Origin of the sequence: Thermoflavimicrobium daqui, from assembly GCF_003313465.1 — a bacterium.
Classification (GTDB): Bacteria; Bacillota; Bacilli; order Thermoactinomycetales; family Thermoactinomycetaceae; genus Thermoflavimicrobium; species Thermoflavimicrobium daqui.
The window spans coordinates 461,374-519,044 of the sequence record NZ_KZ845664.1; the positions used below are offsets into that span (position 1 = coordinate 461,374).

Annotated in this window: 55 protein-coding genes (2 of these 55 only partly in view); 46 read left to right on the forward strand and 9 right to left on the reverse strand. The window is 38.9% G+C overall.

What is annotated here, in order from left to right:
• The 5 genes from DL897_RS05190 to DL897_RS05210 form a co-directional block, all read left to right on the forward strand.
• Positions 1-375, forward strand: the 3' portion of a protein-coding gene (locus tag DL897_RS05190; protein ID WP_113658072.1) for a DEAD/DEAH box helicase family protein. 3,267 nt of this gene lie to the left of the window's left edge; 375 of the gene's 3,642 nt are visible here — the last part of the coding sequence; its start codon lies off the left edge, out of view; its stop codon occupies positions 373-375.
• Between the two features lie 572 nt (positions 376-947).
• Positions 948-1,199 carry a hypothetical protein gene (locus DL897_RS05195; RefSeq protein ID WP_113658073.1) on the forward strand — a complete coding sequence of 84 codons (252 nt, stop codon included), beginning with the start codon at positions 948-950 and terminating at the stop codon, positions 1,197-1,199.
• A 108-nt stretch (positions 1,200-1,307) separates the two neighbouring features.
• Entirely contained in the window at positions 1,308-2,957 is a 1,650-nt protein-coding gene (locus DL897_RS05200) for an FAD-binding dehydrogenase (RefSeq protein ID WP_113658074.1), read from the forward strand.
• 356 nt (positions 2,958-3,313) lie between these two features.
• Positions 3,314-3,736: a MarR family winged helix-turn-helix transcriptional regulator gene (locus tag DL897_RS05205; RefSeq protein WP_113658075.1), complete on the forward strand. Its 423-nt coding sequence runs from the start codon at positions 3,314-3,316 to the stop codon at positions 3,734-3,736.
• Complete coding sequence (locus tag DL897_RS05210) at positions 3,733-5,031, forward strand: MFS transporter (protein ID WP_113658076.1); 1,299 nt, start codon at positions 3,733-3,735, stop codon at positions 5,029-5,031. The genes DL897_RS05205 and DL897_RS05210 overlap by 4 nt, the downstream gene beginning before the upstream one ends.
• Before the next feature lie 751 nt (positions 5,032-5,782).
• On the opposite strand, the gene DL897_RS05215 is transcribed toward DL897_RS05210, so the two are convergent.
• Positions 5,783-6,193 (reverse strand): VOC family protein, encoded by a 411-nt coding sequence (locus DL897_RS05215; RefSeq protein WP_113658077.1) that lies wholly within the window; start codon positions 6,191-6,193, stop codon positions 5,783-5,785.
• A 187-nt stretch (positions 6,194-6,380) separates the two neighbouring features.
• Here DL897_RS05215 and DL897_RS05220 point away from each other — a divergent pair, with 187 nt between their 5' ends.
• Positions 6,381-6,644 carry an iron-sulfur cluster biosynthesis family protein gene (locus tag DL897_RS05220; protein ID WP_113658078.1) on the forward strand — a complete coding sequence of 88 codons (264 nt, stop codon included), beginning with the start codon at positions 6,381-6,383 and terminating at the stop codon, positions 6,642-6,644.
• Between the two features lie 213 nt (positions 6,645-6,857).
• On the opposite strand, the gene DL897_RS05225 is transcribed toward DL897_RS05220, so the two are convergent.
• Complete coding sequence (locus tag DL897_RS05225; protein ID WP_113658079.1) at positions 6,858-7,235, reverse strand: group I truncated hemoglobin; 378 nt, start codon at positions 7,233-7,235, stop codon at positions 6,858-6,860.
• Between the two features lie 517 nt (positions 7,236-7,752).
• Here DL897_RS05225 and DL897_RS05230 point away from each other — a divergent pair.
• The 28 genes from DL897_RS05230 to DL897_RS05365 all read left to right on the forward strand — a co-directional run bounded on the left by DL897_RS05230 (position 7,753) and on the right by DL897_RS05365 (position 35,906).
• Positions 7,753-8,109 carry a group I truncated hemoglobin gene (locus DL897_RS05230; RefSeq protein ID WP_240627273.1) on the forward strand — a complete coding sequence of 119 codons (357 nt, stop codon included), beginning with the start codon at positions 7,753-7,755 and terminating at the stop codon, positions 8,107-8,109.
• 316 nt (positions 8,110-8,425) lie between these two features.
• Positions 8,426-9,511, forward strand: coding sequence for a recombinase RecA (gene recA, locus DL897_RS05235; protein WP_113658081.1), 1,086 nt, complete (start codon positions 8,426-8,428; stop codon positions 9,509-9,511).
• Between the two features lie 17 nt (positions 9,512-9,528).
• Positions 9,529-10,182 carry a regulatory protein RecX gene (locus DL897_RS05240; RefSeq protein ID WP_113658082.1) on the forward strand — a complete coding sequence of 218 codons (654 nt, stop codon included), beginning with the start codon at positions 9,529-9,531 and terminating at the stop codon, positions 10,180-10,182.
• A 1-nt stretch (position 10,183) separates the two neighbouring features.
• Positions 10,184-11,173 carry a metallophosphoesterase family protein gene (locus tag DL897_RS05245; protein ID WP_113658083.1) on the forward strand — a complete coding sequence of 330 codons (990 nt, stop codon included), beginning with the start codon at positions 10,184-10,186 and terminating at the stop codon, positions 11,171-11,173.
• Entirely contained in the window at positions 11,170-12,618 is a 1,449-nt protein-coding gene (locus tag DL897_RS05250; RefSeq protein ID WP_113658084.1) for an AAA family ATPase, read from the forward strand. Before DL897_RS05245 ends, DL897_RS05250 begins: the two co-directional genes overlap by 4 nt.
• A 12-nt stretch (positions 12,619-12,630) precedes the next feature.
• Positions 12,631-12,876, forward strand: coding sequence for a hypothetical protein (locus tag DL897_RS05255; RefSeq protein ID WP_113658085.1), 246 nt, complete (start codon positions 12,631-12,633; stop codon positions 12,874-12,876).
• Positions 12,877-13,551 carry an ATP-binding protein gene (locus DL897_RS05260; protein WP_113658086.1) on the forward strand — a complete coding sequence of 225 codons (675 nt, stop codon included), beginning with the start codon at positions 12,877-12,879 and terminating at the stop codon, positions 13,549-13,551.
• 208 nt (positions 13,552-13,759) lie between these two features.
• Positions 13,760-15,301 carry a ribonuclease Y gene (rny, locus tag DL897_RS05265; protein WP_113658087.1) on the forward strand — a complete coding sequence of 514 codons (1,542 nt, stop codon included), beginning with the start codon at positions 13,760-13,762 and terminating at the stop codon, positions 15,299-15,301.
• A gap of 51 nt (positions 15,302-15,352) precedes the next feature.
• Positions 15,353-16,147: a TIGR00282 family metallophosphoesterase gene (locus tag DL897_RS05270; RefSeq protein WP_113658088.1), complete on the forward strand. Its 795-nt coding sequence runs from the start codon at positions 15,353-15,355 to the stop codon at positions 16,145-16,147.
• 130 nt (positions 16,148-16,277) lie between these two features.
• A complete protein-coding gene (locus tag DL897_RS05275) occupies positions 16,278-16,541 on the forward strand; it encodes a stage V sporulation protein S (protein ID WP_093229483.1) in 264 nt (87 codons plus the stop codon).
• An 83-nt stretch (positions 16,542-16,624) separates the two neighbouring features.
• The gene (locus tag DL897_RS05280) at positions 16,625-17,584 is read left to right on the forward strand and encodes a dipeptidase (RefSeq protein ID WP_113658089.1); all 960 of its coding nucleotides are present in this window, start codon (positions 16,625-16,627) and stop codon (positions 17,582-17,584) included.
• Positions 17,585-17,828: 244 nt separating this feature from the next.
• Complete coding sequence (locus DL897_RS05285) at positions 17,829-19,586, forward strand: 2-oxoacid:acceptor oxidoreductase subunit alpha (RefSeq protein WP_113658090.1); 1,758 nt, start codon at positions 17,829-17,831, stop codon at positions 19,584-19,586.
• Entirely contained in the window at positions 19,573-20,439 is an 867-nt protein-coding gene (locus DL897_RS05290) for a 2-oxoacid:ferredoxin oxidoreductase subunit beta (protein ID WP_113658091.1), read from the forward strand. The genes DL897_RS05285 and DL897_RS05290 overlap by 14 nt, the downstream gene beginning before the upstream one ends.
• A 278-nt stretch (positions 20,440-20,717) precedes the next feature.
• Positions 20,718-22,619 carry an N-acetylmuramoyl-L-alanine amidase gene (locus DL897_RS05295; RefSeq protein WP_113658092.1) on the forward strand — a complete coding sequence of 634 codons (1,902 nt, stop codon included), beginning with the start codon at positions 20,718-20,720 and terminating at the stop codon, positions 22,617-22,619.
• 79 nt (positions 22,620-22,698) lie between these two features.
• The gene (locus DL897_RS05300) at positions 22,699-23,436 is read left to right on the forward strand and encodes an MBL fold metallo-hydrolase (RefSeq protein ID WP_113658093.1); all 738 of its coding nucleotides are present in this window, start codon (positions 22,699-22,701) and stop codon (positions 23,434-23,436) included.
• 406 nt (positions 23,437-23,842) lie between these two features.
• On the forward strand, positions 23,843-24,181 hold the full coding sequence (locus DL897_RS05305) for a luciferase domain-containing protein (protein ID WP_113658094.1): 339 nt from the start codon (positions 23,843-23,845) through the stop codon (positions 24,179-24,181).
• 231 nt (positions 24,182-24,412) lie between these two features.
• The gene (locus DL897_RS05310) at positions 24,413-25,186 is read left to right on the forward strand and encodes a MerR family transcriptional regulator (protein ID WP_113658095.1); all 774 of its coding nucleotides are present in this window, start codon (positions 24,413-24,415) and stop codon (positions 25,184-25,186) included.
• A gap of 1 nt (position 25,187) precedes the next feature.
• On the forward strand, positions 25,188-26,096 hold the full coding sequence (locus DL897_RS05315) for a CPBP family intramembrane glutamic endopeptidase (RefSeq protein WP_113658096.1): 909 nt from the start codon (positions 25,188-25,190) through the stop codon (positions 26,094-26,096).
• 322 nt (positions 26,097-26,418) lie between these two features.
• Positions 26,419-26,811 carry a fluoride efflux transporter CrcB gene (crcB, locus tag DL897_RS05320; protein ID WP_113658097.1) on the forward strand — a complete coding sequence of 131 codons (393 nt, stop codon included), beginning with the start codon at positions 26,419-26,421 and terminating at the stop codon, positions 26,809-26,811.
• A gap of 12 nt (positions 26,812-26,823) precedes the next feature.
• Positions 26,824-27,186 (forward strand): fluoride efflux transporter FluC, encoded by a 363-nt coding sequence (locus tag DL897_RS05325; protein WP_338067076.1) that lies wholly within the window; start codon positions 26,824-26,826, stop codon positions 27,184-27,186.
• Positions 27,187-27,644: 458 nt separating this feature from the next.
• Positions 27,645-29,600: a BglG family transcription antiterminator gene (locus DL897_RS05330; protein WP_113658098.1), complete on the forward strand. Its 1,956-nt coding sequence runs from the start codon at positions 27,645-27,647 to the stop codon at positions 29,598-29,600.
• Between the two features lie 13 nt (positions 29,601-29,613).
• Positions 29,614-30,054, forward strand: a complete 441-nt coding sequence (locus DL897_RS05335; protein ID WP_113658099.1) for a PTS sugar transporter subunit IIA — start codon at positions 29,614-29,616, stop codon at positions 30,052-30,054.
• A gap of 14 nt (positions 30,055-30,068) precedes the next feature.
• A complete protein-coding gene (locus DL897_RS05340; protein WP_113658100.1) occupies positions 30,069-30,362 on the forward strand; it encodes a PTS sugar transporter subunit IIB in 294 nt (97 codons plus the stop codon).
• Between the two features lie 16 nt (positions 30,363-30,378).
• Positions 30,379-31,650, forward strand: a complete 1,272-nt coding sequence (locus DL897_RS05345; protein ID WP_113658101.1) for a PTS ascorbate transporter subunit IIC — start codon at positions 30,379-30,381, stop codon at positions 31,648-31,650.
• A 15-nt stretch (positions 31,651-31,665) separates the two neighbouring features.
• Positions 31,666-32,409: an SIS domain-containing protein gene (locus tag DL897_RS05350; RefSeq protein ID WP_113658102.1), complete on the forward strand. Its 744-nt coding sequence runs from the start codon at positions 31,666-31,668 to the stop codon at positions 32,407-32,409.
• Positions 32,410-32,619: 210 nt separating this feature from the next.
• Positions 32,620-33,096: a ribonuclease E activity regulator RraA gene (gene rraA, locus DL897_RS05355; protein ID WP_113658103.1), complete on the forward strand. Its 477-nt coding sequence runs from the start codon at positions 32,620-32,622 to the stop codon at positions 33,094-33,096.
• A 60-nt stretch (positions 33,097-33,156) separates the two neighbouring features.
• Positions 33,157-34,572: an FAD-binding oxidoreductase gene (locus DL897_RS05360; protein WP_113658104.1), complete on the forward strand. Its 1,416-nt coding sequence runs from the start codon at positions 33,157-33,159 to the stop codon at positions 34,570-34,572.
• Between the two features lie 80 nt (positions 34,573-34,652).
• Complete coding sequence (locus DL897_RS05365) at positions 34,653-35,906, forward strand: (Fe-S)-binding protein (RefSeq protein WP_113658173.1); 1,254 nt, start codon at positions 34,653-34,655, stop codon at positions 35,904-35,906.
• 150 nt (positions 35,907-36,056) lie between these two features.
• Here DL897_RS05365 and DL897_RS05370 read toward each other — a convergent pair whose 3' ends face one another.
• The gene (locus DL897_RS05370; RefSeq protein ID WP_113658105.1) at positions 36,057-37,223 is read right to left on the reverse strand and encodes a S8 family peptidase; all 1,167 of its coding nucleotides are present in this window, start codon (positions 37,221-37,223) and stop codon (positions 36,057-36,059) included.
• A gap of 389 nt (positions 37,224-37,612) precedes the next feature.
• Between DL897_RS05370 and tdh the strand changes: the two genes are divergently transcribed.
• From tdh to bioC, 10 genes are all read left to right on the forward strand, one after another.
• A complete protein-coding gene (tdh, locus tag DL897_RS05375) occupies positions 37,613-38,659 on the forward strand; it encodes an L-threonine 3-dehydrogenase (RefSeq protein WP_113658106.1) in 1,047 nt (348 codons plus the stop codon).
• Positions 38,660-38,680: 21 nt separating this feature from the next.
• The gene (locus DL897_RS05380; RefSeq protein ID WP_113658107.1) at positions 38,681-39,859 is read left to right on the forward strand and encodes a glycine C-acetyltransferase; all 1,179 of its coding nucleotides are present in this window, start codon (positions 38,681-38,683) and stop codon (positions 39,857-39,859) included.
• Positions 39,860-40,154: 295 nt separating this feature from the next.
• Positions 40,155-41,183 carry a dipeptidase gene (locus tag DL897_RS05385; protein ID WP_113658108.1) on the forward strand — a complete coding sequence of 343 codons (1,029 nt, stop codon included), beginning with the start codon at positions 40,155-40,157 and terminating at the stop codon, positions 41,181-41,183.
• A 275-nt stretch (positions 41,184-41,458) separates the two neighbouring features.
• Positions 41,459-42,655 (forward strand): quaternary amine ABC transporter ATP-binding protein, encoded by a 1,197-nt coding sequence (locus DL897_RS05390; RefSeq protein ID WP_113658109.1) that lies wholly within the window; start codon positions 41,459-41,461, stop codon positions 42,653-42,655.
• On the forward strand, positions 42,652-44,346 hold the full coding sequence (locus DL897_RS05395) for an ABC transporter permease/substrate binding protein (protein ID WP_113658110.1): 1,695 nt from the start codon (positions 42,652-42,654) through the stop codon (positions 44,344-44,346). The genes DL897_RS05390 and DL897_RS05395 overlap by 4 nt, the downstream gene beginning before the upstream one ends.
• A gap of 171 nt (positions 44,347-44,517) precedes the next feature.
• Positions 44,518-45,873 (forward strand): adenosylmethionine--8-amino-7-oxononanoate transaminase, encoded by a 1,356-nt coding sequence (gene bioA, locus DL897_RS05400; RefSeq protein ID WP_113658111.1) that lies wholly within the window; start codon positions 44,518-44,520, stop codon positions 45,871-45,873.
• Positions 45,870-46,580 (forward strand): dethiobiotin synthase, encoded by a 711-nt coding sequence (gene bioD / locus DL897_RS05405; protein WP_168188654.1) that lies wholly within the window; start codon positions 45,870-45,872, stop codon positions 46,578-46,580. Before bioA ends, bioD begins: the two co-directional genes overlap by 4 nt.
• Positions 46,580-47,761, forward strand: a complete 1,182-nt coding sequence (gene bioF, locus DL897_RS05410; RefSeq protein ID WP_113658113.1) for an 8-amino-7-oxononanoate synthase — start codon at positions 46,580-46,582, stop codon at positions 47,759-47,761. Before bioD ends, bioF begins: the two co-directional genes overlap by 1 nt.
• A 1-nt stretch (position 47,762) precedes the next feature.
• Positions 47,763-48,524, forward strand: a complete 762-nt coding sequence (locus DL897_RS05415; RefSeq protein ID WP_113658114.1) for an alpha/beta fold hydrolase — start codon at positions 47,763-47,765, stop codon at positions 48,522-48,524.
• A complete protein-coding gene (bioC, locus tag DL897_RS05420) occupies positions 48,487-49,290 on the forward strand; it encodes a malonyl-ACP O-methyltransferase BioC (RefSeq protein ID WP_113658115.1) in 804 nt (267 codons plus the stop codon). The genes DL897_RS05415 and bioC overlap by 38 nt, the downstream gene beginning before the upstream one ends.
• A gap of 105 nt (positions 49,291-49,395) precedes the next feature.
• Here bioC and DL897_RS05425 read toward each other — a convergent pair whose 3' ends face one another.
• From DL897_RS05425 to DL897_RS05445, 5 genes are all read right to left on the reverse strand, one after another.
• On the reverse strand, positions 49,396-50,613 hold the full coding sequence (locus DL897_RS05425) for an MFS transporter (protein WP_145962197.1): 1,218 nt from the start codon (positions 50,611-50,613) through the stop codon (positions 49,396-49,398).
• A gap of 368 nt (positions 50,614-50,981) precedes the next feature.
• Positions 50,982-51,917 carry a homoserine kinase gene (thrB, locus tag DL897_RS05430; protein WP_113658117.1) on the reverse strand — a complete coding sequence of 312 codons (936 nt, stop codon included), beginning with the start codon at positions 51,915-51,917 and terminating at the stop codon, positions 50,982-50,984.
• Positions 51,918-51,931: 14 nt separating this feature from the next.
• Positions 51,932-53,017, reverse strand: a complete 1,086-nt coding sequence (gene thrC / locus DL897_RS05435) for a threonine synthase (protein ID WP_113658118.1) — start codon at positions 53,015-53,017, stop codon at positions 51,932-51,934.
• Entirely contained in the window at positions 53,002-54,318 is a 1,317-nt protein-coding gene (locus DL897_RS05440) for a homoserine dehydrogenase (RefSeq protein WP_113658119.1), read from the reverse strand. Before DL897_RS05440 ends, thrC begins: the two co-directional genes overlap by 16 nt.
• Before the next feature lie 446 nt (positions 54,319-54,764).
• A complete protein-coding gene (locus DL897_RS05445; RefSeq protein ID WP_113658120.1) occupies positions 54,765-55,580 on the reverse strand; it encodes a LysR family transcriptional regulator in 816 nt (271 codons plus the stop codon).
• A 116-nt stretch (positions 55,581-55,696) separates the two neighbouring features.
• On the opposite strand from DL897_RS05445, the gene DL897_RS05450 reads away from it, so the two are divergent.
• Together DL897_RS05450 and DL897_RS05455 are read left to right on the forward strand one after the other, a co-directional pair.
• Positions 55,697-56,317, forward strand: a complete 621-nt coding sequence (locus DL897_RS05450; RefSeq protein WP_113658121.1) for a DJ-1/PfpI family protein — start codon at positions 55,697-55,699, stop codon at positions 56,315-56,317.
• Positions 56,268-56,777, forward strand: a complete 510-nt coding sequence (locus tag DL897_RS05455) for a GNAT family N-acetyltransferase (protein ID WP_113658122.1) — start codon at positions 56,268-56,270, stop codon at positions 56,775-56,777. The genes DL897_RS05450 and DL897_RS05455 overlap by 50 nt, the downstream gene beginning before the upstream one ends.
• A gap of 169 nt (positions 56,778-56,946) precedes the next feature.
• Here the strand turns inward: DL897_RS05455 and DL897_RS05460 are convergent, their stop codons facing one another.
• A protein-coding gene (locus DL897_RS05460; RefSeq protein WP_113658123.1) for an NAD(P)/FAD-dependent oxidoreductase crosses the window boundary here: on the reverse strand, positions 56,947-57,671 show its 3' portion. It continues 724 nt past the right edge of the window; only the last 725 of its 1,449 coding nucleotides appear in the window; its start codon lies off the right edge, out of view; it ends in the stop codon at positions 56,947-56,949.

A 57,671-nucleotide genomic window follows, 5' to 3' on the forward strand; every position in this document is an offset into this window, starting at 1 on the left:
CGAATTTATGATTTACTTGACTATGAACAAAGGCAACAAGGTAAATTAGCTAATGTGTTTCGGGAGGAGCTTTTTGGTCAGCAAAGGTATGTCGCTTTTCCGATCCTTGCTTTTACAATGGTTGAACAGTTAACTAAAAAGAAAACACCTCAAAATCTTGAGGAAAATTATTTAGATGTCTTGCGTGGTCTGGTTCAATCTTTTACCGATGTGTCTTCTGTTACACCAATTACCTCAGATTATCAAAAGATACCCTTTATTACCTTTCAAAGTGATGCTTTAGAACAAATGTTTACTAATCGGTTTCAACGTAACCAATTATTTGCTTCTACAGAAACAAATATGATAAACTTACTTCTTTTAGCTGAAATATAACATAAAGTGACAATTTAAATTACTTATATGTTGTATGCAAGGTTATAGTTGAGAGTCATAAAGGATGGAACCTGGTTCGGTGTCATTGAATGTTTAAAATAATGTAAGGCTCAACTATATATTAGAAGAAGTATCTACATCTATTTAGAAAGTGCTTTTAGAGGTAAGTATTTTGGCAAGGGAATACTAAGTTTTGAGTTATACGAAATCAAAATCTACTATAGTTATTGATAAGCAAAGTCCCATCCGTCTAATCTATTAATTAATAAACAGATGGGACTTTTTGATTGTGTAGTTTCTATATTAATGGACAACCAACGGCTTTTAGAGTCATGATGACTTAGACATTCCCTTTGTCGTCGATATCTACATCATAAGCAAATGCAAATATTGAATTTTGTGACTTGAAAAGGAAGAGTCGAATTACTTACCAAAGGCTAGAATAGTAACGATTAAGAGGTAATTTAATGTTGGATGCATTAAAACATAGCATTAATGACTCTAGTCTACGGCCTACGGCTGGGTAGGTTAAATATATTGAAAAAGACGAGGCACTAGGACTATTTGTAGTTATGTTACAGATTTTTTCTGAGGCAAAGCTCGAGGATCAAGAACTTAATAGACTAGTTGTGTTTGATGAAGCACATAAATACATTGAAGATTTAGTATCAGAACTTGTAGAAGTTGTATGGGAAATGAGACATAAAGGCACAAATATTATGGTGGCTTCTCAAGATCCGCCAGAGCTGCCGAAGTTTTTGATACAATGTAAGAGAAGAGGGGAAGTGGATAAAATGGAAGTGGCTAAGAGATTCAGTTATTAGCAAAACTACCAAAAATAATTTAGATAAGATTTGGAATAGAGAAAAAGAATGGGTTGATTTTAGTGGATGACTTAAGAAGTTTAATATAAAAAATCAGGAGGCATCACATTGGAATTTGACGTCATTGTAGTTGGTGCTGGCTTATCAGGGCTGGTCACAACTGCAGAAGTGGCAGAGGCGGGGAAAAAAGTGTTGCTTTTAGATCAGGAGCCAGAAGCCTCTTTAGGTGGGCAGGCTTGGTGGTCGTTCGGCGGATTGTTTCTTGTAAATTCTCCAGAGCAGCGCAGGATGGGGATTAAGGATTCACGAGAACTAGCATGGCAAGACTGGTTGGGATCGGCTGGTTGGGATCGTGAAGGAGATGAAGATGCTTGGGGGAAGAAGTGGGCAGAGGCGTATGTTGACTTTGCTGCTGGGGAGAAGCGGGCATGGTTAGGCTCATTAGGAGTTCGCTTTTTTCCGATTGTAGGTTGGGCAGAACGTGGTGGATATCTCGCAGAGGGGCATGGCAACTCTGTCCCAAGGTTTCACATCGTATGGGGAACAGGTCCAGGAATCGTGGCTCCATTTGAGTGGAAGGTTCGAAATGCGATGAAGTCAGGACTGGTAGACTATCGTCCACGTCATCAGGTTCATGAATTGATTACACATGATGGTGTAGTTATTGGAGTTCGTGGCTCAATTCTTGTTCCCAGTTCGGCCAAACGGGGTGAAGAAAGCTCTCGGGAAGTCATTGGTGATTTTGAGTTTCATGCACAAGCGGTTGTGGTTTCCAGTGGAGGGATTGGCGGAAATCATGAACTAGTCAGAGCAAATTGGCCGTCTCGATTAGGAAAACCTCCAAAAACAATGCTCTCTGGTGTTCCTGCGCACGTGGATGGTCGCATGCTGAGCATTACCGAGCGAGCAGGCGGACGCATTGTCAACAGGGACCGCATGTGGCATTACACCGAGGGGATAAAGAATTGGAATCCCATTTGGGCAAAACATGGAATCCGTATTCTTCCAGGTCCTTCATCCCTTTGGTTTGATGCAAGAGGGCAGCGATTTCCTGCTCCCAATTTCCCCGGCTTTGATACCTTAGGAACCTTAAAAGCGATTCAACAGACGGGATATGATTATTCGTGGTTTATTTTAACCAAAAAGATAATTGAAAAGGAGTTTGCTCTGTCCGGTTCAGAACAAAATCCGGATTTAACGGGTAAAAGTATTCGCATGGTCTTATCCCGAGCCTTTGCTGGTATTCCAGATCCTGTACAGGCTTTTCTGGATCATGGTGAGGATTTTGTCGTAGCACATACGCTGCCAGAACTCGTTGCTGGAATGAATAAAATGATAGGTGAGCCTTTGATAAAGCTTTCGGATATAGAGCGACAGATTATGGCGAGAGATCGTGAAATGGAGAATAAATTTAATAAGGATTTACAAATTACTGCGTTACGTGGTGCACGGCACTACCTAGGAGATCGACTGATTAGAGTAGCCACTCCGCATCCATTTCTTGACCGGAAGAATGGCCCGCTCATTGCCGTTCGTTTGCATATCGTGAGTCGGAAAACGCTTGGAGGGCTGCAAACGGATCTATCTGGACGGGTTCTTGATTCAATGGGAAACCCAGTTCCAGGGCTCTATGCAGTAGGAGAAGTGGCTGGATTTGGAGGTGGAGGCTTGCATGGCTATCGAGCTTTAGAGGGGACGTTTCTTGGTGGTTGTCTCTTTACAGGAAGACAAGTAGGTCGAGCCCTTACGAAGCTTTAAGGAATCATGCACGCAACTTCTAAAATTATATCTTAAGAAAGAGTTAGTTATTGGTAATTATAAAGTTAACTTGGCAGAATCTGGGGCAAGAGTCTATCAATTAGTATTTGAGGATTAGAAAAAATATGATTGCTCATGTCACCCCTACCTAGTCAAAAGGTAGGGATGACATTTGATAATATATGTAAATAATGAAAGATATCTCAGGGTACATGATAGAAATGAATATATCAATCTTCCTTCTGTTGTATTATTGAAAAAAGAAAGAGTGGACACACACAAATAATTTGTACACAAGTATTTTGTATAAAAATTATTTGTGTTAAAATATTGTAAAGAAAGGGGAGATTCGAAGAATGGGGAAAGTCGAACATTGCATAACTTTCCTATTGGGGAAAGCTTATCAAAAATCGCAACAAATCGCGAAACAACACTTAAATGCATTTCAAATCACACCAGTACAATATGCTGTGTTGCTCATTTTGTGGGAAAAGGACGGACAGTATATTGCCGAATTGGGAACTCGCTTGAAATTAGACGGTGCTACGATGACAGGAATTATTGATCGTCTAGTACAAAAGAATCTGATTGAGAAACATGCAGATGCGAAGGATCGGCGTATAAATAAAATAATGCTAACCGAAAAAGGGAAATCTCTAGAAAATCAATTAATTAATGCGATGAATGCGGGTCATCAAGAAATATTATCTGAGTTAACTGAAACAGAGATGGTTACGTTAAAAGCTATCCTTGCAAAAATTGGAGATGTAAAAAGATGAGAATTCGCAAAGTCCATTATGCATGGATTGTTTTAACGGTCTCTTTTATAGGAGTGCTAGCTGCTCAAGGTGTTCGTCTTTCATTTGGTGCTTTTATTGAGCCGTGGGAAAAAGAGTTTTCGGTAAGTAGAGGAACCATCTCGGTAATTTCTTTCGTTAGTTATATTATCTTTGGTATTTCACAACCATTAATTGGTAAGTTGATTGACAGGTTTGGGATTAGAAAGATATTTATATACAGTATGTTTATTGTAGGTGTATCAACAATCGGTAGCTTTTTTGCAACGTCAGTTTGGCAGCTGTTAATCATTTATGGAATTGTTGCTTCATTGGGATTTGGTGGAGCCTCGGGTCTAACTGCTTCTGTAGCCATAACCAAATGGTTTCATACGAAGCGTGGATTTGCTTTAGGATTGGTAGAGGCTGGTTTTGGAGCTGGACAGATGATTTTAGTGCCTAGTTCTATTTTATTGATTGACATTATAGGTTGGAAGTACACAGTCATGTCTCTAGGTATTTTTCTGCTTTTGGTTATTACTCCAATTTTACTTTTCTTATTGCGTGATGAACCATCTAAGATGGGTTTAAAAGCATTAGGACAGCAAGAAATAGAGGAGAAAGGGGATGTTCAATCCACGGTTGCAAAGACGATCAACCGAAGCGTGTTGACAAGCAGAGAATTTTGGTTTTTAATCATTCCCTTTTTTATTTGTGGATTTACGACCACAGGGCTTATGGATACACATCTTATCCCTTTTACACAGAATTGTGGTTTTTCTCCAACAGTAATTAGTATTGCTGTAAGTAGCTTAGCTGCTTTTAACGTAATTGGAACATTAATCTCTGGTGTCATTGCTGATCGATATAGTAATCGATTATTTCTTTCTTTACTTTATTTTGTTCGAGCGTTAACGATTGCTTTTCTTCTTATATTATCTAGTAATCTCCAGCTATTAGCCATTTTCTTGCACTACCCTATTTTATTATATCTATTCTCGTTTTCCTTTGGATTGGTAGATTTTGCTACAGTTGCTCCCACAATTAAATTGATTTCTACTTATTTTGAAAAGCAGCCGATCGGCTTAATCACTGGCTGGCTTTTTTTTAGTCATCAAATCGGTTCTGCTCTCGGCTCTTATCTTCCAGGTTTATTGTTTGACTGGTCGCGCAGTTACCAACTATCCTTCTCGATATCGATTGCTCTACTAATTATTGCGGGAATGCTCAGTGTTTTTTTACCAGAAGCGCATATTAAAAAACAAAACCAGCTGCAGAAGAAGATGGGGTCAGTCTAATAGTGATATTTGTTTACAGCATGTTGCATTATTCGATTGAAAGTCCAGATCATACCTAGAGGAAGTCACGAATCGTTTTTGTGTAGGATCGACTTTTGCGCCGAATCTTTATCGGGAGTGAGTGGGGAAGCGATGAACGGCTGATTAAGAAGGTAGCCTCTGTTTAATAAAGTGAAATGTATTGATCAAGAAAGGTTCCCATGACATGAATATGGGAGCTTTTTATTGTCATGAAAGTAGTATAGGTTTAAGAAATTTTCGTTTCAAGTAGAAGGTTTTTAAGTAAATATGTCAAGGGATAAGCCAATAGCTCTTAGAACGATATCATTAATGAGAAAAGCAAAGCTATACAACTAAAACGAAGATTAAGAAGAAGAATCAGTTGCCAAATCCCTACCTCTTAGAAATTAGCGAAGGTGGTGGTGTTCAAAATAAACTTTTTTAAGAGGAAAGTAAGAAACCACCCTAAATGGGTGGTTATGAGGGTTTATAACCTTCGTTCCTGCCTGTTACGCATTTCCACTTTAACATATAAAATAATTATGTCAAGTTCAATTTATCAAAATACACATTGATTTTTTGCCTTTATAAAATAAGCTGTTATATACCATTTATTTAAGAGTAGTTGGTAGAATAGGATACTTTCGGGGTTTGTCCTACACACCCTATTTCATTTCCTCGAAGATATTTGTTTCAACTTAAATATTTCATTTACGGTTTTCTAATCATTAGGTAAATCTTTGTTAATTGTCTATAACGGACAGTTTAAGTCCCAATAAATCCCGAATTGATCGATCAGCTTACCATATTTTGCTCCCCAAAATGTGTCTTGAAGAGGCATTAAGACTTTGCCATCTTGAGATAAGTCATGAAACACTTTCTCTATCATATCCACTGATGTTAGCATTAAAGTAAGACTTATTTGATTTCCAAAAGTAATTGCATTGTTTTGAAGCATATCTGAGAAATAAATAGCTTGATCTTGATCACCTAATTCTAAATGTCCATGTAATAATTTATCCCTATCTTCTTCGTTACAAGGGATATCGGGTACGTCTCGATAACGTTGAAGAGTAACGATTTTTCCACCGAAAACCTCTTTATAGAAATTCATTGCTTTCTCGCTATTCTCTGGTAAAAGGATATACGGATTAATTTTCATGAAAATTGATTCAGCTTCCTTTCATCATATAATGGCTCCCACTTTATTAGAACTTCAGATTGGATGTTCCATGTTTAACTCTGTAATTGGTAGTATCTCCAGTTTTCAAGATAAATTCATCGTCTGTTTTTCTTTCGGGGTTTTTTGGTATTTGTTTTTGCTATAGAATTATATGAGGTGATTTTCAATGAAGATCTCCACGGAGGCAAATGAATTTCTTAAAAAACTAATGAAGAAGAGAAATAAAAGTGGAATTCGAATTGGATATAATGAGAGCAGCACATGTGGACTATCTAATTTTAATTTAATATTTGATCACTTTAAAAATGGAGATTATGTAAAAGTAAAAAATGGTTTGACGATCTACTATAGGGATGATGTAGCTAGTTATTTACATCGCTTATATATATCATTTGAAAATGGAAGATTAGAGTTAAGAGATATTGAATAGAAGATGTTTAGTAGAGAATTTCTATATTTGTAATCATCTTATTTACTTATGACACTTTTATCAATTATTGACATAAAATGGATTAGTAGATAAAGAAAAAACCAATCCATTTTATGAATAGCACTTATAAATGCAGATGATTTCTTATGTAAACATATTTAGTTTATATATGACTTACCCTTAATAGATAGTAGGGGTACATAACAATCTAAACTATTTATTGACTATATGTGGCTTTACTGCGAGTAAGTTAGCTTCTAACTTAGCGACTATCTCAATAGACACTTTATATTTAAATAAAACCCGCCTTAGATGTTTGAGTGCTATGTTATACTCTTCGGAAGTAATTTGTAAACCTTTATGAGCCATGCGTAAAGTTTTTCCAGAATAAGAAGCAGGTCCATTTAAAAAGAAAGTGACAAAGAAAGAAGTAAAGTGTTTTTGTAATACATCTAAGTCCACATTTACAAAGAGGTGGCTTAGCTGATCATCTACAAGTAGTCGATCATAAAATTCTGCGACCACCGTTTCTACCGTAGAGATTCCGCCTAACTGATTGAATAAGGTTCCTTTTGTCGAAGATCGTGTCATTTTTCTCCTCCTATTGTTTCTTACAAAGATAATCTTATATAGTCATTAGAGTGTTTTCTCTCTATCATATAGGAAGTGTCAATTATTTTCACCCCCAATTAATGACTGAAAATTTAAAGTAGCATCCCTTAATTGAATATAAATAGGGTTATAAGGTATTGAGAATAGAGCTTATGATTTAAATACTACCTAATTATGATATTAGATGAAAAAAATTGAAATAACAATTGTTTGTATGTTAGAATCAATATAATGAAAATATATAAGGGTATTTTTATACCTTATTAATTGAATTTTATTATTTTAATAATGATAGTATGTTATAATGCAGCATCCGAGTAAAACCTAGATTCTTTTTTTGGGGGAGCCATGAATCGCTGTTGTGTAAGAGCGAGTTTCTTAAAAGGGACAAGAGCAAAGCTCTAAAAAACTCTACGAACTGTAAGATAGCAGGAGTGAGATAGCGATGACGGCTTATTTAGCGGACAGCCTCATGATGAATAGGAGATGATTAATATTGGCAACCATTTATGAGCAACTAGGTGGAGAAGTGGGTATAGCCCAAGCGGTTGATATTTTCTATGAGCTAGTTTTAGAAGATGAAAGAATTAATTATTTATTTGAAAAAACAGATATGGCGAAATTAAAAAGACATCAAGCTGCCTTTTTAACTTTTGCAACGGGAGGTCCTAATAAATATACAGGGCAAAGTATGCAAGCGGCGCATAAAGGATTACATATTACTCAAGAACAGTTTCAAGTGGTTGCTTCACATTTAGCAAGTACACTCAAAGTACTTCATGTTCAAGATCATTTAATTGAACAAGTGATACAAACAGTTGCTCAATTAGAAAAGGATATTGTCTCACGTTAAGAAAAAACTTTCAAATCAAAAAGCACCAAGCGTTCCTATGGATATGCGAACGCTTGGTGCTTTTTGTGATAAATGGTTTTATAAAACTGGCCCTCTGTAACTACGAAAAATAACTATTTTCTTAAAAGGAGATAGAGATATTAATAGATAAATTTATAAGGATAGAATGATTTTCCAACAGGCTATTGGATACTATTTCTTCACATACAATCACCGAATAAATGTTCGTTAAACTACTTGGCAACATGTTAAAAACAAGGTATGATGTTCATAGTTATTTTAAAACACTTTTTGTGGGTAGAGGAGAGTGACATATATGTCCGATCGCCGTCAGGCATTAGAAATGGCACTTAGACAAATTGAAAAACAATTTGGTAAAGGTTCGATTATGAAGCTAGGGGAAAATGCTTCTACGCAAGTTGAAACGATTTCGAGTGGAGCATTGGCATTAGATATTGCCCTTGGTGTAGGCGGATATCCAAGAGGACGGATTATTGAAATATATGGGCCTGAGTCTTCAGGTAAAACGACGGTAGCCTTACATGCGATCGCAGAAGTACAACGATCCGGTGGTCAAGCAGCATTTATCGACGCCGAGCACGCTCTCGACCCAGTATATGCACGTAATTTAGGTGTAGATACCTCAGAATTGTTACTTAGCCAACCCGATACGGGAGAACAAGCTTTGGAGATTGCTGAGGCATTAGTACGTAGTGGAGCAGTTGACATTATTGTCATCGACTCTGTTGCAGCTCTGGTTCCTAAAGCGGAAATTGAAGGGGAAATGGGAGATTCACATGTAGGTTTACAAGCGCGCTTGATGTCTCAAGCACTTCGTAAATTATCAGGAGCCATTAATAAATCAAAAACGATTGCGATCTTTATTAACCAGATTCGGGAGAAAGTAGGAGTTTTATTCGGTAATCCTGAGACAACACCAGGTGGACGGGCGCTTAAATTCTACTCAAGTGTTCGTTTAGAAGTGCGTCGCGCTGAACAAATCAAACAAGGTAATGAACTTGTTGGAAACCGGACGAAGATTAAAGTCGTTAAAAATAAAGTAGCACCTCCATTTAAAGCTGCAGAAGTAGATATTATGTACGGAGAAGGAATTTCGAAAGAAGGCAGTGTGTTAGATATTGCCTCTGACTTAGATATTGTCAATAAAAGTGGAGCTTGGTATTCTTTTGAAGGAGATCGTTTGGGGCAAGGGCGAGAAAATGCGAAACAGTTCCTAAAAGAACATACAGCTATTTGCCTCAAAATCGAAAATCAGATTCGTTCACATCATCATTTACCACTTGCACAAGTGAAAGAAGAAGCAGAGCAGAAGGAAAACAAGAAAGAGAAAAAAGCGAGAAAATCGGATATCGAATCACCGGTCCTCGGAGTTGAATCATAAAATAATGGTGATAAACCATGGAGACGGATCATATTACACAGATTGAAAAGAAGTCAAGTATTACCAAACGCTATCATATTTATGTGAGTGGAGAATTTTTACTTTCGATTCATGAAGATGTTTTGGTGAAATACGGACTTTATAAAGGGATGCCTATTGATAAAGAACAGATTCAAGAGCTTTTGGAAGCAGAAGAGTATAATCAGGTTCGACAATCCGCTTTACGCTATTTAAGTTATAAACCACGAACAGTCCAAGAGTTGCGACAACACTTAGCTAAAAAAGAGTATCGTGAAGGATATGTGAAAAAAGTTATAGTAGAAATGCAGAAATTAGGATACTTAGATGATAAACAATATGCACAAGCTTGGATTGAGGAAAGAAAACATCGCAAGGGATATGGATCTTTGCGTTTAAAGAATGAGTTAAAACGAAAAGGAATTGCTCCAGAGTGGATTGACGAAGCAATTTCTCAGATGGACGACAACCAAGAGCGCCAGCTAGCCATGGAAGTGGCTCAGCGGCGCTATCTTCGTATTCATCATGAATCTTGGCCAAAAATTGAACGTAAACTAGGGCAGTTTTTACAATATCGAGGTTTTTCGATAGAAGTGGTGTATGCTACTTTGCAAAAGATTCGCTCCATGCATCTGGGAGAGGAGATCGATTAGGATGCGTTTACTTTATCTAACGGATACACATATTCGTGGAACTTCACCGCGAAGTCGTATCGATGACTTTTCCGAAGCATTACGACACAAGTTGACAGAGATTCGAGAGATTGCCGAACGCGAACAGGTGGATGTAATTTTACATGGGGGCGATGTATTTGATCGTCCCAATCTCTCACCTTCTGTCGTGCGTGAATTTGCTCGTTTGTTTCGGGACTTGGCTGTACCCATTTATGCGATTGCTGGTAATCATGATATTTATGGTCATAATCCAGATACGATTGACCGAACGATGTTAGGATTACTGGATGCCTTTGGGACGATTCGTTTACTGCAAACAGGGGAAGTGATTTCTTTAGAAAAAGACGGGATCACCGTTCAGCTTACAGGTCAATCATTTCACTATGATTTGGACAAGCGGAGTTGTCGGTTAGATTATTGTGTCGAAAATCAGATTGGAGCGAAGTACTGTATACATATGGTACATGGAATGTTAGTCGATCGTGCTTTACCAGATAGTGTAGCTCATACGATGGTTCAACACTTATTTGAACAAGAGAACCAAGCTGATATTTTGCTAACGGGTCACTATCATGCTGGATTTCCGATCCGAGAGCGAAGTGGCAAATATATTGTGAATCCAGGTGCCTTAGCACGGATTAATAACCATCCATCTGAAATAGGACGCATGCCCCAAGTTGCTTTAATCGATTTAACAGATGGAATTCAAATTCAGTTGATTCCTTTAGCTTGTGCGGCTAAAGGTGAAACAGTAATCGATCGTTCTTACTTAGAACAAGCTGCGTATCGGCAAGAAAAATTGGCTGCTTTTGTACAAGAAGTTGAATCAGTCAATGATTTTAAAGTGATTGGTGTTGGGGAGATCATCGAAACGATTGCCCATGCTGAAAAAGTGGATGAAGAGGTTAAATTTGAAGCGATGAGGCGGATTTCCGTTGCAGAGCAAGATGAAGGGGAGACCAATTTGTGAAGGGACTTAAAAAGCTAGTCATCGAAAACTTTCAATCACATGAGCGAACAGAGATTGACTTTGTCTTTGGTCTAAATGTTTTGGTAGGTCCCTCTGATAGTGGAAAGAGTGCGATTCTACGAGCATTGCGGTGGGTGTTATTTAACATGCCACGTGGTACTGACTTTATACGAAGAGATGCAGATCGCTGTCAAGTTACCTTAACACTTATGGATAATACCCAAATTATACGCCTTAGAAGTGCATCGATTAACCGCTATACCTTAATTAATCCAGAGGGGCAGGAGCAAATTTTTGAAGGATTTGGAAATACCGTTCCCCATGAAATTTTGGAGGCTCACCAAATTAAACCACTAAAATTGGATGAAAAGTGGGAAATGATCGTTCATGCTGGAAATCAGCTTGAAGGCCCTTTTTTATTATCTGAATCTAGTATAGCGAAAGCTAAAATAATTGGGAGTATCAGTGGTGCGCAGTTGATTGATCGTGCTTTGAAAGGGACCATCCAAGATCGGAAACAATTGAGTAAAAAAATGAGATTACTAGAAGAGCAAGCAGAAGCATTAGCCCATGAGCTTAAACCATATGAAAATCTATCTACTCTTGAAGAAGAGGTTCAAAAAGCTCAAGTCATCTATCAAGCGGTAAAGGAAAAACAAAGAAAGCTACAAAGATTAAGAGAGATTGCTAAGTATTATCATGAGATACAAAAGGAAAAAGAACAGCAACTATCTATATTAAAAGACTTAGAAAATGTACCCTTACTCGAGCAAAAGCAACTAGAGATTGAGATGAAAGCATTAGAGCGTAAACAATTAAAAAGCCTATGTGAGAGATGGATGGATAATCAACATCAGACGAAAATATGTAAAGAGCGAATACTTCAAACAGAAAAATTGCCAGTAGCTGAAAAAACTTTTTCAGAAGTACGATCTAAAAAAGAACAGTTAATCGCTCTTCGGAATAGTCAAGTAAAATGGGAACAAACCAAACAAGCATTAGATCATGTCAAGGATAAATTGAAGCAATGTCAACATGTACCACAAGCACAAAATCGGATAGAAGGTTTGGTTGCCAAGGTTGTTCGTTTACATCATTTACAGGGGAATAGAGAATTATGGAAACGGTTAAAATCTGAGAAAGATAGAGTAGAGAAGACGATTAGTTCAACTCAAGGGGTCTCAGATTTACAAAATAACATGGAGTTAATTGAAACAAAGAAGCAGAAGATGCAACACTTAGCAGGGCTTTATGATGATTTAATCGATACAAAGAAACGAATTAAAGCAGGTCGAGAGTATTATCTAACTCGACAGCATGAAATTGAAAGTTTATCAGATTTGTATGTGGAGCTATTAAAAGAGCAAGGAAACTGTCCTACTTGTGGAAACCAAGTTGACTCTTCCAAACTATTAGAACATCTACTAGAGGAATATATGGTATAAGGAGTGATTCAGGTGCAACAGTTAGAAGAAAAAATTAAAGATTTAAAAGCAAAACTTGAGAAAGCCAAAGATATGCGATATAAAGCAGAGTTACGCCTTGAAAACTTAGAGCGAGAAGAAGGTAAGATTTTAAAAGAATTAAATGAATTAGGTGTTCAACCTGATGAATTACAAGAAGAGATAGAAAGGCTAGAAAGAGAAATCGATGAGGATATCTCCAAGGTATATGCTCAATTGCCGGAGGAGCTGAGAAGCTAAATGGAACAGCTGCGACTGGAGAAATTAGAACAGCAACTACTTTCAGCACAAAAAGAATTAGCCAAACGCAAGGGGATTCGAGATCGCATTGTAGAGCAAAAGAATGAAGTGGAAGCGAAATGGCAACAACTGAATAAGGAACGAGATTTATTGGAAAAAGTCCAGATTTTATTACAAAAGTCTTCGGATCATGCACGTGAGCAGGCAAAAATGCAATTGGAAACGCTTGTCACGAAAGCCTTACAATATGTTTTTGGGCCAATGTTTCGGTTTGAAATTGAACTTTCGGATCATGGAGGCAATCCAACTGCTGAGTTTTATGTGATAACGGAATGGAATGGGAAACCGATTCGTAATAAACCACAAGATTCACGTGGTGGTGGTGTTGTCGATATCATTTCGTTGGCGCTACGGATTGCACTGCTTGAAACGATTCGTCCCCGCCTACAAGGACCGATTATGTTGGATGAGCCAGGTAAACATGTGAGTGAGGATTTTGTTGTCCCCATGATTGAGTTTCTAAAATCGATTTGTGAAACATTTGGTAGACAGGTGATCATGGTAACACATAATACCCACTTGACTGAAGCAGCTGATCAGGCGTTTTTTGTACGTTTATCCAGTGGGAAGTCTGTAGTCAACCGCGAGCCTCGCCTTGACAATAGGCGAATATAAATAATAAAATTATCATGTATCTTTGCTTTTCAATGAAAAAAGATACCTCTGGTTCCATGATTAGTGAATGGATGATGAAAGTTTGAAATGATGTTGCTGGAAGTCCAGCCTTACCTGGTATAGCACACAACACGTGAGCAAGCGCGAAAGACCGAACTTATCGGTCTTGTTTTTTAAATTAAAAAAAGGGGAGGTGAGGGGCGAGTAGATGTCATTTCAGGTTTTAGATTTGATCTTATTGGTACTTGTTCCAATAGCTGCATTTGGTGGCTTTTGGATGCGAAAAGTAACAGCTGAGGCGAAAATTGGTAGCGCTGAACGTGAAGCAAAAACAATAATAGAAAAAGCATCGAAAGATGCAGAGACGGTTAAAAAAGAAAAGATTGTTGAAGCACGTGATGAAATTCATCGGTTTCGAAGTGAAGCGGAAAAAGAAATTCGTGATCAGCGTAATGAGTTAGGGCGAATTGAAAGACGTCTTAATCAAAAAGAAGAGACACTTGAACGGAAACAACAAGTACTGGAAACGCGCAATGAAGATTTAAGCCATAAAGAAAGACAAATTGAAAAGCGCGAACTAGAAGTTGAACAGCTATATCAGGACCAGTTAAAAGAGATGGAACGGATTTCAGGACTTACGACAGAAGAAGCCAAACAACTAATTTTGAAAAAAGTCGAAGACGAAATGCGGCATGAAACAGCACAGATCATTAAAGAAATGGAACAGCAGGCGACTGAAGAAGGAGAAAAACGAGCACGGAATATTTTATCTTTAGCTATCCAACGATGTGCAGCAGATCATGTAGCAGAAACCACAGTTTCTGTAGTAACCTTACCAAATGATGAGATGAAAGGTCGAATAATTGGACGAGAGGGTAGAAATATCCGCACATTAGAAACCTTAACTGGAATAGATCTCATTATCGATGATACTCCTGAAGCGGTAATCTTATCAGGTTTTGACCCCATTCGTCGTGAGGTAGCTCGTGTAGCACTCGAGAAATTAGTCGCTGATGGACGGATACATCCGGCTCGAATTGAGGAAATGGTGGATAGAGCTAGACGAGATGTGGACGAGCGAATTCGAGAGTACGGTGAACAAGCTACGTTTGAAACGGGAGTTCACGGTTTACATCCTGATCTCATCAAAATTATCGGTCGCTTGAAGTTCCGTACGAGTTATGGTCAAAACGTCCTGAAACATTCGATGGAAGTGGCTCATCTTAGCGGGCTTTTAGCTGCTGAATTAGGTGAAGATATTCATCTGGCCAAACGAGCTGGACTGCTTCATGATATTGGTAAAGCGATCGATCATGAAATAGAAGGCTCCCATGTAGATATAGGAGTCGAGCTTGCTAAGAAGTATAAAGAGCATCCAGTAGTTATTAATAGTATCGCTTCTCATCATGGTGATGTAGAACCAACAAGTGTCGTGGCTGTTTTAGTTCGCGCAGCAGATGCACTATCTGCCGCTCGCCCAGGAGCGCGTCGTGAGACATTAGAAGCGTATATCAAACGACTAGAGAAATTAGAGGAAATCTGTGAGTCATTTGATGGTGTTGAGAAGTCTTATGCGATTCAAGCTGGACGGGAATGTCGTATTATTGTTAAACCTGATGAGGTGGACGATGCAGAAGCGACTCGTTTAGCTAGAGAAATTACGAAACAAATCGAGAATCAATTAGATTATCCTGGTCATATTAAGGTTACAGTGATCAGGGAGACACGATCAGTGGAATATGCAAAATAAAGTGGCTCCGGCCGCTTTATTTTTTTAAGTAGGTTGGAGGATATATGATTTATGAAAATATTAATGCTTGGTGATATTGTAGGAGAACTAGGACGTTATACATTATTAAAGTATTTAGCAGAACTTAAGACGATGCTATCACCTGATTTGGTGATTGTAAATGGAGAAAATTCAGCAGCAAATGGTCGAGGAATTACTCGGACGATCTCCCGTGAATTGCTTGGAGCAGGAGTAGACTGTATAACTCTAGGTAATCATGCTTGGGCTCAGTCTGAAGTGTTTGATTTTATTGAGTCAGAAACGAAGGTGGTTCGTCCTGCTAATTTTCCTCCTGGAACCCCTGGTCGTGGCTTTGCAACCATAACTACCTCATCAGGTAAATGTACAGTCATAAGTTTGATGGGACGTACATTTTTACAACCTTTAGAATGTCCTTTTCGGACCATTGATAAAATCTTACAAAAAATACCAGAAAGTCATTATATTATCGTTGATCTTCACGCTGAAACAACTTCGGAAAAACAATCTTTGGCATGGTATGTAGACGGCAGGGTCTCAGCGGTGATCGGTACGCATACACATGTACAAACTGCTGATGAGCGTATTTTACCTCAAGGAACAGGTTATTTAACAGATGTAGGTATGGTAGGCCCCTATGATGGAGTGCTTGGTATGGAAAAAGATGCAGTGATTCGTCGATTTTTGACACAACTCCCCGTTCGCTTTGAAGTAGCTAAAGGACGATGTCAATTGAATGGTATATTTATGGAGTTTGATTCACAGACAAAAAAAGCGAAAAAATTAAAACGGATAAGAATTGATGAGGATAATCCACTTATTAGCTAATTTTATATAAAATTATTTCAGATTTTTCATTCCTGTCTACAAAAAGTAGCAGGAATTTTTATGAGTTAGTCGAATAGATATAACAATGGACTCACTCCAAACCATCGAAGACTATCGAGGAGGTACCTACATGGAAGTATTAAAAGTTTCAGCAAAATCTAATCCGAATTCTGTCGCAGGTGCATTGGCCGGAGTCTTGCGCGAACGGGGTCAAGCAGAAATGCAAGCCATTGGTGCGGGAGCATTAAATCAAGCTGTTAAAGCGGTTGCAATTGCACGAGGATTTGTGGCGCCGAGCGGTATCGATTTGATCTGCATACCAGCTTTTACGGACATCGTCATCGATGGTGAAGAGCGAACAGCAATTAAGTTGATTGTTGAACCGCGACATTAATTGCATAAAATATATTTTAGGTGGACCTGTTTATTTACCAAAATAAACAGGTTTTCTTTTAATTTATTTAGGAGGAGAAGCATATGCGGTTAATGGATGGACACTGCGACGTACTATGGAAATTATCATTAAACCCTGAAATACATAATTTTTATGAAGAGGAACAGCCGACTTTGGATGTTACATATTATCGTTTAAAACAAGGACAAGTTGGACTGCAAACATTCGCTATATTTGTACCTGAAAGTGTACCTCAATCACTTAAGTTGGATTACGCTTTAAAACAAGTGGATATATTTTATGAGAAGGTAATGATGGACAAAGAATTAGTAAAGCTAGTTACATCAAAGGAAGATCTATTCCCTTCTTCACCCCAGCCTATCTTAGCGTTATTAGCATTAGAAGGAGTCGATGCGCTCCAGGGAGATCTTACCTATTTACGCTTATTTCATCGATTAGGTGTGCGCCAAGCCGGACTCACTTGGAATAATTCGAATCAAGTAGCTGATGGAATCGGTGAAGTACGCGGCGGTGGTTTGACTCAGTTTGGGCACCAATTTGTCCAAGAGATGAGTCGTCTAGGTATGATTCTAGATTTTTCACATTTATCGGTTCAAGGATTTTGGGATGTGATTGAGCATCATGAAATTCCGGTTATTGCCTCTCATTCCAATTGTCGTGCGATTTGTCCACACACACGTAATTTAGATGATCATCAGATAGAAGCTTTAATCTCCAAGCAAGGACTGATGGGAATAACTTTTGTTCCTTCTTTTGTGCATCAACAGGAAGATAATGTGAAAATTGATCATATTTTACAACATATCGAGCATATATGCAGTTTAGGGGGCGAGAATATTATCTATTTTGGTTCAGACTTTGATGGGATTGATTATAAAATTCCTCATCTCGAGCATACTGGGCAAATCGCTGACTTTGTTGATTATCTATGTAGATATTATCCAGAGCATTTAGTAAGAAAATGGGCTTGGGAAAATGGCTTTGATTTTTATAAAAAACATTTATCGGTAAAAAATAGCTAAAAATAAAAGAAAAAAGCCGTTTACCTGCTGCAAACTGTGATTTCTCTAAAAAGGAGAAGAAAATGCGAGGATTAAAGAGGATTTAAGGTTGCTTTTTATAAATTAGAGGACTAGAATTAGTAGGTGATGAAGGTTATCGACTCGGCACATTCGCTTATGGATGCCTTGGTTTGTGAAGGGCCGATAAATAGTCAACTTTTTATTTTGTTTAGTTTGGTGTCTGCAAGTTAAAGGAGATGAGTTCATGAAAAAGCAGCTTTCGTGGAAAGTCGGCGGACAGCAAGGGGAAGGGATCGATAGTGCCGGTGAGACTCTTTCCACAGCGCTGAATCGCAAAGGGTATTATTTATATGGTTATCGTCATTTTTCTTCTCGTATTAAAGGTGGTCATTCCAATACAAAGATTCGTATTAGTATCGAACCAACCCGTTCTATTTCCGACGAACTAAATATACTGGTCGCTTTTGATCAAGAAACGATTGATCTAAACTCACATGAGCTTGTTAAAGATGGAATTATTTTAGCGGATGCGAAATTTAACCCGACTGTACCTGAGGGTGTTTCGGCTCGTTTAATTGCTGTGCCATTTACAGAAATTGCTCAAGAAGTGGGTATGGCACAAATGAAAAACATGGTTGCTGTAGGGGCATCTGCAGCATTATTAGGTTTGCCTGTTGATGCTTTCCAAGAAGTAATGGAAGAGCGCTTCTTACGTAAAGGACAAAAAGTTGTTGATAAGAATATGGAAGCCATTGCACGTGGTAAAGAATTCGTCGAAAGCGAGTCTTTAGATCTTCCAGACTATAAGTTAGAGCCATCTGATGGTAAAAAGCGTTTATATATGATTGGTAATGATGCGATTGCTTTAGGTGCTTTAGCAGCTGGTGCTCGTCTCATGGCAGCTTATCCAATTACACCTTCTTCGGAAATTATGGAATGGTTGATTAAGCGTTTGCCAGAGTTTGGTGGAACTGTTGTACAAACAGAAGACGAAATCGCAGCAATTACCATGACGATCGGAGCTAATTATGGTGGTGTTCGTGCGTTAACGGCTTCAGCAGGTCCTGGACTTTCCTTGATGACTGAAGCAATTGGATTGGCTGGTATGACGGAAACTCCAGCAGTTATCGTAAATACACAGCGTGGAGGTCCAAGTACTGGTCTACCAACGAAGCAAGAACAAAGTGACGTACTTGCCATGCTTTATAGTACCCATGGTGAGATTCCAAAAATCGTTATTGCACCTAGTACAGCTGAAGAGTGTTTCTATGATACGATTCAAGCATTTAACTTGGCTGAAGAGTATCAATGCCCAGTTATTATCATGTCTGACTTAGCACTTTCTTTAGGTAAACAAACTGTTGAGCCACTTGAGTATGATCGTATCGAAATTCAACGTGGTAAATTAGTAACGGATGAAGAGGAGTTACCTGAACTAGCTAACTCTGAGCTCTTCAAACGATATGAGTTTACAGAAGATGGTGTTTCGCCTCGTGTATTACCAGGTAAAAAATATGGTTTACACCATGTAACTGGGGTTGAGCATGATGAAACAGGTCGCCCATCTGAAAGCCCTGTAAACCGTAAGAAAATGATGGATAAGCGTTTAGCTAAGCTAAAAAATGGTATCAACTTTAAAGAGCCTGTCTTCTTGGATACCAAGCATGAAGAAGCAGATCTATTAATTATCGGATTTAACTCGACACGTGGTACCATTCATGAAGCGATGGAACGTTTAGAAGCAGAAGGTTTAAAAGTAAACCACGCACACATTCGTCAGCTTCTTCCATTCCCTACAGAAATCGTAGCAGAACAAGTGAAAAAAGCGAAAAAAGTTCTGGTCGTTGAAAATAATGCGACAGGGCAACTAACTTCCTTGATCAAAATGCATGTTGGAATGGCTGACAAGCTAGTTTATTTTGGAAAATATGATGGAAATCCATTCTTACCATCTGAAATTTATAATCAATGTAAGGAGCTGTTGGTACATGGCCACATTTAAAGATTTTCGCAACAAAGTAAAACCCAACTGGTGTCCAGGTTGTGGTGATTTCTCTGTGTTGGCCGCCATGCAGCGTGCTTTTGCAAACATCGGTTTAGAACCGGAAGATGTAGCGATTGTATCAGGAATTGGCTGCTCTGGTCGGATCTCTGGATACGTGAATGCCTATGGTTTTCATGGAGTTCACGGTCGTGCTCTTCCTATTGCTCAAGGGCTTAAATTAGCTAACCGTGACTTAACCGTCGTTGCTGCTGGTGGGGATGGAGATGGCTTTGCCATTGGTATGGGACACACCATTCATGCGATTCGCCGTAATGTGAATATCACTTATATCGTCATGGATAACCAAGTCTATGGTTTAACCAAGGGACAAACTTCTCCACGGAGTCAAATCGGTTTTAAAACCAAAAGTACCCCAAATGGCTCTATTGAGTCTGCTATTTCTCCAATGGAAATGGCTTTGACCGTCGGAGCAGGCTTTGTGGCTCAATCGGTATCGAGTGACTTAAAACAATTAACCCATGTGATTGAAGAAGGAATTAACCATCAAGGATTTTCTTTAATCAACGTATACAGCCCATGCGTCACTTATAACAAGATCAATACGTATGATTGGTTTAAAGAAAACTTGGTAAACCTCAATGATGTTGAAGGCTATGATTCATCTGATCGTGGTATGGCCATGAAAACATTGATGGAAAACAATGGCTTAGTTACAGGAATTATCTATCAAAATAAAGAGAGTCAATCCTACGAATCGCTAATTAAAGGATTTAAAGAAGAACCACTTGCTAAACAAGATCTTCAAATTTCGAAAGATCAATTTGATAAACTTGTTGCCGAATTTATGTAACTTACTATAGCCACTTCCAAATATCGGAAGTGGCTATTTTTAAGAAGAAAAGATAAGTCAAATGTTAAAACCCCTATGGTTTCTGATTAGACCAATGGGGTTTTTTTATTTAAAGACTTTTGAGGTGGGGAATACGATCACTTCGAAAGATGAACGATTGAACAAATTATTTACTTGTATGTGTAATGAAAATTTTACGAATAGGAAATAAAGGGATGGATATAAGTTTTGTAGAAATAATAATTATATTTAGTATATTAAATCCAAATTAATAAGGAGTGTATGCATTGCAGAAAAGAAGTTGGATTTCTGGAATAATTATTACCGGATTAGTCTTGTCAGGAATTCCTCTTTCTTTTGGAATTAAGAAGGAAGTCACTCCTACTGTTTATGCCGAAGCGAGGAAGATAGACTATTTACAACAAGCTTTTACAGCAGCAGCGAAAGAATTTCAGGTACCCGAGCGAATTTTGCTCGCTGTGTCCTATCATGTTTCGCGTTGGGAGCATCACAAGGGTGAGCCCAGTGTCTCAGGTGGTTATGGGCTTATGCATCTAACGGATGTAGATCAAATTGATTTACGTGGAACGGGAAAAGGAGAAAGGGAGGAAGAGATTAAAGCTGCTCCACTTGAGCCAAACTTGCAAACATTAGATGAAGCGAGTAAACTACTAGGACTTGATCCTGAAGTATTAAAGAAAGATCCAACTCAAAATATTCGTGGTGCGGCGGCTTTGTTAGCGAAGTATGCACGTGATACAGTAGGGAAAGTACCCATAGAAGAAAAGGATTGGTATGGTGCAGTTGTTAAGTATAGTGGAAGTAGAGAAGAAACTGCTGCACTTGACTTTGCTGAACAAGTATTTTTGTCCGTCCAAACAGGTATAGAACGACAGACAACCGAAGGATATCAGCTTCGCCTTATTCCAAAAAGTGTACAGCCTAATCGAAATATCATAAAGTCATTAAACTTACACAAGAAGAAGGTAACTACTCCAGACTGCCCGAAGGGGCTTGATTGTCGGTTTATTCCAGCTGCGTATGAGCAGAGAAGTTCAGATCCTAGTGATTATGGAAACTATGATCTGGCGAAGCGCCCAAATTCAGGTTTACAGATCCGGTATATTGTCATTCATGATACAGAAGGAAGCTATCAGGGAGCCATTAATTGGTTTGCGAATCCTGCCTCTTCGGTTTCTGCACAATATGTTATTCGCTCTTCAGATGGACAAGTGACGCAGATGGTGGATAATAAAAATGTGGCTTGGCAAGCAGGGAATTGGTATTTTAATATGCACTCGATTGGCTTGGAGCATGAAGGTTATGCTTTAAAGGGAGCCAGTTGGTATAATGAGCAGCTTTACCGGTCTTCAGCTAGATTGACTCGTTACTTGGCAAAGAAGTATCGAATCCCTCTCAATCGTTCCCATATTATTGGGCATGACGAAATTCCGGGAACATCACCTGCGCGACAATCCGTCATGCATGCAGATCCAGGACCTTTCTGGGACTGGGAGCATTATATGGAGTTAGTAGGAGCACCGATTACCCCTGCAAGGGGATCTAAGAAGATAGTGACGATTAAACCCCGTTTTAAGATGAATAAGCCACCGATTGAGGACGCAGAGAGTCAGCCGGCTAATTTTGTCTATTTGCATACAGCCCCAGATCAAAATGCTCCATTACTCGATGACCTCGCTATTTCTGGACCAGGGACACGTAAAGCATTAGATTGGGGAGATAAAGCTGTAGCAGGACAAACTTTTTATGTAGCGGATCGCAAAGGAGAATGGACTGCAATCTGGTATGGAGGCCAAAAAGCATGGTTCTATAATCCTAAAGGGACAAAAACGGTTCGAGGGAAAGGGATCGCTATTACGCCCAAAGCAGGTAAAAAAGAGATTCCTGTGTATGGGGTAGCATATCCAGAAGCATCTGCCTATCCGAAGGAGGTCCCTCCGCAAGATATTCATCCGCTTCAATATAAAATCACGGCTGGGCAAGTATATATCGCTTCAGAGAAAATAAAAGGAGCTTATTATTATGCTTCTGTATTTACGCAGGACCCTGATCAAACTCATAAACTAATTAGAGGGAAAGAGGAATATTATCGTATTCAATTGAATCACCGACATGCATATGTAAAGGCAGCGGATGTGGAGATAGTGGATAAAAGGTAAAGGGATCGATGGTATAAAGTTTGAATCAGTATATATGGCATAGGAACAATAGAAATAGAAACTAAATGAGGTGAAGTTTATGCGTCTAACAGTCCTTGGATACCAGTCACCATTCCCAGCAGCAGATGGAGCTACACCTGGTTATCTACTCGAAGTCGAAGGGAAACGCATCTTAATCGACTGTGGAAGCGGTGTGTTAGCCCAATTAATAAAAAGATGCAAGCCTTATGACCTCGATTTGGTACTACTTTCCCATTTGCACCATGACCATCTCAGTGATTTCTTTATTTTACAATATGCTCTGTTAATGGGAAAACAGCAGCAAAAGCGAATAAAACCCTTATCCGTTTGGGCACCATCGGAACCCAAGAGTTGGTTTCAGAAATTAGCCTATCGTGATTATATTCAACTAGAGTCTATTACTGAGGAGGAAAGTCTCGAATTCGATAACTTAAAGATTTCGTTTTTCCTTACAGATCACGGAATTCCGTGTTATGCCATGAAGATTGAATATGATGGAAAAGTGATATTATATGGAGCGGATGCAGGACCGCAAACCGATTGGACAAGGATGGCAAGTGAACCAGATCTATTTATCTGTGAAGCCTCATTTTTGCACCAAGATTTACCAATCCAGCCCATCGGTCATTTATCAGCCAGACAAGCAGCCCTTGCTGCAAACCAAATAAAGGCGAAGAGTTTACTGTTAACTCATTTGTATCCCGAGTTAGATCCATCACTACTTAAGCAAGAAGCAGAGCAAGTATATCGTCGAGAATTGTGGATAGCAGAAATGGGTTTAGAAATTAAATTGTAAATAACATCAAGCCAATGTAATCCTTTTTTTATTGGCTTGATTAATCAATGAAAAGGCTCAGACTATCTTTCTCATAGTTGTTTAAGAAGCAATGATAGCTTACTTCGACAATGATTTGAACACATAGGTATAAAAAAACCAGCTCTTAAGTTAGGCTGGTTTTTTTTATGTAGTGTTATGATAGGTGCTTTATATCTTTGCGAGGGGGAAAACGCATAGAAGAGATTACCCAAGAATCCCCTGCGTTTACGCATGGGGAGTGGTCAAATCATATTGTATTTACGAAAGGTAAGTCAAAGCATAATTAATAAACATTTTTATATAATAAGTTTATTAATGAATATAAAAGGGTAGATAATCGATGAGCTTGTTGATAAACATGATTGAGCTAAGGAAGGTGTGGCGAATGATACTTGAATCGTTAAGACAGGAACTTCTTAGCTGGGATGGTGTTAGCGAGCATAAACATCGGTTTGGTGGAGTGGAATTTCGTTATAAAAATAAAGAATTAGGTCATTTGCATGGAGAAAAACTTGCTGACCTACCTTTTCCTAAATCAATCCGAGATGAACTCATTGAAGCAGGACTAGTAGAACCTCATCATGTTTTTCCTAATTCAGGCTGGGTAAGTTTTTGGATCAAAGGTGAACAAGATATTCCCCAATTGTCAAAGTTATTTAGAATGCAATATGATCGAATCGCGAAGAAAAGTATGGAATCTAATTGGGAAGATGGGAAGGAATAGAATGAAAAACAGGAATATTAGATCATGTATTATTAAGTTACAGGAGGAATTTTTGCTATTTCCCTATTCCTTGAAAGAAAAAGAATAACTTTGAAGCGTAAAACGCTATCCTTTCTATGATCGCTTATAGAAAGGATAGCGTTTTTACAGTTGGGAAGTCATAAAAAGCTTTTTGTTTTTTATTGACCTTCACGTATACGTGATACGTCATAATAACGATGAGGTGAATTTATGTATAGCATAGGTGAATTATCAAAAAAAGCAAATGTTAGCAGGAGGACACTTCATTATTACGATGAAATCGGTTTGCTTAAACCAACGAGGATAGATGATAAAAATTACCGGTATTATGATCAAAATGCCCTTTTGCAGCTACAAGAAATATTACTTCTAAAATCGATCGGCTTTAAGCTAAATCAAATCAAACAAATCATGAATCAATCAACTGATACAAACCATGAAGAGAAGTGGATGCAATCATTAAATGAACAGATCAATTGGATTCAAAAAGAAAAAGCACGGCTGGAACGCAAACAATATTACCTACGAGCAACCCTGCATTCTATCAAAATAAAAGGGAAGATACATGCGAAAGAAATATTTGATTTAATTCAGCTGTTGGAAGATCGAGAGATGGAGAACGGGGTGATCCCTGCTGTATTTAAAGATGGTTATTTTACAAATCAAGAGAAAGAAACTTTAGAACAGTTACCGGTTTTAGGAAGTAATAACCCTTATGTTGCTCAATTTGTAGAATTATTGAGAAATATACGTCGCAATATGCATGAACCCCCTAACTCTTCTGTTATTCAGACATATGCTAAACAACTACATGAACTAAGTCTTCGGTTTTTTGGAGACAATCCAGCGCTCGCAGATAAATATTGGGAGCGTATAAAACCAAGGGAGGGGCAACCACCCATTGTTTATGGAATGGATCAAGATTTGATGGATTATATAGATAAAATGTTTGCATACTTTCATCCACAACAGGAGCGTGAATGATATGGAAAAGCAGCATGTGTTATCACGTCCGCTATGGAGTTGGATTGTTGGAATGACTAGCTTTGTGGTCATAATAGCAGCTGCATTTTGGCTGGTTTGGAATGGGTATGTCAATATCCGATATTCAACAGATCATAGTGGTACGATTCCAATTTGGAATATATGGATTCCTTCTCTCATTGGTATTTTACTCATTCGTCTGATTCCACTTCGACTTGAGGGCTTTAATCCGCTTTCAGGTCTAAATCAGCGACTGATAATTATCCAGTCATGGGTCTTGATAATGAGCGCAGTTTTTTTTACAATGACTCTTCTTCTTGTTAAGAGTAGAGGGGTAGAATTTCAACTGTGGTTTGTAGGACTTAAACTGTTTTTTTTACTAGTGATCCCTTGGATGATATTACGGATCACCCAATCCCATTCAGCCCATCGATCTATATCTATTCCCTCTCATTTATGGACTCGCTGGCATTGGATTGGTCCGCTTATGATCTTTATGGTTTGGTTTTATTTAAGTTATTTTTCTATAATTGCTTTCCCACATGTTCCAAGTAAGCTTTCAGATCCATTTACACTGATTGTTACTTACTTAATTGGTTTTTGTATCAATAGTTTACTGGAGGAAGTTTTTTATAGAGTATGGTTACAAACCCGATTAGAACTATTCCTTGGTACTTGGCCAGCAATCCTCTTTACATCGATCGTTTGGGCAAGTTGGCATATTGCAATCCATAGCACTGGACAATTTAGCGTTGATATCGCAACCGTTTTGGTAAACCAAGGTATCACCGGTCTATTCCTTGGTTACCTTTGGGCACGCTATCGTAATGTATGGATTTTGATTATGATACACGGTATAATGAATGCCCCTCCTTATCTATTTTTTGAACTATTTTGTTTACTATTTTAGTCATTCATTACCAATCAATCAGTAAGTTAAGTATAATTTTTTATTAATGCCTGTCGAAATCTACTTATGATGATACTCATATGAAGGGAAATCCGTTCCTATACAAAAAACGATTTGCTCTGATTCCAAGAAGAGGAGGGGCTAGTTTTTTATATGCTCTATATTTATTATGAATGAATATAGATGCTGTCTGCATGAGGAAGGGGACTACTTAAATACAAAGAAACGAGAGAGGGATAAATCTAGGGAAAAGATTCTGCAAAGGTCAGGACCCTTTTTGAAATTTCGAAATTTCTCTCTCTCTCTTAAAAGGAGACATTATATGATTTATTGGGTCGTCGGTATCGCTGGAGTAGTTGGAGCTTTATTACGGTATTATATCGGTCTTTGGGTCCCGGCAAGTATTATGTGGGGGTTTCCTATGGGTACTTTGCTAGTAAACTATATAGGTTGTTTTATCCTTAGTTGGTTTACGATTTGGTCTACTACAATGAAATCTTGCCCTTCTTGGATTCGTGTAGGAATAGGAACAGGTCTAATCGGTTCATTTACCACTTTTTCTACTTTTAGTGTAGAAGTAATAAAAATGTTTGAAGAAGGATTATGGCTCATGTCATTGGTTTATATCATGCTTAGCTTATGGGGAGGATTATTTTTAACATGGAGTGGATATACATGGGCCATTTATCAACAGAAAAGAACAGTGGAAGAGTGATATCGTATGATCATGAATAGCTTGCTTGTAGGGTTAGGTGGGTTTTTGGGAGCCATATCTCGATATACGATTAGCCAACGATTAAATAAACCCATACCTGGATTTCCATATGGGACATTGACTGTTAATCTGGTTGGAGCCTTTCTTTTGGGATGGATCGCTGGAGGAGACCTCGCTGAAGAAGGATTATTGTTTTTTGGAGTAGGATTTATGGGAGCTTTCACGACATTTTCTACACTTCATTTGGAAAGTATTCAGCTTGGAAAGCCAGGAAGATGGGGGAAGACCTTTCTCTATTTAGGGCTTACTTATACAGGAGGAATTTTAATTGCACTACTGGGATATCTTTTAGGAACAGCGCTATTTTCTGGATAAAGCGATTGCTTACTCATCCCATGAATACGCTGATCTCGAGCAATCTCTATAAGATAACCTGTGGGCTTTTTTATTTTCAAGTATATACTACTTCGCTTTAAGACGGTCTGAAACATATCAACCGTGTTAAAGGATATATCGATTTTTCCCTAAAAGCATAAAATCAAAGCGAATGGCTATAATATAAAAAAATTGGTAACAACTTCATGTTTTTTGTAAATGGTAGCTCCTTTGAAGAGGAGGCCTTTTTAAAAATTATTCAAGAGAGTTCAGAAGGAAATGAGATTAAATAGTCCCTTTAAGTAAAATAGGCTAAAATCCCAGCTGAAACAGAAAAACGAGTTTTTTATGATGTTCGTTTGCCTCAGTATATTTTTTTGCCACATTTGCGGAACAAAGTTGCTATTTTATTTAAGTGTAAGCGTTTTATATGATGGAAGTGTGAAGGACGTGGTACCATGGTGGCTTTAACAACGAGGCAACACGAGATATTAAAATATCTTTTTCTGCATGCAGGATTTTCTACTACAGAAGAATTAGCTCTACAGTTTCAAGTTTCGCGACGCACGATCAGATACGACTTAAATTATATTGAGGCGTTTTTAAAAGAGTTAGAGATTTCATTGGAAAGAAAGCCGAAAATGGGGATTCGTCTATTCCTTAATGAATATCAGCGTAAGTTACTTGAGCAAACATTACAACAAACTGATTTCTATATGCTTCCCAATTTTAAGCTTTATTTAGTGATTGGGCTTCAGCTACTTTTGGATAATTCGACGACTCTTGAACGCTTAGCTGATTTATTTAAGATTAGTAAAAGTAAGGCCTTTTCCTTACTTGAAGAGGTAGAGAAGCAGTTTCAAGAACATGGGGTTCAGATTCAGAAGGAGCCGTTTAAAGGAATTTTTCTGATAGGGCATGAGTTAGATATACGATATTTGTTTCAAGCATTATACGAACATGCTATCCAAATTGATTTAACCAAGCGATTTTTGGAAACGCAATGGTTGTCTCAAGATATGGAGAGCCGAATTGACCATTTTATTCATGATTTAGAGAGAATATTCCATGTACACTATAGTGAAAGAGCAAAGGAAGAATTAAAAGCGATCATTTTCTTTCAGATTCGACGGATTCACTTGCACCAGGAGGTAACTTATTCCTTCCAAGAGCGACAAGAAGTAAAAAGAATGCCTGTTTATCAAGAAGTAGCTGCCGCTTTTAATCGTAACTTTCAATTACCGATCAGTGATCATGAAATGGCCTATATACTCCATCAACTAAAAGGTTCCAAAGTAGCTTCAGTGCCTCTAGAAAAAGATGGCTATTATCGTGATATGGAAAGTGATGCATTAGCACAAAGGATTATTGAAAAAGCTGAAAATATGTTAGGGCTATCATTTCAAGATGACATAGAGCTCTTACACAATTTATCTGTTCATTTACAGGTGGCTCTTTATCGCATTCGTCAAGGCCTGCAAATTGAAAATCCGTTGACAGAGCAAGTGAAGTATAAATACCGATTTATCTATGAAACTGCCCGAAAGATCCTAATGCCAATGGAGTCAGAACTTGGACTACAATTTCCAGAAGAAGAGATTGCTTTTATTGCGATGTATCTAGGAGGAGCCTTTGAACGACAGTCATGGAATCAAAAAGGTCTTTTACCTACCGCTTATGTGGTATGTGGTTCGGGACTAGCCACTTCTTCTCTTTTAATCACCCGATTGAAGTTACTCCTACCTGAACTAACGGTAAAAGGTCCCATTGACATGGACCATGCAAAAACATTAACAAGTGATAAAGCCAATTTTATTATCTCAACAGTTCCAGTGGATAATCAATGGATTCCTGTTGTTAAGGTGCATCCTTTATTAGAGGATCAAGATATTCAACAGATTCGACAATTGATCTTTAGAGAAGCAAATCAGAAACAATGGGGTCGATTAAAGGAGTTAAATGAAAATTTACACTCTATCCGTTTGGGAGATTTTTTCTCTTCAACTCATATACAGTTACAAAAGGAAGTAAATGATTGGCGAAAAGCGATTACCTTCGCAAGTCAGCCACTGCTAAACGAGAGCTACATCACCACTGAATATGTGAAAGCGATGATTCAGGCGGTAGAGGAATTAGGAACTTATATGGTGCTTATACCCAAAGTCGCCTTTATCCATTCTTCACCAAAAAAAGGTGTAAAAAAAGATGGTTTTAGTCTGCTTACATTAAAAGACCCGATTTTTTTTGGGGATCAAAAAAAATGCGAAGTCCAAATCATAGTGGTTGTAAGTTTAACGGGAAAAGAATCGGATTTGTTTATCCAACTTTTTTCTATCTTTGAACAGCCTAAAACAGTTGAAGCCTTACTTAAAGCAGAGCGAATAGAAACTGTATTAAATATAACGCAAAACTAAGGTGTGAAGAAAAGTGAAATCATCATGGATTGATAAAGAAAATATTCAGCTACAAGTCGAAGTGCAGTCATGGGAAGAAGCAATCCAAGTAGCAGGACAAATCTTAGAGCGAAATCATAGTAGTGATGCTCAATATACCCATGCCATGATCCAAGCTGTTCACGAGCTAGGCCCTTATATTGTATTGGTTCCCCATGTTGCATTGGCACATGCTAGACCCAGTCAGGCAGTAAAAAAAGATGATATTAGTTTGATCACATTAAAAGATCCCATTTCATTTGGCCATCAACAAAATGATCCTGTCCATCTGGTATTCGCGTTTTGTGCGACTGGTGATCAACAACATCTGGAAAAGCTGACATTACTCGCATCCGTATTGGAAAATGAAAGTTTAATTAAACAAATTGCTCACACCACTTCAAAGGATGAAGTTATTAAACTACTTTCAGAATAAGGAGAAGGATAATCATGAAATCACTTAATATTATTGCAGTATGCGGATTTGGACTAGGTTCTTCCATGGTATTAAAGATGAAAGTGGAAGAAGTACTTCGCGAGGAAAATATCGAAGGAAAAGTTTCAACTGCCGATGTTGGCTCAGCAGCAGCAACCGCTTGTGATGTTATTTTCACTTCTTATGAATTAGGAGAAAAACTAGAAAGCAGTGTTACAGTACCTGTCGTTATGATACAAAACTTTGTCAACAAAGCAGAAATTCGTGAGAAAGGATTACCTGTACTGCAACGCCTGATGGCAGAGTAATGGGAGGTAATGAAAAGTGGCTATTCTTGATTTTGTGATCAATCACATATTGCGCCAGCCTGCTCTGTTCTTAGGAATTATCGCAGCGGTTGGACTTATTATTCAAAGAAAAAGTATATCGGATATATTAAGTGGTACTTTTAAAACCGTAATTGGTGTTGTTATTCTAACGCAAGGAACGAATATTCTAATCAATGCTATCACTCCCTTATCAAAGGCGTTTAATGTGCTATATAAGATTTCACCTGACAAGAATATTCAACCGATCGGTGCGGATCAATTTCTTGCAACTTATGGAAGTCAAATTGGTCTAGCGATGTTACTCGCATTCCTAATCAATATTCTCGTAGCGAGGTTTACCAAGCTAAAAAATGTATTTTTAACAGGGCATATGCTGTTTTGGTTCCCATTTATCTTTACAGCTGTAGCTGTGGAGTCGGGATTGAAAGGAATAGGAGTTGTTACTTTCGCGACGATATTTACAGCCATCTATATTATCGTTGCCCCAGCACTTATTACGCCTTTTGTAAAGAAAGTGACCGGAGATAATTCCTTTACACTTGGTCATCCTACCATTGGACTTTCATTATTAGCTGGATGGTTAGGAAAGGTTTTTGGAAACAAAAACCGCTCCACTGAAGATTTGAAAGTACCAAAACAACTTGGCTTTTTACGTGAAATTACGATTACATCTTCACTTACAATGTTCTTAGTTTATTTAGTAATCTGGATTTTATTAGGCAATCAAGCTTCTTCCGTGTTTGGTAAAGAGCAAAATCTGGTAGTTTATTCTTTAATGCAAGGAGTTCTGTTTGGAGCCGGACTGACGATCTTACTACAGGGTGTACGGATGATGCTTGCCGAGATTATGCCAGCATTTAAAGGGATTTCGGATAAAGTGATTCCAAATGCGATTCCAGCACTGGATTGTCCGATTATTTTCCCATTTGCCCCAAATGCTGTTTTAATTGGGTTTATCGTATCAATGATTACCTCTACCATTACGCTTATCTTGGTCGGATATACTGGATTATTTGCTTATGCTATCGTACCTCTAACGATAACCTGTTTCTTTGAGATTGGTACAGCTGCAGTCATTGGGAACGGTACAGGGGGCTTGCGTGGGGCTATCATTGGCTCAGGTGTAGCGGGGATTGTCATGATCTTACTCGTAGGCCTTTCAATTCCATTTTTAAACAATACAGTATCAGATTGGATTATTGTATTTGGTGGAAATGACCTCTCATTATGGACAGTGATTTCAGGACTATTCGGTAAATTATTCTAAGGGGATGAGGATAGTATGAGTAAGTATATTAAACAGTACAAAGAATATCTTAGTCAACTACTCGATGAAGTGGAGAAAACCCAATCCGATCAGATCATACAAGCAGCTAAAATCATAGTAGAAGCAGTTGCAAATGATAAGAGTATCTATATATTTGGAGCTTCGCATGCGGGAATTATCGCTGAAGAAGCTTTTTATCGGACAGGCGGGTTTGCTCTAATCAATCCCATCTTCGGTTCTTCACTCATGTTAAATACTAGACCTGTTACCTTTACATCGCTAATGGAGAGAATGGAAGGATATGGGAAAGAACTGCTTCATACCAAACCAGTTCAAGAAGGAGATGTGATCCTGCTTCATTCTGTATCAGGGCGAAACTCGGTTGCTATCGATATGGCAATGGAAGCAAAAGAAGTTGGAATGACAGTGATTAGTATCACCAATTTAAATTATTCGAAGCAGGTGACTTCCCGTCATTCAAGTGGTAAAAGATTATTTGAATGTAGTGATGTGGTTATCGATAATCGGGGAGTGATCGGTGACTCTTCGATCAAAGTAGAAGGGTTCGATCAGAAAATTGGACCGTCCTCTACCGTGACAGGTGCGTTTATTATTCACTCGATTGTCCTTTCGGTTGTCGATTTGATGCTAGAAAAAGGAATGACACCACCTATATTCAAAAGTGCTAATTTAGATGGTGGAGATCAATATAATCAAGCTATCTTAACGAAATATAAGGAACGTATTCATTATATGTAAAGAATAGCTAATCAAATAGATTGAATAAGAAAACAACCTTTTTCACAAAAGAAGAAGGTTGTTTCTCTTTGTCTAGAAAAACTCACTTGAAAAAGTAAGGATGGATCTACATTTCAAAACAAAAGAAGATATCATGGTGAAAGATGCTTTTGTTACCAAACTTGTTGTAAAATTAAATTAAAACTTCCTAAATTGTTGAGGTGTATTGATATGAAAACAACAGATTTATGCGATGAATTTATCGAAGAGTTACAAGTGAGTGAGGATCTCTTTCAATCATTTGGCAAAAAGAGAAGCTTTCATGGTCCTATTTATACGGTAAAAGTCTATGAAGATAATGTATTAGTGCGACGTGCGCTAGAAACTATTCCAGCAGGTGCAGTATTGATCGTAGATGGAGGTGGCTCCAAAAAGTGTGCTTTGTTGGGAGATCGTTTAGCAGAAATTGCTGTACAGCGTGGGATTCAAGGGATTATTATCAACGGTTGTGTTCGTGATACCAAAGAGTTGGCTACACTAGATATCGGTATCCTTGCTCTAGGGAAAAATCCCGTCAAAAGTCGCAAGGAAGGGAAGGGAGATTCGGATATTCCTGTTCATTTTGCCGCTGTGAATTGGATTCCTCGACATATTGTTTATGCTGATAAAGATGGAGTCGTGGTAGCCAGTCGGCAGTTACTTAAATAGAGGTTGATTAGCAATAAAAATCAAGGAATTGGTCTGATCTATTTTATTGGAGGAAATGATATGATCCCTTCAGATGTCAAGCAACAACTCATCGGAATCGTTGGTGAAAAATGGTATTTAGATAGTTCAAATGATCTATATTCGTATTCTTTTGATGCAACCCCTATTTACCAATCCATGCCTGATGCTGTGATTATTCCAGAAACTGTAGAGCAAGTTGCAGCTATTTTAAAGCTAGCGAATGAACATAAAATTCCTATTGTTACTCGAGGTTCTGGAACGAATCTAGCAGGTGGCACCATCCCCATTAAGGGCGGAATTGTGCTAAAAATGACGCGTTTCAACCAAATATATGAAATTGATCAACAAAATTTAACTGCAACCATGGGTCCAGGAGTGATTACAGCAGATCTGCATCACGCGGTAGAATCTGTGGGGCTATTCTATCCACCTGATCCGGGAAGCATGAGAATTTCCACTGTAGGAGGCAATATGGCCCTTTGTGCTGGTGGGATGAGGGGACTAAAATACGGAGTGACCAAAGATTATATTATGGGACTTCAGTATGTACTCCCATCTGGTGAAATTCTGCGCTCAGGTGGTAAGGCAGTGAAAGATGTTGCTGGATATGATATGACCCGCTTAATGGTAGGATCAGAAGGTACATTAGGAGTCATTACCGAAATGACGGTTAAATTACTTCCATTACCAGAGACAAAACGAACCCTGATTGCTTTTTATAAGAATTTAGTCGATGCGGCAAGAACAGTCGAAAAAGTCATTACTTCCAAAATTATCCCCGCTACCATTGAGTTTCTGGACCAAGGAACGATGAAAGTGGTTGATGATTTTGCGAAGCTAGGGTTACCTACTGATATGAAGTCGATGCTTTTAATAGAGCAGGATGGTCCAGAAGAGTTAGTGTTACGAGATATAGAGAAGATCGCAGAGATTGCACAGCAAGAAGGGGCAGCCCAAATAGAAATGGCTAAGACGATGGAAGAAGGAGCGAAATTGTTATCGGCGAGGCGTGCTGCTTTATCGGCTTTGTCTCGGCTCCGCCCTACGACCATATTGGAAGATGCAACGGTTCCCAGATCGAAACTCGCCGAAATGGTTACAGAAATTGAACGAATTGCCGAAAAGTATCAAGTTCAAATCTGTACCTTTGGACATGCCGGGGATGGAAATTTACATCCAACCTGTATGACTGATGAAAGGAATCAAGAAGAGATTCAACGAGTGGAGCAGGCTTTTGATGAAATTTTTCATACAGCGATTCGTTTAGGTGGAACGATTACAGGTGAACATGGTGTAGGGCTGGCTAAAATGAACTATCTACCTTTAAAGGTTGGGGATGGAGGTCTAGAGCTAATGAAGCGGATTAAAGAAGCATTTGATCCCCACCATATCATGAATCCAGGTAAAATGTTCCCGAGTCAAGGACGACGTCGTTTGGTGGTGAAGAGTAGTTGAAAACGAAGCAAAACCAACAACCAGCATGCGAAACAACAGGAGGAATCAAAACCAAAAATCATCTGCTAGAAAAGTTTGATATGGATGAAATTATGAACTGTATGCATTGTGGATTCTGCTTACCTAGTTGTCCTACCTATCGTCAAACTGGATTGGAAGCATACAGCCCCCGTGGACGTATCGCTTTGATGAAGGGAATTGCCAAAGAGCAATTAGCATTGGATGAAGAATTTGAAAAAAATATGTATGCTTGTTTGGGATGTCGGTCATGTGAGACAGCTTGTCCCGCAGGGGTTCCGTATGGGAGTCTACTTGAAACAGCACGTGAAGTGATCGAAGAGAATAAAAAAGCCAAGCAAAAATCATCGTGGATTCGTCGTCTTATTTTTAAACAATTGTTTTCGCATCCAAGGCGTATGGATGCTTTGGGAATGGCTTTATGGGCTGTACAAGCTACGGGTTTACAAACATTAGCCAATAAATGGGGGCTTATTCATGTGTTGCCTCGTGAAATGGCGGAGATGCAGGCAGCAGTGGACCAAGTCGCTTCACCCGCTAAAAGAAGAAAACGGAAAAAAGTGATGCCAGCAGAAGGCGAAAAAGCGCTAACTGTCGGGTTATTTACGGGTTGCATGATGGATGTTATGTTTTATGAAACCAATCAAGCAACAGCTCAACTGTTAACCAAGGTAGGTTGTGAGGTTGTTTTTATAGAAAATCAAACATGTTGCGGAGCTTTACATGCTCATGCAGGTGAAAAACAAGATGCGATTGAATTGGCCAAACGGAATATTGCAGCATTTGAAGAAATAAATGTCGATTTCATCGTGAATAACGCTGGGGGATGTGGAGCAGCTCTTAAGGAATATCATCATTGGTTTCTAGATGAACCAGAATGGTTAGAAAGAGCCAAAAAGTTTGTATCCAAAACGCGTGATGTAAATGAACTACTTTTCGAATTGCCACCTCTTTCATTTAGTAAAACCATTCATGCCCGGGTTACTTATCAAGATTCTTGTCATTTAGCTCATGGGCAGGGCATTCGTAATCAACCTCGCAAGCTAATCCAAAGCATTCCCGGAGTGGAATATATCGAGATGCAGAGTGCAGATAGTTGTTGTGGTTCGGCTGGTATTTATAATATTACAAATTTCGATCTGTCTATGCAGATTCTTGATGATAAGATGAAGCAGGTAAAAGATACAAAGGCACAGATGATTGTAACTTCAAACCCAGGATGTTTACTACAGATGAAAAAAGGAATTATTCGAGCAGGTCTTCAAGACCAGATGGAGGCGCTGCATCTAATGGACCTGTTGCAGCGAGCCTTATAGAAAAGAAATAGTAATCATAGCAAAAAAATTCCCATACCACATATAAATAGTGATATGGGAATTTATATATTTCTTGTATAAAGAAAACACAGCATGGACTGATAGAGATGAATCAGTTAAATAATTTTAGGAATGATTTAGGATTTGTATTTATTTTCTTACAGCGTTGTTTGCATTAACTCGGCCGTGTGTCCAATAGGTACCTGTTCCTGAGATTTTATCAGCAGAGCTCTCAATATTGCTACGGATTGTGCTAGCAGATTTTCCTTGTGAAGCTAGTAACCCAGCTAGTCCAGCTACAAGTGGTGTAGCCATTGAAGTTCCTGACAAGCTTCTATAGGTGTTTCCTGGATAAGTGGACATAATGCTTACACCAGGAGCAGCAACATCAACCCAACTTCCGTAGTTAGAGAAGCTAGCTCTACGGTCATTCTGATCTGTTGCAGCTACAGCGATCGCTTGGCTATAATATGCAGGGTAACTTGGAGCGGATGTATTACTATTACCTGCTGCGGCTACAACAACAGCTCCTTTAGAAGAGGCATAGCTAACAGCATTTTGCAAGGTTGTTGCACCAGAAGATCCTCCCAAGCTCAAGCTGATTACTTTTGCTCCTGCATCAGCTGCATGAGTGATACCATCTGCTACATCTGCTAAAGTTCCACTTCCATTGGCATCAAGAACGCGTTCTGCAAGAATTCTCACATTGGGCGCCATACCCGCGATACCTGCAGCATTATTGGTCACAGCTGCAGCAATCCCAGCACAGTGGGTTCCATGCCCTTGTTGATCCATAGGATCATTATCATTATTTACAAAGTCGTAGCCTTTATCGACTTTTCCAGCAAGGTCTGGATGATTATAGTCTACTCCCGTGTCTACAATCGCGATTTTAACAGTTGATGAGCCTCTGGTTACATCCCAAGCTTGTTCGGCATTTACTTTTTTAAGAGCATATTGTTGAGAGAAGTAAGGATCATTGGGTGTCCAAGTTGCATGGTAGGTAACATTTTTCTCTGCATATTCGACTTGTGGATCATTTTTATACTCTTGAAGGGCTTGATCAACAGACTTCCCTTTAATTTTGACTTCTTCGAAACCTAGCTGTTTGTTTTTACCGACAACTTGCCCACCTTTCTTTTGATGAATTGATTGGGTATTTTGTGTGGTAAGTCCTTTTTTAAACTTGACGACGATTTCTCCTTTACTGTTATTGGCACTAGCTGTTTGCTTTTCCGTTGCATTGGCAGCTAAAGATGGGAGAGCTAGGGATACACCTAATGAAAATACACTCAGTAAAGCTACAATACGCTTCATGTAAATCGCTCCTTTACATAGATGTAAAATATTCTTAACAATTTAATTATAATATAAAGTGTTTCTATACTGAATTACAATTATATTAAAATAATATTTCGCGTTCGTTAAATTTTTATAAGATATCACCAATAAACTATGAATAAAGTAATAAACTTCATGTTTATGGTTGATAAAAAACAATATTAAGTGGTTTTTGTTAACTTTAGGAATAAGAACGATAAAAATTATAATTGTGTATAATCATGCAAAAAGAAAAGCATCGGAAAGCGTTTTCATTTTTATTGTCCGTAAATAACGGACATTTACTGTTTTATTAACGGCTATTTATGATGTATAATCTAAGTGATTTTATTTATTCTAATTGTTGGGATGAAGAGGTGTCCGTCATGAATGGAACTATGCGCGCGATTGTTAAACATCATCGGGGAGAAGGAGCGGTAATTAAAGAAGTCCCCATTCCTTCGCTAGGTCCAGATGAGGTTTTAATTAAAGTAAGAGCAACAAGCATTTGCGGAACCGATGTACACATATATACTTGGGATGATTGGGCAGCCAGTCGCTGTCATCCACCTTATGTGTTTGGACATGAATTTAGTGGGGTAGTGGTAGAAGTAGGAGAAAATGTAAGATCAGTCAATGTAGGTGATCATGTTTCAGCGGAAACACACATTGTGTGTGGGCATTGTTCAGCCTGTCGTCGTGGTGATTCCCATGTTTGTCTGAATACACAGATTATCGGTGTGGATCGGGATGGTTGTTATGCTGAATATATAGCTTTACCTGCTATCAACGTTTGGAAAAACAAGAAAGAACTACCTTTTGAGATTGCTTCGATTATGGAACCGATGGGAAATGCTGTACATACTGCTTTATCCGGAGAGATTGTCGGGAAGTCGGTTGCTGTTATTGGATGTGGACCCATTGGTCTCATGGCTGTAGCGATTGCTAAAGCTTCTGGTGCTACTCAGGTGATCGCACTGGACTTAAATGAATATCGTTTGAATTTAGCTGAGGAATTAGGAGCAACACATCTCGTTCGTTCTCACTTAGAAGATCCCATTCAGACTGTTCGTTCCATGACGAAAGGAAATGGTGTTGATGTCGTTCTCGAAATGTCTGGACATCCTGTAGCGATCAACCAAGGATTACAAATGTTAACTCATGGTGGGAGGATTTCGCTCCTAGGGTTACCTACACAACCCGTTGAACTAAATATTACAGATGATATTGTTTTTAAAGGGGCTACTGTCCATGGAATTACTGGACGCAGAATGTTTAAAACGTGGGAACAAACAGCAGGTTTTCTTGAGTCAGGACTGATTGATATTAAACCTTTGATTACTCACCGATTTGCTTTTACTGAATTTGCAGAGGCTTTTGAGCTAATGAAAAGTGGCCAATGCGGGAAAATTGTTCTTTTATTAGAAGATTAGAATAGAAAGGTGGACTAGATCATGGCAGATTTTTCTTATTTACAAGCTGAAATGGAGAATTGGAAGAAGGATGGAACTTTCCGTCCATTGACGGAACTCGAATCGGATCAAGGAGCAAAAGTGAAAATTCGAGGTAAGGAAGTGATTCAGCTTTCTTCTAACAATTATTTAGGTCTAACTATTCATCCCCGAATGAAGAAAGCGGCACTCGAGGCAGTTGAAACATTTGGTGCAGGTACTGGTTCCGTCCGTACCATTGCAGGAACCTTTTCGATGCATGAAGCTTTTGAAAAGCGGTTAGCGGAGTTTAAACATACAGAAGCAGCTCTCGTATTTCAATCGGGTTTTACAGCCAATGTTGGTGTAATAGCTTCAATTTTAACGGAGCAAGATGTTGTAATTAGTGATGAATTAAATCATGCGAGCATCATCGATGGTATTCGACTTACAAAGGCAGCTCGGCGTATTTATAAACATAGTGATATGAACGATTTAGAAAAAGCCCTACAAGAAACCCAAAATTATCGAGTCCGTTTGGTAATTACAGATGGAGTATTTAGTATGGATGGGGATATTGCACCCCTTCCTGATATTGTAGAGCTCGCTGAAAAATACGATGCATTGGTTATGGTTGATGATGCTCATGCAAGTGGTGTTTTAGGGAAAAATGGTCGTGGAACAGTTGATCACTTTGGTTTGCATGGTCGAGTACATATTCAAGTCGGAACATTATCCAAAGCGATTGGTGTGCTAGGGGGCTATGTAGCAGGTCCGCAGGTGTTAAGGGACTATCTGATTCATCGAGCGCGTCCATTTTTATTTAGTACATCACATCCGCCAGCAGTTACCGCTGCCTGTGAGGCAGCTATCGATATTTTATTAGAAGAGCCTGAATTGATCGAGCGTTTATGGTCTAATGCTCGCTTCTTTAAGGAAGGACTGGAACGTCTTGGATTTGAGACGGGTAATAGCGAAACTCCGATTACACCCGTTATCGTTGGAGAGGATGCTTTAGCAATGCGCTTATCCGATGAACTGTTTGCTGAAGGAGTTTATGCACAAGGGATTGCTTATCCAACAGTAGCGAAGGGGAAAGCGCGGGTTCGTACAATTGTAACAGCGGCTCATAGCCAAGAAGACTTAGAATTAGCCTTACAAGCGTTTGAGAAAGTTGGGAAGAAGTTAGGCGTTATTAGTTAACGAAGGTAAGTGATCGCTCTAGTTTTAAAAACTAGGGCGATTTTTATACTCTTATTTGCTTTTCTGTATCATTATTTTTTATATGCTAATTTTGCTTGGCACCTCTACTTATCTGAATTTTTCATCTATTACAATTCTAACTATAAAGTCTTCCGACTCACGTTCGAGGTATTTGATTGATATATTTTAATCTAATCAAATAAACAAATATATTATTTCTATTCCGAAGATTAACGGCCGTTTTTCTGTTACTATAAAATATGGAGTCTATTTATCTTTAGGTGGGGGGAAAGGTATGAATCGAGCAGATCAAATTCATCAGGAAGCCCATGTGATTGATGCGCATTTTGATTTATTGATGGATGTAGAGATGCAGCGAGGTTATGGGAAAAGGAAAGTGATTGAAACGACATACTTACCTCGATTTAAACAAGGCGGTGTTCATACTATTGTCGCTGCAGTTTATATTGATAGTCAGTTTGTACCAGAGATGAGTCTAAGAAAAGCCTTGAGTCAAATACAAGCTTTATATGCGGAGTTGGATGAATCACCGCATCAAATAAAGCTATGTCGGTCTACTGATGATCTAAAACAAGCAAGGCAGGAAGGGAAAGTTGGCTTTATTCTTTCCCTAGAAGGTGCAGAACCTTTGTATCAAGATATCCATCTGTTACGGATTTTTTATGAATTAGGTTTAAGAAAGCTTGGACTTGTTTGGAGTCGACGTAATGAAGCAGGGGATGGTAGTGACTTTGTACAACGTCAAACCAGAAAAGAAGGTGGATTGACCGTTTTTGGTGAAGCATTGGTGAAAAAGGCTGAAGAGTTAGGAATTGTTGTTGATGTTACACATTTAAATGACGAGGGATTTTGGGATGTACTCCGTATTGCCCAAAAGCCGGTCATTGCTTCGCATTCGAACTGTCGTCAGTTATGTGATACAATGCGCAATCTTTCCAATGAACAAATTAAAGCCATTGCCCAAACAGGTGGGGTAGTTGGGATCAATGCGACCAGCTTTGTCGTGGCTGATCACGACACTGAAGCGCATATCGATCGACTTATCGATCATATCGATTATATAAAACAACTCGTTGGAGTCCAGCATATCGCCTTAGGACTTGATTTATGTGAAGATTTCATGAAATATATTGCTCCGGAAACATTAGCTCGTATACCACGTCTACCTTTTGATGTGATAAAAGGGCATGCGATGGTTCCACTGATTACTCAAGGTTTATACCAACGTGGTTATCAAGAAGAGGATATTAAACAAATATTAGGTGAAAACTTACTTCGGGTTTACCAAGAAGTGTGGAAATAATGCAATATAAAGGATTTTGTGCTAGTATCGATTTGTACTCTTGTTACCATTTCTGGTTCATCAATCTACTGATTTAGACACAAAATTATTAGTATTTTTTAAATATGGAATTATTATTTATCTTAAATTGAGTAAATTTGCCTGTTTAATATCATAGAAATGGGGAATTAAAGAAATTATATAAGCAGAGCCAATGAAATATTTTTCATGGTCCTGCTTTTTTTATTTAGCAGAGCATGTTATCTATAAAAAAAAATAACTGGAGGAAAAACGTTTTGTACAAAATTGAAGTGAAGAATGTGACAAAAATATTTGGCCACTCGACTAAGAAAGCGCTTCAGCTTCTGCATGAAGGTAAGTCAAAAGAAGAGATTAAGAAAAAGACGGGTGCCAATGTAGGTGTAAACCGTGCCAATTTTTATGTCAATAGTGGTGAGATTTTTGTCATCATGGGTCTTTCAGGCAGTGGGAAATCAACCCTGGTTCGCCTCTTGAATCGCTTGATTCAGCCTACTGAGGGAGAGGTTTTTATTGATGGAGAAGATATTATAAAAATGTCTAGCGAACAGTTGCGTAACGTCCGAAGGAAAAAAATTAGCATGGTCTTTCAGAAATTTGCTCTTTTTCCTCATCGGACTGTACGTGAGAACGTTGAATATGGATTAGAGATTCAAGGAGTGAGCCCACAAGCTCGCAAAGAAAAAGCATTGGAGTCGTTAAAGTTAGTTGGACTCGAAGGTTGGGCCGAATCCTTTCCAGACCAGCTAAGTGGAGGGATGCAGCAACGCGTTGGATTAGCACGGGCTTTAGCTAATGATCCGGATATCTTATTAATGGATGAGGCTTTTAGCGCATTAGATCCATTGATTCGTAAGGATATGCAAGATGAGTTAATCGATTTACAGCAAACCATGCAGAAGACGATTATTTTTATTACTCATGATTTGGATGAAGCCCTACGGATTGGAGATCGTATCGCTTTAATGAAAGATGGCTCCATAGTACAAATTGGTACGACCGAGGAGATCTTAACGAATCCCGCGAATGAGTATGTCGAGCAATTTGTAGAAGATGTGAATTTAAGTAAGGTACTTACTGCAGAGACGATCATGACCAAAGGAGAAGCGATTATTTTAGATAAAGATGGTCTCAAAGTTGCCCGTAAAAAAATGCGTGAAAAGAGAGTGCCTACCCTTTTGGTCATTGACCGAAGGAAGAAATTTAGAGGACTTGTTACTGTTCATACCATTCGTGAAGCATTGGAACAAAACAAATCAATTGAAGAGGTATTGGTTACTGACGTTCCACAAGTTCGTAAGGAAACGCCGATTAATGAGATACTTCCACTCATCGCTGAAATAGATCCACTGTACCCGATTGTTGTTACAGATGAAGATGGAAAATTACTAGGTTTGGTAGGTAGAGGAGCTATCCTTGCTGCTCTTGCCGGAAGTGGGGTGAGTGGCGAATGAACTTTTCCAAAATACCGTTAGCTGAGTGGGTGGATGCTTTAATCAGCTGGATGCAAACGCATTTTGGCGGTTTGTTTAAAGTAATTAGTGGAATTATTGAACCCATTGTCGCCTTTTTCCAAGGGATTTTTTCTGTACTTCCTCCGCTTGGAACCATTTTATTAATTAGCTTATTGACATGGTGGTTGACTCGACTACGTATCGCTATCTTTTCCTTAATAGGATTATTATTAATTGATAACCTAGGCTACTGGGATCAGAGCATTGAGACGTTATCTTTGGTATTAACTTCAGCGATTATCTCGATTATTATTGGTGTTCCTTTTGGTTTATGGGCTGGGCGAAGTCCAACAGCAAATAAAATCATTTCGCCGATTTTAGATTTAATGCAGACAATGCCTGCCTTTGTTTATTTAATCCCAGCCGTGTTTTTCTTTTCACTTGGTGCAGTACCTGGTGTAATTGCCTCCGTAATTTTCTCCATGCCACCTACGATTCGCTTAACGAGTTTGGGACTTCGTCAAGTTCCTGGAGAATTACGAGAAGCTGCAGATGCTTTTGGATCTACTTCTTTTCAAAAGCTGTGGAAGGTAGAAATTCCGATGGCGATACCCACGATCATGGCGGGAATCAACCAGACAATTATGCTCTCCTTATCTATGGTGGTTATCTCTGCCATGATTGGAGCAGGAGGATTAGGAGCACTCGTTTTACAATCCATTACACGTTTACAGGTTGGACAGGGATTTGCAGGCGGTTTGGCGATTGTGATTATCGCTGTTATTTTAGATCGTCTTACTCAAAGTTTAGCTCGTCGAAATAAAACAACATTAAAGAAAAGACCTCGCTGGATAGGTATTGTTGCTGCGCTTGTCGTCATAGCTTTAGCAGTAGTTAGCTTTGCCCAAACAGGAAATGAAAGTAAAAAAAGGGTAACGCTAGCATATGTTAACTGGGATTCGGAAGTTGCAAGCACGCATGTATTGAAAAAAGCATTAGAAAGTAAAGGGTTCAAGGTAGAGATGAAGCAAGTCGATGCTGCACCGATGTGGCAAGGAGTCGCTTCTGGCACAGTTGATGCACATGTAGGAGCTTGGTTACCACACAGCTCTAAGCCTTTATATGATGCAGCAAAAAATCAAGTTGATGATTTGGGAGTTAATTTAAAGGAGACTCGTGTCGGATTGGTTGTACCCAAATATGTTACCATCAACTCGATCGAAGAACTAAACGCCAACAAAGATAAGTTTCATGGAGAGATTATTGGTATTGATCCTGGCTCTGGTTTAAACCGTTATACAGAGCAAGCGCTAAAAAAATACCCCTTAAACTTTAAGCTAGTTTCTGGATCAGATGCGACGATGACCGCTTCTTTGACTAAAGCGATTCAGGAAAAAAGGTGGATTGTAGTTACAGGCTGGACTCCTCACTGGAAGTTTCAAAAGTATGAGTTAAAGTTCTTGGATGATCCCAAAAAGGTATATGGATCTGGAGAAAATATCCATACGATTGCACGAAAAGGGTTAAAGGAAGAAAAGCCCCAAGCGTATCAAATTATTGATCGGTTTAATTGGACAGCCAAGGATATGCAAGAAGTGATGATGAAGATACATGAAGGTATGTCCCCTGATCAAGCGGCAGAGGAATGGTTAAGTAAGCATCCTGATAAATTGAAAGAATGGACGAAGTAAGAAGCGGCTTGATAAGACTGGTTCAGTTTGATAATTGAACCAGTCTTTTTATTTAGATGGGTTAATCCTGTTTTCTCGATTGGAGATATAGACAAAAAAAGAAAAACAATGATATACTCGATGTAAATTGTAAACTAATAATAAAAATAGGTTTACAATAAGTTGAGGTGAATGAAATTGGAATACACTTATGAGCAACTACTTGAAAAAAATAAAAATTATTTATGGAACCCATTTACACAGATGAAAACATACCTTCAAGATGATCCTCTGATTATTGCGAGAGGCGAAGGGATCAAATTAATCGATGTCAAAGGACGAGAATATTATGATGGTTATTCTTCCCTTTGGTTAAATGCACATGGTCATAACCATCCTGTTTTAAACAAAGCGATCACGAGACAACTAGATCAAATTGCTCATTCAACCTTGCTTGGATCAGCTAATATTCCAGCTATCTTACTTGCGGAACGGTTGGTTGGGATTACCCCGGATCGTCTACAAAAAGTTTTTTATTCAGATAGTGGAGCGGAAGCCGTCGAGATTGGATTGAAAATGGCTTTTTTATATTGGAAATATCGTGGCCGACCCGAAAAAAGTCAATTTTTAAGTATGAAGAATAGTTATCATGGCGATACCATTGGTGCTGTAAGTGTAGGTGGGATAGATCTGTTTCACCAAGCATTCGAGCGTTTATTATTTCAAACTGAGAAAGTGGCTTATCCATACCCTTATCGTTTTCAAGGGAGTATCGAAGAGTGTGTAGAGGTAAGTCTTCTGGAATTAAAGCAGAAACTAGAAGAAAAGGCCGATCAACTTGCTGGTTTGATATTAGAGCCAATGGTACAAGGTGCTGGCGGAATGATTGTAATGCCACCAGGATTCTTAAAAGAAGTTGAACAGCTGTGTCGGCAGTACGATGTCTTGTTAATTACTGATGAAGTAGCAACTGGTTTTGGTCGGACAGGAAGAATGTTTGCTTGTGAACATGAAGCGATCGAGCCTGATATTATGACTTTGGGTAAAAAGTTAACAGGTGGTTATTTACCGGTGGCGGCAACCCTTACCTCGAATGAGATCTATGAGGCCTTTTATGGAGATTTTGAGGAAGCCAAAACCTTTTATCATGGTCATTCTTATACAGGAAATCAGCTGGGATGTGCGGTGGCTCTGGCTAACTTGGACTTATATGAGCAAGAGAATTTGATTAGACATGTACAAGAAGTTAGCCAAGTTGCCGCTCAAGAGTTAAGACAAGTTGCCGAATTGCCACATGTAGGGGAAGTTAGACAACTAGGTCTAATGATTGGTATTGAATTGGTACAAGATCGTATTAGTAAACAAAGTTATGACTGGAAACTAGGAATGGGTGCCAAAGTTTGTCGAAAAGCGCGTGATTTAGGATTGATAACCCGTCCCCTTGATGATGTCGTTACCTTGATGCCATCACTGGTTTCGACAGGACCGGAACTCCAAGAGATGATAGCTATTATTCGTCAAGCGATTATCGAGGTGACAGAGGCGTGAAAAAGGGGTTTTTTATCACTGCAACCGATACCGAAGTGGGTAAGACGATTGTAACAGCAGGACTATCCCTCGCTTTACAAGCAGAAGGATATCGTGTTGGAGTCATTAAACCTGTACAAAGTGGACATTTGCGCAAGGATCCCAACGGAGATGGAATGCGTTTAAAAACATGGACTGGACAAACAGATCCCATCGAGCACATGGTCTTATACGATTTTGCTCTTCCAGTCGCTCCAGAATTGGCAGCGGAAAAAGCGGGTGTGACGATTAACCGAAAGGTGATCCTTGATAGACTAGCTCAGATGCTGACTCGCTATGATGTTGTATTAGTAGAAGGAGCCGGAGGGCTACTTGTACCATTTGACAGGGATGGAACAATCGCTGACTTAGCCAAAGAGATGGGACTACCTCTTTTAATTGTAGCTCGTCCTAACTTAGGTACGGTTAATCATTCTGCGTTAACCACTTTATGGGCAAAGCAAAATGGTTTGCATCCTTTGGGAATCATTATAAATGGTTGGTCAGAAGAACTTGTACAAAAAGATCTAAGTGTGGTCGATAATCCGCGTCTGATCGAAGAATTAGCGCAAGTACCTGTACTCGGAAAAATGCCATGGTTAAATAAGCTATCCCGTGAAACAATCGGTGTAGCTTTTGAAGAAGCGGTAGATGTCCAGCGACTGATTCGATTTCTGGAGGAAATGTGATGAATAGCTGGGAAATGATGATTCATGCAAAGTTAGCATCGATGGCTGAAGAAGGATTACAGAGAGAATTACGTCCAATTAAAGATGCAAGTCAACCTATTCTTATGTACCAAGGAAAAGAGCTCGTTAACTTTTCTTCTAATAACTACCTAGGATTAGCTGGACATCCACAGATTATTGCTGCCCAGCAAAGGTCTGCCGAGCAGGGAGCAGGGGCGACTGCTTCTCGGTTAATCATTGGACATGATGAGGAGATGGAAGAATTAGAAGAAGAATTAGCCAGCTTTCATCAACATGAAGCCGCTTTGGTTTTAGCCAATGGTTATATGGCTAATGTAGGAATTTTATCTTCTTTTTTGGGAAGGCATGATGCTGTTTTTAGTGATCGTCTCAATCATGCCAGTATTGTTGATGGGATTCGATTAAGTAGGGCGACTCACTTTCGGTATCGACATGGTGATCTAAACCATTTGGAAGAGTTATTAAAAAAAGCAAAAACAAGAGGAATAAAACGGCAACTGATCGTCACTGACTCCGTATTTAGTATGGATGGTGATATCGCACCGCTAAGAGATATCGTCTTTCTTAAGCAGAAATATGGTACAGCTCTTCTGATCGATGAGGCACATGCGGGTGGGGTATTTGGAAAACATGGGGAAGGTCTTGCGCATGAACTGCAGATCAGCGAGCAGGTTGATCTTCATATGGGAACTTTTAGTAAGGCCTATGGAGTGTATGGGGCTTACGTCTTAGCACGTAAAGAATGGATACAGTATTTACATCATACCTGTCGTAGTTTTATTTACACTACCGCTCTTCCACCGACCGTGATTGGAGGGATTCGTCAAGCGATTCAGTTAGTGAAAGAGGGGATGAATCTTCGGATTGATCTATCCAAGAAGAGTCAGTATTTTCGCGATGAGTTAGTAAAAGCAGGCTTTGATATTGGAGGAAGTACGACTCAAATCATTCCGGTTTGCATAGGTGATGAAAATACAACGCTTACTTTTAGCAGGAAGTTAATAGAGCGTGGGATTATGTCTGTAGCTATTCGCCCACCGACAGTTCCTAAAGGGACAGCTCGCCTTCGTTTCTCACTGATGGCGAACCATCAGTGGGAAAATATTCAATCAGCGCTTGTAGCGATAAAAGAAATTGGTAAAGAGTTGGAAGTGATTTAAGTTGACAAAAGAGATTACCTTTCTTTGGATAGCGGGTTGGTCTATCTCACATAGCATTTGGGATACCTATATGAAAGCATGGCCAAACGTTCATCATCTCACCGTTGATTTTGGGCAATGTCAGCATATAAAAGAAATAGAAGAGTATGTGGAAAAAGCACTCACACCCCGAGATCATTCTTCCATCATAGTGATTGGCTGGTCGTTGGGATCCATGGTTGCTCTTCAAAAAGCCATACCGTGTGCAAGTCGAATCCAAGGGATGTTTTTAATTGGAAGTACAGCGCAGTTTGTAAAGAGTAAGGAAAATCCCTATGGCTGTGATCCACGACAAATAGTATGGTTAAAAAGGAAAATCAAGAAAAATCCGATTAAAGGACTCGCTGATTTTGATCAACAAATGTTTTCGCAGTCTGAAGTCGAAGCGGGTGAATGGAGACGCTGGTGCGAGACAGCAAGACTTGCAATACCTTCTGTATCTTCTTTGCTAATAGGACTCGATTATTTACAGCAGTTTCAGATTGATCCCAAGAGTCTATCAGCCATGCAATTTCCTATCTTTTTACTTAGTGGAGCTGAGGATAATATTTGTCCTCCCTCAGGAGCAAAGTGGCTAACGGATCATTTATCACGAGCCAAACTTACGATTTGGGAAGAAACAGGTCATCTTCCTTTTTGGACTCAGCCACAAAGGTTTTTAACATGGATGAAGGAGGGATTAGCTGATGTATATGACGAAAACAAGAATAGTAAAGCAGTTTAATCGAGCAGTCCATACATATGACCAATATGCCGATGTACAAAAACAAATGGCGGGACGACTAATTTCAATCCTTCCTCTGTTAAAAAAAGATCTTCGTATTTTGGAAGTAGGCTGTGGCACAGGTATTTTAACTCGTTTACTCGCTAAACAGTTTCCACATGCAACCATCTTAGCGATTGATCTGGCTGAAGAAATGATTAAAAAGGCTCAAATGGGATGGGCAAGTTCATCACATATACGTTTTCAGGTGGCAGATGGTGAGGGGAACGATTGGGTCCAAGAAGGCCCTTTTGATTTGATCATTTCTAATGCGACAATCCAATGGTTTTCCAAGCCGCAAGTTGCATTTAAAAACTTTAGACGGGCCTTAAAAATGGGTGGTTGGTTTTTGGCATCTACTTTTGGACCGAAAACATTTCAAGAGCTTACTGCTTTGTTCTGTGATCTAGAGCAAAAGTTACAAATCCCTCCCTCCCAACATCAACTATCGATGCCAGATCGAACGACATGGGAAGCAAGGTTACAAAAGGAAAAATTTATAGAAGTAAAAACAAAAGAAGAGCTTTATCAGTTGGAATACCCTGATTGTTATACTTTTTTAAAAGCTGTCAAAGCAGTTGGAGCTAGTTATAGTGAAAATACCCTTTCATTTAGTCAAACTAGGAAGCTATTACAATGTGTGATGGAAAATTATAACCAGAAATATAAGACAAATCAAGGGGTATATACCACTTATCAAGTCTATTATTTAATTGGACGCAAATAGGTAGGATTGATTTAAAGCTAAATAGATTAAACAAAAAGGTTACTGATAATAGAATCGTAAGTTCATCATATCAGTAACCTCATGGGTTTAATAAGCCCGATTTTTTTAGGATGATTGTTCTACAGGAGATGGTTTTTGATGTCTAATAGGAAATAGCAAAATAGCCGGAATCATTGAAAAGAATGCTGCTATAATATAAACCAATCGAATATCGAGAAGATCAGCAAGCATACTCATCAAGAAAGTAGAAAGCCCAAAACTAATCGTATTAAGTGTTGTAAACGCAGAAAATACTTTAGGCAATTGAAGAGGAGAGGTTGAAGTCTGAATAAGGGTAGTACGGGCATTATACAGCGCTTCATATGGAGGGCCGGATAAGAAAATAAAAATGATACTAAATAGAGCGATAGGGGTTGTAGCAAATGCAATAGTAAGTAGACTAAAAATGAGAGCTCCCCATAAAATGACAGGAATTAAGTGTTTTTCGATCCATTTGGCAAAACTAAGAATGAAAGCCCCACCTACTAAGCAACCCGCAAAATAGCTACTATTGATAAAGCCCCACCAATATTCATTTTCCTTTAAGACTTTCGTTACAAAAGTTAGAAGCAGCGCACCAGACCAGATCCCACCTGCTAACGTAAGAAAAAATTCACCAATAGCTAATCGTTTCAGATATATATGGGAAAAGACAGTTTGCCAACCTTCTTTTAAAGCTACCCACTGAGAGGTTTCTTTGATAGGAGTATTTACTGTATGATAAGGATCACGAATAAAGAAAAGTGAAAAAGTTGAGATGATATACACAATGAATGTGACCCATATAACTGAAGAGGCCCCCAGAAAGGCAACGGCAAGTCCACCTACGGACCAATGAACTAACTGCAAGAGACTATCTGTTGTAGAAATAAGACTATTTGCTTTGACTAATTGTCCTTTGTCTACTAGGCGAGGAATTAATGAATTTCTTGTTGGTTGTGTCCATCCATCTAGAAAGGATATAAGAGCAACCAATGGCCAGATCCAATGAATAGATAGTGCTGAGTTATTGAGAAAGATAACGATTCCAACCATCAAAACGGTTTGTCCGCCTTGAGCTAGAATTAATAGTCGCAGCAAAGTGAAACGATCCATCATCCACGGTGCAATTAATCCACTAATGGTCATGAAAGAAGTTCGGATGATTGGATATAATGCGGCTAGTAAGGTAGAGTGGGTTTGATGATAAACAAGGGTAATCAGTGATACAACTAAAAAAACGTCTCCCAAATTAGCTAGTGATTGTCCCAACCATAAACAAATAAATGAATAGTTCTTCTTCATCGGACTCGCTCCCTTGTATCCATATTTAGTTGTAAATAAGCTTTGGATGGTTTGTGACAATCACATGGGAGTAAGCTCTCCTTTCAAAGTCATTAGCTAATAAAAGTTTCATATCATTTTGTTGTTTTCGGATATGATTTGTGTTTATCAGAAAATAAAAAATGATATGAATAATATATAAAATAAACCATATTATCAATCCGATTGTAACAAAAAATATAAAATATAGCAATATTTACTTGATTTTTAGAAGTAATATACATGAAGATTTCTTGCTAGTATGCGTAAACCAAAAATCATCCCTCTGGATGATCCAACCATTCGGTCTTCTCTCGATTCTTTTCTCAAGAGGGATGATATCGGTTATATTATGAAATCGTATCTAAAATATCAATTTGTACCCCAGATGAGTCAGGGGATAAGTCCATTTGTTGATAGGAAATTTGGTGTTGACTCATCACTTTTCCTATAAATTGGCTCAGTTGTATCCGTTGTTGCTTGGATTGATAAAAACAGAGAATGGTAGGGCCTGCACCGCTTAAGGCTGCACCTAATGCTCCATAATGGGAAGCTTGTAGTAAAATTTCTTCGAGTCCAGGAACCAGGTTCGCTCGAAACGGCTGATGAATACAATCTTGCATGGCTTCTTTGAGTAAATCATATCGACCTTGTGCGAGTGCTGCAACCAATAAGCTACTTCGTCCAATATTAAAGATGACATCGGACTTGATATATTCTGTAGGTAGAACGGATCTAGCTTTCGTAGTTGGAAGCTGAAAGTTAGGGATGATGACCAGTGCATGTAAGTCAGGTGCTGGTAAAGAAAGTGCAGGAATAGGCGCTTCGGGATGTTGCGGCATGGATGCAACCATGATCCCACCATATAAAGATGCACCAACATTATCAGGATGTCCTTCCCACCATGATGCTAGTGAAAAGATCTGCTCGCGATCAAAAGGCTCTCCCGCCAGTTGGTTCGCTGCGACGAGAGAGCCAACGATGGCAGCGGCACTGCTTCCAAGGCCTCTTGCCAGAGGGATTTCTGATTTAACCTTAATCGTTAATTCAGGAATAGGAAGGGACGCTTTTTGAAAAAGGTGAGCAGCTACACGATAAAGCAAGTTTGTCTTATCATGTGGTAGTTCTTCAAGTTCTTTACTTTCTAACTGAATTTGGGTCGTTTTTGCAAAGCTCATCTCAATGGACGTATATAAATCGAATGCAAGCCCAATTGTATCAAATCCCGGTCCTAAATTTGCCGTACTAGCTGGAACTTTTACATGTACACAGAGAGAGTTTTTCACTCGGTACTCCTTTTTTACTTCTTAATTAAAGAGAGTACGGCATCATAGGTAGCCGGAATGGTTTGAGATGTAAATTCCAGCGAGTTAAGGACAATATCGGGATCTTTCAGCCCATTTCCAGTTAAAACACATACGACAGTAGCTTCTTCTTCGATTTGCTCTGCTTTACGTTTCTTTATAACTCCAGCTAGGGATGCGGCTGATGCTGGTTCACAGAAAATTCCTTCAGAACTTGCCAGTAATTGTTGGGCTCTTAAAATTTCTTCATCTGTAACACTATCAACTTGCCCATTCGACTCTTTGATAGCACGAAGTGCTCCTTCTTTACTTGCGGGGTTTCCTATACGAATGGCAGTAGCTACCGTTTCAGGATTTTCGACGACATTTCCATGTACAAGTGGTGCGGAACCTGCTGCTTGGAATCCAAACATCCGTGGTAGTTGTTCAATTTTTTCTGCTTCTCGGTATTCTTTGAATCCTTTCCAATAGGAAGTGATATTGCCTGCATTACCAACAGGAATAGCTAAAATATGGGGAGCTTTGCCTAAAGTATCACAGATTTCAAAAGCTGATGTTTTTTGTCCTTCGATCCGATAAGGGTTGACAGAATTAACAAGGGTAATGGGCTCCTTTGCAGTAATTTCACGTGCAATCGATAACGCCTGATCGAAATTTCCATCAATGGAAACAATTTTGGCACCATAAATGATCGCTTGAGCTAATTTGCCCATCGCAATTTTGCCACTTGGAATCAATACGATACAGTTAAGACCTGCCCGTGCAGCATATGCGGCTGCGGAAGCAGAAGTATTGCCTGTCGAAGCACACATAATCGTCGTGTTTCCCTCTTCGACCGCTTTAGCTACAGCCATAACCATACCGCGATCTTTAAAGGAGCCTGTGGGATTGAGCCCTTCATACTTGAAATAGAGGTTTAGACCTAGTTGCTTGGATAAATTTCCAGCATAAATGAGAGGGGTATTTCCTTCGTGAAGAGTAACAACAGGTGTTTTTTCCGTTACTGGTAAGTATTTACGATAACGATCGATGATTCCTACATGATCCCTTTGTTTGGATGATTCGACTAAGAAGCGAGCCATTCTGCTTCTCCCCCTTCGACTCGATAAAAGCTTTTGATTTCCTTGATAATTGGCATATTCTCCATTTGTCGTATAGCTTGGTCGAAACTGCTCTTTGCTGTTTCATGTGTAATCATAATCACTTCTGCTAGCTGAGTATGTTGATAGGGTTGTTGCAAAATGGTGGAGAGTGAGATTTTTTGATCAGCAAAGAGTTGCGTGATTTTTGTAAAGACACCTGCTTGATCAGATACGACTAAACGAAGGAAATATTTGCAGTATTTTTCGTTATCGCTTTTGCATTTCTTTTCTTTGTAAGATGAAGTAATGTTTTGCCCATTGATCGCTAGTCTAATATTTTTTACCACACTAACAAGATCAGAAACGACTGAGGTCGCTGTGGGTAATTCACCCGCACCTGCTCCATAAAACATCGTTTCTCCTACAGCTTCACCGTGTACATAAATGGCATTAAATACACCATGTACTGAAGAGAGCGGATGTGATAGATGGACTAAAGTAGGCTCGACACTAATCTCAATTCCATCCTCATTTTGCTCAGCTAGTCCCAATAATTTCATTTCATAACCCAGTTTTTTGCCATAAGCGATGTCCTCTTTGGAAATTTGACTAATTCCTTTAACAGACACTTCATCGAGCGTAGTCGGAATATGGAAACCAAGAGTGGACAGAATGACCATTTTTCGTGCAGCATCTAATCCTTCTACATCGGAAGTAGGATCAGCTTCAGCGTAACCTAGGGCTTGTGCTTCTTGAAGAGCTTCTGTGTAGTCAGCTCCTTCATGGCTCATTTTGCTTAAAATATAATTGGTTGTTCCATTAACAATGCCTGTAATTTTAGTAATCCGATCGGAAGAAAAGCTATCCATTAATGCCCGTAAGATCGGTATACCGCCTGCTACACTCGCCTCATAGTAAACATCGCATTTCTTTTCTTTAGCTTTACTTAGAATTTCGTCTCCATATAATGCCATTAAGTCTTTGTTTGCCGTTACTACATGTTTGCCCTGTTCTAAGGCAGCTAAGATATATTCTTTTGCAGGATGAATACCACCCATCACTTCGATGATTACATCGATCTCTTTTGCGTATAAGATTTCCTCTGGATTAACCGTAAGTAAATGAGAGGGCACGGATAAATTTCGCTTTTTGTCTATGTTTTGGACCAGAATTTTTTCAATTTCTATTTTTAAGCCACTCTTTTTCAGTAAGTCTTCTTGATGACCACGAATAATCCGAACTACCCCAGTACCTACAGTTCCGAAACCCATCATACCTACTTTTATAACTTTTTTTTCCATGATGTTGACTCCAATCATGCAATTTGTTTTTTTAGAGAATACATTTGTTCATTTATAGTGGACAGTATAGCGGATATACATGAATATGGCAATACCCTATTTGAAATTTGTAGAATTGTAGCTGCCATTTATTGAAAAGGGAAAGTGGAAAAGAAGAAAGGCGCTCTATATCCAGCGTCTATTCAGAAAGTCACTCTTACAAAAAAGAAAGAAAAGCGAAAGATAAATCGATGGGAGATATAGCCGAAGTACAGTAAAGTTTAAATAACAAAAGGAAAGCAAAGAGGAGGATGCGAAAATGAAATTAGTTGGAGTAATCAAAGTGGTATTAAAGTCGATGGTTGATGTGTGGGTTGGTAAAGAAAAAGGCGGGATCTAATATTGGATATCGATAAAAGTGATTAAATCGCTGTCTCTTATGGAATGAAGAGACAGCGATTTTTAATTTAGAAGCTCTTTTCAGATAAATAGTTGAGAACGATCCATAAGCTTTTCGCTAGTTTTTCCGCTGGACGTGTTATCAGATGAAGTGGTAGTTGGAGAGAAAAATGAGGTGAACTTCTTATAGTGAGGAGCCCTGTTTGTAATTCATGTTTTACTGCGGATTTTAGACAAATACCCCAACCAAGTCCAGCAAGTATACTTTGTTTGGCGTACTCTGTCGTCTCGCACTCGATATACGAGGTTGAGATCGGTATCTGCGGAATATCTTTTGGAACGAGACATACATCTTTTGGAAACGGATGGGTCGGTTGAATTGGAACTACATAATCGGTATAGAATTTGGTAATTCGAAGTGAAAATGGGTCAGATGGAGAGATAAAAGAAACGCCAATGTCGATTTTTCCATCTCTGACTAACTTTTCAACTTGTTCTTCAGGATATAGGCGAAGATCTATCTGAATTCCGTTATACTTTTGTAAAAAGGTAGCGATATATGAAGGTAACACATAAGTTCCAATCAACGGTGAAGCTCCGATAATAATATGACCACGCTTTCCCTTCCTGAATTCTTCTAAGGATCGTGTCATCTGCTCTTGAAGAGAAACCATGCGTTTCGCATAATCTAGAAAGACTTTTCCGGCATCCGTTAATAGAAAGCCTCGTGCATGGGGTGTTAGCAAAAAAACACCCAACTCCTGTTCTAAACGTTTGATTTGCATAGAGACGGCTGGTTGGCTAATATGTAGACGTTTGGCAGCCTCCGTAATACTTTGCGACTCAGCGACTTGAATGAAGAAGTCAAAGTGACGTAAATTCATAGAAACCTCGCTTATATATAACTATTTTATTATGCATTTTTAACGAAATTAGTATTTGTATTATACCTCTGTTTTTGTAATAATTTGAGTAGAAAATCGTGAAAGGGAGTAAATGGATGAAAATTGCTTTAATTGCTTTCGACCAGTTTACTGACTTAGATTTGTTCTTACCTTGGGACTTATTAAATCGTGTTCGTCTTTTAGGGAGAAAAGCGGATTGGGAAGTGAAGATTTTAGGTACCCAAATTTATCATACATCCGTTTCGGGTTTATCTATTCCTACTACAGCCTCGATCGAAGAAGCGAATCAAGCGGATGCGGTTTTATTTGCGAGTGGTCATGGAGTACAGTCTCTATTGCAAGATCAAGTATACTTAGAGCGGTTTAACCTTAACCCGAAAACACAACTGATCGGAGCGATGTGTTCGGGAGTCTTAATATTAGGAGCGCTTGGACTGCTCACGAATCGGAAGGCGACGACCTATCCAACAGCTCGTGAAAAATTGGCTAGTTATGGTGTGAAAGTGGTACGTGAAAGTTTTGTCATACAGGAAAATATCGCTACAGCAGCAGGATGCTTAGCAGGGGTCGAATTAGTAGACTGGGTTATTCGTTCTTTAGTAGATGAATTGACGGCTAGAGAGGTATTAGCTACAGTGCAACCAATGTTGGAGGAGGAGCTTATCAATGACCCGATTGATCGGGGAAGGGAAAACAGTTTGTTTATATCATGCTAGTGAAACTGATTTAGCATGGATTACAGATACCGAACAGGCACCAGAAAATGCTCCCTTTATTATAGGATGGAGTATAGAAAAGCACTGTGAAGCTTTCAACAATCCTGATCTAGTCTACTTAATGATCAGAGAAAAGTTAACCATGAAGTTAGTAGGATTTTGCATTCTTGCGGGCTTAACTCTTCCGCATCAAAGTTTGGAACTAAGGAGAATGGTTATCTCTGAAAAAGGAAAAGGCTTTGGTCGTGAAGCATTACAAGTGATAAAGAAATGGTGTTTTCGAGACCATGGTGCTCATCGACTGTGGCTCGATGTGAAGGAGCAAAACATTCGGGCGCTGACTTTGTATCAATCAGAAGGGTTTATCCGAGAAGGAATTCTACGTGAAGCAGTGAAAAATGAGAATCAATATGAATCTTTGATCGTGATGTCAATCTTGGAGTCGGAATATATAGAATAGAAAATCATTTTATACGAATAATTAACTCTTGCTTTTAAAATGTGGCTATCATTTAAAAATTAGGTTTAAACATAAGTCAATCTTCTAAAAATGCCCGTACCACCTCTAAAGTGATATGGGCATCTCATGTTTTAAGCTCGTTTACCTTTTCTCTGTACGAATCCTTTACTTAAGGTGATGAACAATTTAGTTTAGCGACGATGTCACGAGCGATCCATACACCACAGGCACTAGCTTGTGCTAATCCTCGTGTTATTCCTGCGCCATCGCCACCTAAATATAATCCAGAAATCTCCGATTCAAAGTGTTCATTTAGCTTAGGACGTGCTGAATAAAATTTAGCTTCTACACCATAGAACAAGGTATGCTCTGATGCGATCCCTGGTGTGACTACATCGAGTGCTTGAATCATTTCTATTAAGCTTTTCATAGTATTGTAGGGTAATACGAGTCCTAAATCACCAGGCACCGCTTCTTTTAGCGTTGGATTAATAAATCCTTCCTTAATCCGTTTGGGTGTAGAGCGTCGTCCACTCAGAATATCTCCTACTTTTTGGACGATAATACCGCCGTTGGAGAGTTGATTGGCGAGACGTGAAACTTCATGAGCGTATTCGGTAGGTTGATCAAATGGATCAGCAAACTGGTGTGAAACAAGTAAGGCAAAGTTGGTGTTATCGCTACCTAAGTTCGGATTTTTATAGGCGTGTCCGTTGGCTAACATAATTCCCGAATGGTTTTCTACAACGACATGTCCTGAAGGATTGCTGCAAAATGTACGAACACGAGTACCTACAGAAGTATTAAAAATAAATTTTCCTTCATATAAATGCTTGTTAATCTCCTCCATGACAATATTGGGTGTTTCTACACGAACACCAATATCGACTTGAT

What these genes read in the sequence shown, in the direction of transcription:
- DL897_RS05220 (WP_113658078.1), top strand. Translation starts at nt 6,381, where the DNA reads ATGAAGATCTCCACGGAGGCAAATGAATTTCTTAAAAAACTAATGAAG.
- crcB (WP_113658097.1), top strand. Translation starts at nt 26,419, where the DNA reads ATGATTTATTGGGTCGTCGGTATCGCTGGAGTAGTTGGAGCTTTATTA.
- DL897_RS05370 (WP_113658105.1), bottom strand. Translation starts at nt 37,223, where the DNA reads ATGAAGCGTATTGTAGCTTTACTGAGTGTATTTTCATTAGGTGTATCC.
- bioA (WP_113658111.1), top strand. Translation starts at nt 44,518, where the DNA reads ATGAAATTGGAATACACTTATGAGCAACTACTTGAAAAAAATAAAAAT.
- rraA (WP_113658103.1), top strand. Translation starts at nt 32,620, where the DNA reads ATGAAAACAACAGATTTATGCGATGAATTTATCGAAGAGTTACAAGTG.
- DL897_RS05215 (WP_113658077.1), bottom strand. Translation starts at nt 6,193, where the DNA reads ATGAAAATTAATCCGTATATCCTTTTACCAGAGAATAGCGAGAAAGCA.
- thrC (WP_113658118.1), bottom strand. Translation starts at nt 53,017, where the DNA reads ATGGCTCGCTTCTTAGTCGAATCATCCAAACAAAGGGATCATGTAGGA.
- rny (WP_113658087.1), top strand. Translation starts at nt 13,760, where the DNA reads ATGTCATTTCAGGTTTTAGATTTGATCTTATTGGTACTTGTTCCAATA.
- DL897_RS05380 (WP_113658107.1), top strand. Translation starts at nt 38,681, where the DNA reads ATGGCAGATTTTTCTTATTTACAAGCTGAAATGGAGAATTGGAAGAAG.
- DL897_RS05315 (WP_113658096.1), top strand. Translation starts at nt 25,188, where the DNA reads ATGGAAAAGCAGCATGTGTTATCACGTCCGCTATGGAGTTGGATTGTT.
- DL897_RS05425 (WP_145962197.1), bottom strand. Translation starts at nt 50,613, where the DNA reads ATGAAGAAGAACTATTCATTTATTTGTTTATGGTTGGGACAATCACTA.
- DL897_RS05350 (WP_113658102.1), top strand. Translation starts at nt 31,666, where the DNA reads ATGAGTAAGTATATTAAACAGTACAAAGAATATCTTAGTCAACTACTC.
- DL897_RS05205 (WP_113658075.1), top strand. Translation starts at nt 3,314, where the DNA reads ATGGGGAAAGTCGAACATTGCATAACTTTCCTATTGGGGAAAGCTTAT.
- DL897_RS05225 (WP_113658079.1), bottom strand. Translation starts at nt 7,235, where the DNA reads ATGACACGATCTTCGACAAAAGGAACCTTATTCAATCAGTTAGGCGGA.
- DL897_RS05275 (WP_093229483.1), top strand. Translation starts at nt 16,278, where the DNA reads ATGGAAGTATTAAAAGTTTCAGCAAAATCTAATCCGAATTCTGTCGCA.
- bioC (WP_113658115.1), top strand. Translation starts at nt 48,487, where the DNA reads ATGTATATGACGAAAACAAGAATAGTAAAGCAGTTTAATCGAGCAGTC.
- DL897_RS05455 (WP_113658122.1), top strand. Translation starts at nt 56,268, where the DNA reads ATGACCCGATTGATCGGGGAAGGGAAAACAGTTTGTTTATATCATGCT.
- DL897_RS05260 (WP_113658086.1), top strand. Translation starts at nt 12,877, where the DNA reads ATGGAACAGCTGCGACTGGAGAAATTAGAACAGCAACTACTTTCAGCA.
- DL897_RS05395 (WP_113658110.1), top strand. Translation starts at nt 42,652, where the DNA reads ATGAACTTTTCCAAAATACCGTTAGCTGAGTGGGTGGATGCTTTAATC.
- DL897_RS05270 (WP_113658088.1), top strand. Translation starts at nt 15,353, where the DNA reads ATGAAAATATTAATGCTTGGTGATATTGTAGGAGAACTAGGACGTTAT.
- DL897_RS05300 (WP_113658093.1), top strand. Translation starts at nt 22,699, where the DNA reads ATGCGTCTAACAGTCCTTGGATACCAGTCACCATTCCCAGCAGCAGAT.
- DL897_RS05310 (WP_113658095.1), top strand. Translation starts at nt 24,413, where the DNA reads ATGTATAGCATAGGTGAATTATCAAAAAAAGCAAATGTTAGCAGGAGG.
- DL897_RS05340 (WP_113658100.1), top strand. Translation starts at nt 30,069, where the DNA reads ATGAAATCACTTAATATTATTGCAGTATGCGGATTTGGACTAGGTTCT.
- DL897_RS05195 (WP_113658073.1), top strand. Translation starts at nt 948, where the DNA reads ATGTTACAGATTTTTTCTGAGGCAAAGCTCGAGGATCAAGAACTTAAT.
- DL897_RS05280 (WP_113658089.1), top strand. Translation starts at nt 16,625, where the DNA reads ATGCGGTTAATGGATGGACACTGCGACGTACTATGGAAATTATCATTA.
- DL897_RS05240 (WP_113658082.1), top strand. Translation starts at nt 9,529, where the DNA reads ATGGAGACGGATCATATTACACAGATTGAAAAGAAGTCAAGTATTACC.
- DL897_RS05330 (WP_113658098.1), top strand. Translation starts at nt 27,645, where the DNA reads ATGGTGGCTTTAACAACGAGGCAACACGAGATATTAAAATATCTTTTT.
- DL897_RS05360 (WP_113658104.1), top strand. Translation starts at nt 33,157, where the DNA reads ATGATCCCTTCAGATGTCAAGCAACAACTCATCGGAATCGTTGGTGAA.
- recA (WP_113658081.1), top strand. Translation starts at nt 8,426, where the DNA reads ATGTCCGATCGCCGTCAGGCATTAGAAATGGCACTTAGACAAATTGAA.
- DL897_RS05305 (WP_113658094.1), top strand. Translation starts at nt 23,843, where the DNA reads ATGATACTTGAATCGTTAAGACAGGAACTTCTTAGCTGGGATGGTGTT.
- DL897_RS05445 (WP_113658120.1), bottom strand. Translation starts at nt 55,580, where the DNA reads ATGAATTTACGTCACTTTGACTTCTTCATTCAAGTCGCTGAGTCGCAA.
- DL897_RS05365 (WP_113658173.1), top strand. Translation starts at nt 34,653, where the DNA reads ATGGATGAAATTATGAACTGTATGCATTGTGGATTCTGCTTACCTAGT.
- DL897_RS05210 (WP_113658076.1), top strand. Translation starts at nt 3,733, where the DNA reads ATGAGAATTCGCAAAGTCCATTATGCATGGATTGTTTTAACGGTCTCT.
- DL897_RS05385 (WP_113658108.1), top strand. Translation starts at nt 40,155, where the DNA reads ATGAATCGAGCAGATCAAATTCATCAGGAAGCCCATGTGATTGATGCG.
- tdh (WP_113658106.1), top strand. Translation starts at nt 37,613, where the DNA reads ATGAATGGAACTATGCGCGCGATTGTTAAACATCATCGGGGAGAAGGA.
- DL897_RS05325 (WP_338067076.1), top strand. Translation starts at nt 26,824, where the DNA reads ATGAATAGCTTGCTTGTAGGGTTAGGTGGGTTTTTGGGAGCCATATCT.
- DL897_RS05290 (WP_113658091.1), top strand. Translation starts at nt 19,573, where the DNA reads ATGGCCACATTTAAAGATTTTCGCAACAAAGTAAAACCCAACTGGTGT.
- bioF (WP_113658113.1), top strand. Translation starts at nt 46,580, where the DNA reads ATGAATAGCTGGGAAATGATGATTCATGCAAAGTTAGCATCGATGGCT.
- DL897_RS05245 (WP_113658083.1), top strand. Translation starts at nt 10,184, where the DNA reads ATGCGTTTACTTTATCTAACGGATACACATATTCGTGGAACTTCACCG.
- DL897_RS05450 (WP_113658121.1), top strand. Translation starts at nt 55,697, where the DNA reads ATGAAAATTGCTTTAATTGCTTTCGACCAGTTTACTGACTTAGATTTG.
- DL897_RS05285 (WP_113658090.1), top strand. Translation starts at nt 17,829, where the DNA reads ATGAAAAAGCAGCTTTCGTGGAAAGTCGGCGGACAGCAAGGGGAAGGG.
- DL897_RS05440 (WP_113658119.1), bottom strand. Translation starts at nt 54,318, where the DNA reads ATGGAAAAAAAAGTTATAAAAGTAGGTATGATGGGTTTCGGAACTGTA.